The following is a 56,012-nucleotide window of genomic DNA, read 5'->3' as shown; positions in this document are numbered from 1 at the left end:
CTCATCATCAAATTCTGGTGAACCGTTCTTAAAAATATCATCTATCTCTTGTCCAAACTCCTCTGTATCAGGCTGGATGCCGATGATATATTCGGTTTTTCCGGTATCTTCATTTTCCCAGGTATCAGTTGTATAATAGGTGTGATCGATCGGATAATGTTCATTTAAGTAACGTTCCATGTCAAAATCTTTTACAGGATGCTCCTCTCCATTTGTTGTTGGGTGATCATCATGTTTTTTAGAAACTGACTCAGACTCATTTGACGTTGAGGTTTGATTCTTTTCAACCTTTTCTGTAGAAGATGTGTTGTGAGAGTGAGACTGGTCTTTATCTTCAATGTTGTTGTCTTCTTCCCTTGAAGTATTCGACAGTTCTCCACTTTTATCTATGGGATTAGAACATGCTCCAACGATTATTAACAATAGCGCTAATAAAAACAATAGAAAAAACCTTTTCATAAATTAACCAACTTTCATATGCAATATATATATAATAAACTCTTCTAGCATTCTAGCAAATTACCAAAGGGGTTGCCAAATCGTCATTCTGTCAGGGGGGAAGGATATTAATAGTATGAAACCATGGCTTATTCGGATTCTCGTCTTTGCCTTATTATGGGGATGTTTATGGATTCGTAATGATGTGAAGGAAGCAATCTTTTCATTACAAATGATTGTTTGTGCCGCTGCCTTTACCATTTATTTTTTCCTGCCCATTATGAAAAGGCCGATTTGGTTCTATCTTATTTTGCAGGGGCTCTTCTGCACATTCATTTGGTTAGATGTTCCATTTATGTGGATATGGATCTTTCTCTTATTTTTGACGATTGAGGCGGTTTTTCTTTTAAGCGTGATAGAACTGCGCGTGCTTTTAGTGTATAGTTTTGGATTACTTCTTTTATGCAGTACTATTTTGAACGAGTGGCCCATTCCTTTATTTCTTGCTGCCTTGTTTTTTTTCATTATTGAAGTGTGGCTTAATCGCTCTTTCATCGAGCGTCAAGAACAAGGAGAGGTCTATCAGCAGTTGTTAGGGGAATATCGCCAAGTGAAAAGAATGAATTTGGAGAATGAACAGGTTGCAAGATTGGAAGAGCGGACGCGGATTGCCCGTGATATTCATGATTCTGTTGGACATAAATTGACGGCACTCCTCATGCAATTAGAAATGTTCTCCATTCAAAAAAAGAGTGAAGAATATCGAGAGTTAAAAGCATTAGCAATAGAGAGCTTGGAGGAAACGAGATTGGCTGTGAAAACATTGAAAAATGAGGAGGTATCTGGCATTACCTCCGTCATCCAGCTAATTCGAAAGCTTGAGGCTGAAAATCAATTGTTGATCCGTTTTACAACGAAGCAAGGAGTATTACTCACTGCTTTATCAAATGAACAAAGCATTGTGCTGTATCGTTCTGTCCAAGAAGCTTTAACGAATGCCATGAAGCATGGTTCAACAAAAGAAGTCTCTTTAACATTTGGCCGATCGGCGGTTAGGGAAATAAAATGGGTGGTGTCCAATCACATTCATGGACCCGTTTCTTTTGAGGCAGGCTTCGGATTGACGGCGATGCGAGAAAGAGTGGAAGAACAAGGGGGGCAATTACGAATTTATCAAACAGAAACGGAATTTATTATAGAAGGGTCGATGCCTGTATCATGAAGAAGATTTTAATTGTGGAAGATCAAGTGATTGTAAGAAAAGGATTGCGGATGATCTTGGAACAGGAAGCAGACTTCACGATTATCGGTGAAGCGGGTACAGGGGTGGAAGCACTCCAAGTGATGGAGCAGGCTCAAGCTGATTTGATATTACTTGATATTCGCATGCCTGATATGAGCGGGATTGAAGCAACCAAATTGCTCAAGCAGCGCTGGCCACAAGTGAAAATTCTCATTTTGACTACCTTTAACGATGAAGAGGCAGCGGTGGAAACTTTAAAGGATGGTGCAAATGGTTTTTTATTAAAAACGTCTGAGCCAGACAAGCTGATTCAAGCCGTAAAAAGCTGTCTAACTGGGGGACTTGTTCTGCATGAAGAAGTGGCGGCGAAAATGATGCCCCATTTGCTGAAGAGGAAAAGCCCCGCTCCATCACCTGTAATTCCGCTCACAGCAAGGGAATTCGATATCGCCAGACTTGTAGGAGAAGGCAAGACAAATAAGGAGATCGCCGATCAACTTTATCTATCTGTTGGAACCGTTAAAAATCACATCTCGCAAATCTTACAGCAGTTAGAGCTGCGAGACCGGACGCAATTAGCCATCTATGCTGTGAAAAATGATCTAGTTTAAAATCGTCTCCAAAGGGAGGCGATTTTTTGTAGGAGAAACGCATTTAATCCCGCATGGCACGCCAATACTCTCGTATAGCAGTTTATTCTCGTAAGGCAGTGAAATACTCCCGTATAGCGGTGATTTAATCCCGTATGGCAATCCAATGATCTCGTATAGCCTGCAAATACTCACCCATGGAAAAAGTTCTCCGTTTTATGACGCAGGTCACTAACATTTTATGACTACAGCCAGTCGCGAAATGACAAATGATTCCCGTAAAATAAAGTGAAGCTTCAATTAGTGGGGATTTTCTTTTATCCCCAGTGCTTTCAGAGGATCAAAGGCTACAATCGCGTGGCGGGTTCAAAGCACGATTTCGCCTGCACTAGTACGTCGCTACGCTTTTGTAACCAACATCCTGTTAGCTGAACCAATCGGGCTTTTACGGGCAGTGTATCTCCACATACGCTTTTCCGTAATACTTGAGGTGGATTACTGCCCGTTCATGCGGGATAAAAGACAAGAGGGAAGGTGAATTGATCATGCTTGAAGTTGTAAACTTAACAAAGCATTTTAAACAATATAAAGCCGTTCAGGATCTAAATTTGCATTTGAAACGTGGAGAAATTGTTGGTTTACTTGGTCCGAATGGGGCAGGAAAATCAACAGCGATTGGGATGATCTCGACACTTATTCCACCGACAAAGGGTGAAGTGTATGTACAGCAAAAAAATGTGCTAAAGCATCCAGGGGAGCTTCGTGCAAAATTAGGGGTAGTGCCGCAGGAAATTGCCTTGTATGATGATTTAACCGCAAAGGAGAATCTGAATTTCTTTGGGCGCATCCAGAAGATGAAACGAGCACCGTTACAAGCAAAAGTCGATGAGGTTCTTCAACAAATTGGACTACAGGATCAAGGAAAAAAGCTTGTGAAGCATTTTTCTGGAGGGATGAAACGGCGGTTGAATATTGGAGCGGCCCTTTTACATGAACCCGAAATCCTGATTATGGATGAACCGACAGTCGGCATTGATCCACAATCACGTCATTACATTTTAGAAACGGTCAAACAGTTGAATCGAGAAAAGCAAATGACAATTCTGTATACCAGTCACTATATGGAAGAGGTGGAATTTCTCTGTGATCGAATCTATATTATGGACAGAGGAATGGTGATTGCTTCAGGTACGAAGGAAGAGATCAAAAATATTCTCTCTGCTGAACAGACGATTCAAATTAAATTAGAACGGAAAAATGACACCTTTTTGCAGTTATTACAGTCCCAGCCAGTGATTTCAAGTATTGATGTGCAAAACCAACAAATCACTTTTGTGGTAGCAAAAGGAGTTACTTTAATTTCTGAACTTTTTAAATGGGCTGAAGATACAAAAGCCACTATTATAGGTGTGGAAATCCAAACACCGACATTGGAAGACGTATTTCTTCATCTGACGGGAAGGGCGTTGAGAAATTGAGTATTCTCCTGTCTTTTATAAAAAAAGAATTGTTACTATTTTTACGGAATCCACCGGATTTATTAGTGTTATTGTTGATGCCGCTAATTTTAATTACGATCCTTGGCTTTTCTCTCGGCTCTATTCTCGATGGGGATACGGAAGCCTTAAACGGAAGCGTCGCACTGGTTTCCCACACGAAGGAAAAGGAAGAGTTCGCTCAATTTAAAGAAGAATTAGCGCATTCTTCTATCCCAGAAGAAGCGCAAAAACAAATCGAGGCCGAAGCTGAAGGTGTTTTACCAATCTCGAGGTTAAAAGAGGTATTTGGGGAATTAGATTCGATCCTCACATTAACGGAACTGTCCCCTGCTGAGCTAGATAAGGAGAAAAAGAAGGGAAAGTATGCAGCGATTATTGAAGTGCCGGCAGGTTTTAGTGAAGATATGCTAGCATCGCTTTTTATCGGGGATCAAGAGCCACCTGCTCTCACAATTTATTTAAATGAGGGGAAAGAGGAATTGGCTGCTATAGTGGAGGATATACTCGGAAGCTTTCAAGAGCATTATTCAGTACGGGCTTCGTTGGGAAAAGAAGGATTTCCTGTGGAAGAAAGCGATTTGGCCATTGCGCCATTTGGAAAAAATGAAGCGCTTGATGAGACAAAGCCGATTGATGCCTTTGGGTATTATACAATCGGGATGGGTGTGATGTTCGTCCTATTTATTGCCTCTAGTATAAGTTCGCGGAGTTTTTTGGAAAAGAAATGGAATGTATGGGATCGAATGCTAATTGCAAATGTATCAAATGGGGTCTATCTTTTGAGTGTCTTTCTATCTACAGTAATCGTGGCTGGCATGCAAATGGCTATTTTATATGGGGGAGCGGCCCTGTTTTATGGTGTTTATTGGACTAATATCGGAGCATTTTTACTGATTACGTTTGCGTATGCTTGCACCATCGGGGGGATATCTGTTTTACTAATGGCGGTTAATTATCGGCTAAATTCAGAAACAGCATCGAAATTGTTTATGACAGCCTTTGTCGCTGTTTTATCCTTTCTCGGTGGTAGTTTTACACCTGTAAGCAATATGTCTAAAACAATGGCACAAGTCGGTCAACTCACTCCTAATGGAGCGGCGATGGAAGCATACAAGGGAGCGATGCAAGGTGTAGCGATGGATGAGATCTTTCCATCCCTTATCGTTCTAATTGTTATTACCTTCCTTCTTATCTTTAGTGCGTGGCTGTTGTTTCCACGAAAGGGGAGAGTACTATGATCGGAATTATTCAAACTAGACTTCGTCTTTTTATAAGAAAACCATGGGTGTTTATCCTGATGACCATGGTATGTGTCCTTTTCTCTTTCTTCATTGGTAAGTCTAGCTATCATAAAGTTACGGTTCCTGTATATTCTGAACTCCCTGAAAAAGAGCTATCTATGTTAATCGATTCATTAAATCAATCAGAATTATTTATATTCGAACCAACAAATGAAAAGAGTGTAAAAGCGGCGATCCGCAATGGAGAAACAGAGGCAGGCTTACATTTACAAGAGCAGGATTTTACCTTGATGACGGGGGCCTTTGCAGAGAATGGAATGCTATTGCAACGTTATATCCAAGAAGTGTATACAAATAAACTGCAAAAGGAATCAGTTATGGCTACGTACTCATCAAAGGATAAACGGGATAAAGTTGACTCAATATGGGAAAAGGCATTGGAACAGCCTATTTTTCATATTGAAAAAGAAAACTTTCGCAATGCTGAAAGTAAAATAATGGATAATCAATTACAAAGTTTATTTGGTTTTTCCTTATTCTTCGTGATCTATACAATCGCCTTTAATGTGATTCATATATTAGAAGAAAAACAGGCAAGAATTTGGGAGAGAATGACGCTATCATCTGTGAAAAAGTGGGAAATGTATGGCGGTAATCTGCTTTATAGCTTTGTGATGGGCTATCTTCAAGTTGTGTTGATCTTTAGCGCTTTTCGGTATGGCGCTGGAGTCGACTTTCATGGCGGTTTTGGCAAAACATTGTTGATCTTGATTCCATATGTTCTAACGATCGTGGCGATGTGTATGTTGGTCGCAGCTTTGTCGAAAAGATTGGATCAATTTCATGGACTTATGTCACTCCTTGCTGTCAGCTTGGCGATGCTTGGTGGAGCATATTGGCCCATCGAAATTGTGTCCACTCCTGTGATCCTCATACTCGGAAAAATATCTCCACTGCTTTATGGCATGGAAGCCTTAAAAGGTGTCACCCTATATGGCTATGGATTTATGGAAGTATTACGGCCAGTCAGTATTCTAGTGTTAATGGCTGTAATCATGATGGGGATTGGGATTAATGTGATGGAGAGAAGAAGGATTTAACAGTTTGGGTGCGAGGGCATCCAAACTGTTTTTTCAGTTGTCTATTATATTACCATTTTATGTGAAATAGAATCACTAAACAAAAGTATAGGTTTCTGCTTTTCAAGCTATACAGTTTTATGGGATAATAGAATAGGTTAATACTTTTTAGGTAGTCTGGCACATAAGGATACCATTGTCCTTGTGGCGCAGACTTTTTAACATCTTTACATCCATAATGGAAAGGTTTTCCCGTTTAGGGTGCATTAATTTGCGGATGGATACCTTACCTTGAATGGGGTTTCACTTATTAAAAATTTGAAAGGGATGATGTATATTTGGATGCACTTGTTTCTAAAATAAAGGAAGTATTGTATGCTGTACTCCCCATTACGGTCATTGTTTTGATCTTACATTTTACTCTAACCCCTCTAGACTTTTCCGCTATTATCCGCTTTATTATTGGAGCTGTTTTGATTATCATAGGGTTATCGATCTTCTTAATTGGCGTCGATACTGGAATTACGCCAATTGGGCAGAAGATGGGGGCATCAATTGCAAAGTCAAATAAAATTTGGATTGTATTAATAGCGGGTCTTTTGCTTGGCTTCTTTATCTCCATTGCAGAACCTGATCTTCATATTCTGGCGGGACAAGTGGATTCCGTGACATCTGGTCTGATATCGAAAACTAGTCTGGTTGTAGTCGTTTCGCTGGGAATTGGTTTACTGATTGCAACAGGACTTTTTAGAATTGTTTTTAATATTCCACTTTATAAACTATTGCTTGTTTTATATGGAATCATCTTTGTTCTTGCTTTGTTTACATCCCCAGAGTTTTTAGCTATTTCTTTTGATGCTTCAGGGGCAACGACGGGGGCACTGACTGTTCCATTTATACTTGCCCTTGCTTTAGGGGTTTCATTGTTGAAAAAGGACAGTAAAGCCTCTGAGAAAGACAGCTTTGGTTTAGTGGCCGTTGCTTCTACAGGAGCCATTATCTTCGTTATGATCATGAATATCATTTCGAAAACAGATAAAATGACGGGGAGTCTTGATGAGGTAGAAAACGCCTCAAAGACCATTATCGGCCCTTTTATACATGAACTCCCGATTATATCGCAAGAAATTGTTGTGGCCCTGCTGCCGATCATAGTACTTTTCCTTATTTTTCAGATCGTTTCTTTTAAAATGTCTAGGAGAGCGGTTAGGAAAATTATGATGGGATTATTATTCACCTTTATAGGTCTCGTATTATTCTTAGTCGGTGTGAATGCGGGATTTATGGAAGTGGGCAGTGCAATCGGACATAGTATAGCTTCCTTAGATAATAAAGCATATGTTATGATTGTAGCGTTTGTTTTAGGACTAGTGACGATCTTAGCTGAACCGGCCGTTCATGTTCTCACCCACCAAATAGAGGATGTGACAAGTGGGTATGTAAAGAAAAGTGTGGTATTGGTTACACTATCGCTAGGTGTGGGCATGGCTGTTTTTTTATCGATCTTAAGGGTACTTATACAGGATCTTCAATTATGGCATTACCTGTTGCCCGGCTATATCATTGCCATCGGGATGACTTTTATTGTTCCAAAACTGTTTGTCGGGATTGCCTTTGATTCAGGTGGGGTGGCTTCAGGACCGATGACCGCGACTTTTATCTTAGCATTTGTGCAAGGAGCTGCTGAGGCTGTTGAGGGAGCAAATGTCTTAATAGATGGCTTTGGCATGATTGCGATGGTGGCGATGACACCTTTAATCGCTTTACAAATTTTAGGTCTTGTTTTTAAATTAAAATCTAAAAAAGGAGGATTAGAGGGAAATGTCGATGTCGGGTAATGTAGAACGAGTTTGTGTGATTGTCAATCTTGGATTGGGAAGTAAAGTCGTGCAGGCGGCAAAGAAATGTGGTATTTCTGGGGGAACTGTGTTGTTAGGAAAAGGCACAATCAAAAGCCGTCTTTTGGAATTTTTGGCTTTATCGGATGTCAGAAAAGAGATTGTTTTTATGATTGGCTATAAAGAAACCATTAGGCAAGCTCTAGAACAACTTGATCAAAAATTCAAGTTTCAAAAGCCTAATCACGGCATAGCCTTTACCACTCCTGTTTGCCAAGTCATTGGCGCTAGTAGCTGTAAAAGTGATTATATTAAAGAAGAAAGAGGTGCGGATCCTGTCATGTACCATGCGATTACGGTAATTGTAGAAAAAGGCAATGCGGAGTTTGTAATTGATGCCGCAACCGCAGCTGGATCTAAGGGCGGCACGATCATCAATGCAAGAGGCTCGGGAATTCATGAAACCAGTAAATTATTTTCCATGGACATTGAACCAGAGAAAGAGCTTGTGATTATTTTGTCAGAAACGGAAAATACTGAACCGATTGTCTCCTCAGTAAGAGAAAAACTAAAAATAGATGAACCAGGCAATGGCATTATTTTTATACAAGATGTCCATAAGACCTACGGAATATATAAGTGATGCTGTCTTGAAGTAATGGTTAATAGTATTTTCATCAAAGAAAAAGAGAACTACTAGGGTGCATATCCCCTCGCTCAGAAAATATACTTTGCTTTTCGCGGGCGAGTGGCAAGCCTCCTCAAACAGGGGCTTGCCGAGTCCCTTCCCGCAGGAGCGTATGTATACTTGCTCGTCTGTGGATTAGCTTTTATTCATTTTTTGTCAATAATATACTGAATATTAAGTGATTAGGATGGAGGAATCTGTATCATACGGAAAGAAGGGATTGACAGTGAAGCAGTTTGAATACAAAGTGGAAGTGATTCAGATTCAGCTAAAAGCATTTACCGACTTTGAAGCGGTCATGACCGAAAAGCTAAATGCTTTAGGAAAAGAAGGCTGGGAATTATCGGGAGTGAATGGAACTATTTTCTATTTTAAACGGGAAATTCTAAAGCAGTCGTGAATAGGCTTTAATTGAGCAAAGGAAATGACAATATGTCCACAATAAAATGAAGGAAGATGAGAACGATGAGGCACAAAAAATTTTTTATCCTTAGTATGATCATTTCAGTTGGCATTGTTCTATTTTTTCCTACCTATGGAAAATCCTATGGTTTTCCGTTTACTTGGATCACGTACCACGGACCTAATGAAATCGCAAATCATTTCCTGCTCTTTTCTCCCATGTATTTCTCTACGACAGAGTTCCATCCATTTGCGTGGCTTCTAGATGTATTTATTATCTATTTTTTCATCATAGGTGTTTATAAATTATTGCGAAAGTTTGATAGGGAAACTTTATAATGAGCTTTTCTCAACTTTATTTATCCAGCATTAACGGGCAGTAATACCCCCCACCTCAAGGCCATAGGCGGGGCTACACTGCCCATAAAAGCCCGATTGGTTCAACTAACAATCAGTGAGGGATGAAAGAAAACCCCCACTGATTGAAGTTTCACTTTATTCATCCGTTTCCCTAGCTTCTTCCTCCCCACTTAATTTGTCTAAGATTTCTATCAAAACTTCATTTTGATCAATGATTGTTTTGTTTTGATTATATTGTAGTTTTAGAATATTTATAATTGTCAATAGCCCGATGATGATAATGATCGTTAATAAGAGCATCACGGATCTCCCCTTATATTTAGAGTGTATACATTGAGTGTAGCACGGGGATTTCTTTTAAGGAAGCGTACTCCTCGTTACGGTGCCTATAATTTATAACAAAAAGTCTGTATACTTAGGATAAAAGAATAAGAGGAGGAAGCGTTATGTCATTTACCTTTAAGAAAATTGACCATGTTCAATTGGCTGCACCAAAGGAATCGGAAGAGTTAGCCAGACAATTTTATTCTGATATTCTAGGCTTTAAGGAAATCGAAAAGCCCGAGACACTTCGAAAACGTGGGGGAGCTTGGTTTTCGATTGGTGAGATCCAACTCCATATCGGCACAGAGGACCCATTTGTTCCAGCAAAAAAAGCGCATCCTGCGATTGAAGTGGAAAATTTGGAAGCACTAAAGCAATACTTATTGCGCCGTGAGGTTGAATATATTGTTGATGATAATCTTCCTGGAGCGAATAGAATTTACCTATATGACCCATTTGGAAACAGAATTGAATTACTGGAATGGGAATCATAAATTAGCATAGTTTGGAAGTTTTAAAGAATCGGGCGATCATCATCCTATAAAAATCCAAAAGACCCAATCTTTTGGATTTTGTAGGACAAATATCGGCCAGTTCCTGCATTAGCGAGTAAGTGCAAACCGGAAGGCACGGCTGATTGTGGTTGGAACGACAGAGGCATGATTTTCTTCGGGGGCGATGTAGAGGCTGCAATTAAAATCCCCTTCTAATTGACTAAACAATTGCTTGGCATCGTTGACCATAAATGCTTCATGTTCTCCAACAGCAATGAAAAGTTTAACATCACTCTGTTTATTTGTTTTCTGCAAAAACTCGTCTGCATAATGGTAAAGCTCATGATCATTCCACCAGATAGAGGGACTAATGGCGAGATAGGTTTGAAAGGCTTTAGGCTGTGTGAATAGGGCCCATAATGTAAACAAACCGCTAAGGGAATGGCCGAACAAAGCCTGTTTCTGCTGATCAACAGAACAATGTTTTTCATTTTCAGGTTTTAACTCAAACTGAATAAATTTCATCAATCTTTCTGCTCCACCATGCTCTTTTTTGCCAAAACGCTTCAAACGTTCAGGGTAAATATATGTATCTGCAGGAGCTGTGAACTCATAGAAACGCCGTTTTGAGACTGCTTCATCATCACCGGGATGGCCGATGCCGACGACAATAGCTGAGTCAATAAAGGTTTTGGCGGCTCTTTTCGGTTGTAAGCGGATCACATCTCGCGCAAATGAGAAATAAGCATTTCCATCTAGCACATAGATAATCGGATAGCCTGCTTGTGGGGATGGGGGAAGGGATAGCAACTTTTATATCATAAGGAAGATTCATAAATTCAGAATGGATTTCCCATTCATATGTATTTTCTAATGTAATCTTTTTCATTGTGGGTTGTGAACCATCACATGCGAGATTACAATCCTCTGAAACGGTTTTCCACATTATACCAACAGGTCCAACAAAGTTTGCACAAGCCTGCTCCATATCTATCTTCCACCTCTGTTTTTAATGTTTCCTATTTCTTTTCTAGAATGACAAATTGTCATAGAGTTAAAGGTTATATAAGCACCTTATAATAATGAGCTTAATCATGCTGTGATAAGGGTCACACCTAAGTTGAAAAAAGTGCTCGCAGTACCAAACTTAAAATATGCCTTCTTTTGCATGAAATACTAGATTATAATAGAAGAAAGTAGAGATTAGGGGTGGGAGGAGAGTTGTATGAAAATTGTCATTGCGCCAGATTCTTTTAAAGGAAGTGTAAGTGCGAAAGAAGCAGCCATCGCCATTGAGAGAGGGGTTAAGAAGGCTTTTTCTAATGCTGAAACGGTATTGGTTCCAGTTGCGGATGGTGGAGAAGGCACGATGGAGAATCTTGTGGCGGCAACCAATGGTCAAGAAGTCAATGTGACGGTTACAGGGCCACTGGGCGAGCCAGTAGAGGCAAAGTTCGGAGTACTTGGAGACCAGCAAACATGTGTGATTGAAATGGCTAGTGCCTCTGGTTTACATACGATAGAAACTTCTAAGCGAAACCCTTTGAAAGCGACTACATATGGGACAGGAGAGTTAATTAAAAAGGCATTGGATATGGGCTATCGCCGTTTTGTTTTAGCTCTTGGAGGGTCTGCAACCAATGACGGCGGTGCAGGAATGCTGCAAGCGCTTGGATTACAGCTATTAGATGAAAATGGAAATGAGATTGGTTTCGGTGGAGGAGAACTTTGTAAAATTACTAGAGTTAAAACCGCTGAGTTAGATAAAAGAATCAAAGAAAGTCAGTTTATAATTGCCTCTGATGTTGATAATCCATTTATTGGTGAAAATGGGGCTAGTCATGTATTTGGACCACAAAAGGGGGCCACACCAGAAATGGTGGAGACCCTTGATTGCAGCCTTTCACATTGGGCGGACCTAATTGAGCAAACGACAAGTATTCGTGTTCATGATCGTCCAGGTGCTGGGGCAGCTGGTGGAATTGGCGGTGCTTTCCAGGCATTTTTTCCGGCAAAAATGAGAAGAGGGATTGATATTGTGCTAGATTTTACCAATCTAGCGGAAAAACTTGTTGGTGCTGATCTTGTGATTAGTGGGGAAGGTCAAGTGGATTTTCAAACAGCCTTTGGAAAGACCCCAATGGGAGTAGCAGAAATGGCGCAAGAACAGCAAATTCCTACGATCATTGTCGCAGGTTCAGTCGGGGAGAAAATTGAAAACCTTTATCCATACGGTGTAATTGGCCTTTATAGCATGGTCAATGGTCCCATGAAGCTTGAAGAAGCAATGGAAAATGCGGAAAGTTTATTAGAAAAGCTTGCGGAACAAATATGTCGTACATATTTTTATCATAGACAGTGAAGGAGAGAAAATAGATGAAAACTCTTTATATCGATTGTTTTTCAGGGATTAGTGGAGATATGATGGTAGGCGCTCTTATTGATGCAGGTGCCTCCTTTGAAAATATTCAACAAGAATTACAGAAATTAAATGTCCAAGGCTACCAATTAAATAAAAGAAAAGTGATGAAAGAAGGCATTAGTTCAACAAAATTTGATGTACTTTTAGAAGAGGATGAACACGTGCATGAACATGCTGGTTATTCCCATGAACATAGCCATCATCACGCTCATGATCAAGGGCATCACCACCACCATGGGACGCATAGTCATGGCCATGGGCACGATCACGATCATCACCATCGCAGCTATGCAGATATTCTCCAGCTAATTGAGGAATCTGAATTGGCACCGGGTGTTAAGGAACGCAGTAAGCAGATTTTTGCCCCGATTGCTAAGTCAGAAGCGAAAATCCATCATATGCCGGTTGAAAGCGTGCATTTTCACGAAGTAGGCGCTATCGATTCGATTGTCGATATTGTTGCCACTGCGATCGCTTTGGAAGAATTAGAGATTGCTGAGGTGATCTCTGCACCTGTTCCACTTGGTTCTGGAAGTATTCGTTGTGCCCATGGCATTTATCCTGTTCCAGCTCCGGCAACGATGGAGATGATGAAAAACATTCCGATTGCACCAACGGAATTATCCTATGAATTAACCACACCCACTGGGGCAGCAATCGTAGTGAGCCAAGCTAATACCTTTGGGTCATTGCCTGCGATGAAGGTAGGAGCGATTGGTTACGGGGCGGGAACACGAGATATCCCAAGCCGCCCCAATGTCCTAAGGGTGATGATTGGGGAAGAGGTAAAAAAAAAGCCTCTAGCGTGAATCGGCATGAGGTGATCTCTATTTTGGAATGTCAAATGGATGATATGACGGGAGAGGCACTTGGATTTACAATGGAAAGGCTGCTAGAAGCTGGGGCTCTAGATGTCTATCATACCCCTATCTTTATGAAAAAAAACCGCCCAGGAGTATTGCTTACGACGCTGGCACCCGAAGCACTTGAACTCGCCTTAACTAATATTTTGCTAGAGGAAACGACCACTCTTGGAGTGCGCACACATCCATCTACACGCACTATTTTAGAAAGAAATATTGCCTCAGTGGATACAGAATATGGCACGATCCGCATCAAACAAGCGATAAAAGACGGAAATATTATCCGTGCCATGCCAGAATATGAAGATGTGAAGCGGGCAGCCCTTGAGCACAAGCTTTCTTTTCAGAAGGTGTATAAAGCAGCTTTAACCATCAAAAATGATTGAAATACCTCGAATATGGAACAGAAATATATTCACTCAGGAAAGGAGAAAGGGCATGCATATTGTCATCGCAGGGGGTAGCGGTTTTATTGGACAAGTGTTGCAAAAACAACTGCTAGGCAGAGGACATCGCTTGACAATTTTAACGAGGGATCCTTCGAAATTTCAGTCAACCAAACAAATCCAATATGTCGAATGGCTTATCCCTAACAGCCAACCGGAAACACAATTAGAAAAGGTCGATGCCTTTGTGAACTTGGCTGGGGAATCGATTAACGGAATCCGATGGACGAAAGCAAAGAAGCAACGAATCCTTCAAAGCCGCATCACGGCGACCAAGGAAGTTTTACGGATCATTGAAAACCTAGAACTAAAGCCAAGCGTACTTGTGAACGCCTCTGCCATTGGCTATTATGGCATGTCCGAAACCGCAACCTTCACAGAGGAAGTAAACTCGAATGCGAGTGACTTTCTGGCAACAGTTGTCCAAACATGGGAAGAGTTAGCTTCTACAGCAGAAAAATGGGGTGTGCGCACCGTATACACCCGCTTTGGCATCGTCCTTGGAAAAACAGGTGGAGCTTTTCCACTTATGGCTTTACCATACAAGCTGGGAGTCGGAGGGAGGATAGGGGCAGGAACACAATGGGTATCATGGATTCACGTAGCAGATGTAGCGGGAATGATTGTACTAGCGATTGAACAGTCCCATATTCACGGACCTCTGAATGTGACAGCACCTGAACCGAAAAGAATGGATGATTTCGGTAAAATGATTGCACATGTCCTTCATCGCCCTCATTGGTTTCCCGTACCCAGCGTTGCGATGAAAGCATTATTAGGGGAAATGAGTGAAATGTTACTTAGTGGACAAAGAGCGATCCCGGAGAAAGCTTTAAATGCCTCTTATAATTTTCAATACCCAGAACTGGAGGCGGCATTAAGAGAGATTCTCACTTCTAAGGAGTAGTGTTGATTTGAAAACAAGATTGATATAATCGAGTCTTTGAATGGCAAATAGATTAGGGGTGTTATTAGATGAAAGAACAGTCAAAGCATTTAGTTGCAGTTTCAGCACTTGTAAAGAACGAGAATGGACAATGTTTAATGGTTCGTACACATTGGAGATCTGACACTTGGGAAATGCCTGGAGGATTTGTTGATGCAGGCGAACCATTAGATATAGCGATTTGCCGAGAATTTTTGGAAGAAACGGGAATTGTTATTCGCCCTTTAGGAATAACTGGCGTTTACTACAATGAACGTATTCACGTTCTGTCTATGGTTTTTAATGCGGAATATGTTAGTGGTGAAATAAGAATTCAACCTGAGGAAATTCTGGAGGCTAAATATCTAGATTTGGATCATGCTAATATTGATGAATATGTTAAACGACCTAATATAAAATCACGCACACTTGATGCACTAAATGTAGTAAACTCTGTTCCATACGAGACGTGGAATTTGAATCCTCCTAATTACAAGCTGTTGTCAAGGTTAGACGAAGGAAATAAGAATGCTAGAAATATTTTTTTACTTACCGGAAAGCCGAGGATGGGCAAGACAACGATGATAAAAAAACTAATTAATGAAATTGGGATAGATATTTGCGGTGGATTCTATACAGAAGAGATTACCAATTCATATGATCGAATAGGTTTCCAATGTGTCTCCATTAATGGAGGGAGTGTAGAAATAGCAAATGTGGAAAGTCCAAGCAAGACTCGAATTGGAAGATACGGAATGGATATAGAGGCATTCGAAAGTTTTGCTATTAAAGTACTGCAAGACGCCTTGTCTTCAAAGAAAATAATTGTAATCGATGAAATTGGATTTATGCAATTGCTGTCCACCTCTTTTCAAAAAATGATATTAGACATTGTTTCCAATAATCATATTGTCCTCGGAACAGTCCCTTTAGATAGTCATGCTGAAATAGACAAAATTAAATATCTAAAGAAAGCAAAGATAATAAATTTAAATGAAACCAATCGTGATAACATATCAGAATTTTTGGTAAAGGATATCTTGAAAGCTATAGATTTATAGGGAATTTTATGAAAGGTGCAGACATCCTATATTACCTTAAATTTAGGAAGCCTTATATCATGGAACAACACAGAAAGAAAATGATCAGACTTTTTTGTGGAGGTTCTTCAAATTTGAAGAACCTCAAAAATTTAGAATTGTAAGTATGGGATCAATAGCCAGTAGAAGCACGATTCATGGTTTTTATGGTTGAAAATAGAGTCCCTATCAATATGAAACTAGGCTTACGGTTTTAATACAACTTTTATACAGTCATCTTCACGATTATTAAAAAGTTGATAACCATGACTTGCTTCCTCAAGGGATAATTTGTGTGTAATAATTTCTCTTGGGTCAAATTCTTTATTCATTATTTTTTCAAATAATTGGGGCATAAAATGTCTGGCTGGCGCCTGTCCCATTTTTAGATTAATATTTCTCACCCAAAATGCGCCTAATGGAAACAGATTATAGTTGCCCCCGTAAACACCTGTTAGTTGGACTGTTCCATATTTACGAACAGCTTTTGTAGCAATTTGAATTGGGCCAAGGGTTCCACCTTGCAACTTTAATTTTTGTTCAAGAAACTCTAAAGGTGATTTTTTCCCGTCCATCCCTACACAATCAATGACTATATCTGCTCCGCCATGAGTGATTTCTTTCAAATGCTCACCCATATCTGGATGATTTGTAAATTCAAAAACTTCAACATTGTTCATCCTCTTTGCATGCATCATCCGATAATCTAGATAATCAACAGCTATCACTCGCTCGGCACCTTTCATCCATGCGAATTTTTGCGCCATTAACCCAATAGGCCCACAACCAAGTACGATCACAGTGTCTCCTGGTTTTACTCCTGCATTGACTACACTCCAGTATGCAGTAGGGAGAACATCGGATAAAAATAGCAATGATTCATCTTCTAATTCACATGATTCGGGAACCACAAAGGGAGTAAAATTTCCAAAAGGGACTTTTAAATATTCTGCCTGACCACCTGGGTGGTTTCCGAACTTCTCAGAATAACCAAAGTATCCTCCTGAATCGTAATGAGGATTTGCGTTATCACATTGGCTTTCCATCTTGTGCTCGCAATAAACGCATTGGCCGCATGCAACGGTAAAAGGAATAACTACACGATCCCCCTTTTTTACCTTCGTGACTTCAGGTCCTGTTTCTTCAACAATCCCCATCGGTTCATGGCCAATAATGTATCCGGGAGGTAATGGGAAATTTCCTTGATATAAATGTAAATCAGACCCACATATAGCAGTAGAAGTAATCTTGACAATCACATCATCTTTTTTCTCTAATTTTGCGTCCTCTACTTCGTTCACCTGTATATGCTTTGGTCCTTGATAAGTCACGGCTTTCATAATGATAGATCCTCCTATTTTTTCAATATTCACTGCCTATTATGTTCCACTAAGAAAGTGAATAATATACTTAGCCATCTTTAAGAAGTGGTGTAAAGGGCTTACGAATTACCGTAAATGACAGCTGAAAGAGGGAAAAGATGAAACCTCAATGGGAATGTTTTCGTATTCCATAAGAATGAGAAAGTATATTAGCCATTGGTTGTCTAATGGTTATGATTTCTTTTTTATCCGGCTATATAGAAAGAAGTGAATAATGATTACTAAATTAGGAGGGGATGATAATTCAGTTTTTATATCATTATTATGATGACTCAACCGGTCCTTTCCGCAATTTATCAGATCTTGAATTGGCAGAGGCTGAACAAGTTTTGAATGATATTAGAGAGAGTAAACGGGGATTTGCTAGCAAACGTTCTTTTGATTATCTTAAAATTCGTCATAGGCTAGAATTAAGAGCAAGAGACTTATTTATTTCCAAGGGTGGAAAGCCGCTTCGAACTCATCCGCATTATATGACCTTGGGGGAGTGTCCGTGGTTGTTAGACTGGTATCCAACAGGCCAAGAGCTACTAATTCCAATAGCAGAGTTTGATTCGTCAGTGATTAGCTTTACCTATGGCGATTTATTTCCGACTATGAGGTACCAAGATGGAAAATCCTATCGGGGGCAAGTTTATACGCTTGAAGAAATTTATCCCGCATTAACGGGCAGTAATACCCCTACCTCAAGGCTTTAGAGAATACGGAGAAGCATAGGTGGGGGATACACTGCCCGTAAAAGCCCGATCGGTTCGGGCCGACAGGAAGTTGGTCACAAAGGCGTTGCGACAGGACGTCGCGAATTTAGCCCTTGATCTTCTGAAATCAGTGGGGGATGAAAGAAAACCCCCACTGATTGAAGGTTCACTTTATGAAGTCATCGATCAATATGGCTTGCCGCAAGAATGGAATCCGGAAGGGAATAAAGGACCAGAGCGGTATATTGAAGTGCAAATTTGGGATGACCAACCGATAAGAAAGTATAGATGATTGTGACAATTATAGTGCATAACGAACTGACCTTATGACTGGAAACAAATAATTATGGGAGGCCTTTTTAATGAAAATGGATGAAAAATTATTTCACTATTATCTTGAACTTAAAAGTCCTGAAGCTGGTGAATGGAACACCTCTCCATACAGAAGTGAGTACAAGAGATTTTATAAGAAAATCATTTACGGCTACGGAAGGAATGCGAGTTTGTAATGTCGGAATTGGTACCGGTGACTGGGATGACTTTCTGGGATATTGGCTAAAAGATAAAGGACAGTTGACTAGCATTGATTTAGACGAAGAAATATGTGGAATATTTCAATATAGGCAGGAAAGAGAAAGGCACCCCAATCCATCTCAGGTTATATGCAAGAGCATTTTTGATCCCAATTTACCTAAGGAAAGATATGATCTTGTCACAATGATTGGTTCGGCTATAAATGAAATAGGAGATTTCCAAAAAAGTCTTGATGCTTGCTTCGATTTACTAAAAAGCGGAGGCTATCTTATGTTTATGGCGCATTTAAGATATTCGCCTGGTGAAATGGTTGAGGAATACATTCAAAATACGGATTACCTTTTAGAAAAGCAGAAAATATATAAGGAATTTCCTGAGTACCCTTTTTATATTTGCAAAATTAAGAAATTTGCATTTGAGAATTCAAAGAAATAATAGCTCACAAGTGATATTTTAAAAAATTCTCTGGTAATCTTTGGATTTAATAGTAAAATGGACAATGGTCTCATAAACATTAATAACTAACATTGTGAAGCAACGAAAGAGGTGAGAAGCTTATGCAAAAAAATATGACATTAAAAGATTGGATTATTACGATGATCTTGCTCGCACTTCCAATTGTGAATATTGTCATGTTAATTATATGGGCGGTAGATAGAGATGAGCCCCGCAATTTATTTGCTAAAGCTTATTTAATTGTAATGGCGGGAACCGTTGCAGTTGTGTTTATATTTTATATCATCATCCTTATTATTATTTTTGCTTTTTCGGCCGCTTTTGCTTATTAATAAGTCGTCGATCTGGCTTTCGTTCAGCAATCTGCTATAATAAAATATGAAAATAATAATATATGGAATGTGGGGGGACCGGTTATGCCGGTTGAGAGTGCATCCTTGAGATGCTGACCCTTAGAACCTGCCCTGGTTAAGACCAGCGAAGGGAACATGAATTCATTCAATTGATGAATGTTCTTTCAAGATGCCCAGGTTCAAACGAACCTGGGCATCTTTTTCATTGCTTATAAAATCTTAGCTTGTGGAAAAGGGCAACCTGTTTATGTGGCGGTTGATCTCGATGGACTGAACAAGGCGCTTGTGCTTTTCTTAAAAGATAAGAAAGTATAAAATTTTGGCTAGTGTTTTGATCTAGCTCCAGCGCCCAGCCCCTCGAGGTCAAATAACCTGAGCCAATAAAAGTCAAAACCGGACTTTTCTTGTCTCAGAACATTTGCTTGTCGGGGCTGAGCAAGGCGCTTGCGCTTTTCTTATGTTTATGGGTTCATTTTCCGGAAAAACATGGAGGGAGAAAGAGATGAAAAAGTGGTTCGGTATTAGTTTAGCAGCTTTTCTTCTGCTTGCAGGATGTAGTGGGACAACAGAAGAGAAAAGTGAGGCAGGCTTGAAGAAAGTATCGATTGTTCTTGATTGGACACCGAATACCAATCATACGGGTTTATATGTTGCGCGTGATCAAGGCTATTTTGAGGATGAGGGATTGGATGTTGAGATTATGCTTCCAGGTGAGGCGGGAGCTGATCAGTTAGTTGCATCTGGTAAATCTGAATTTGGAATCGGTGCGCAAGAAAGCTTAACAGAAGCAAGGGCTCAAGATATTCCAATTGTATCAATAGGGGCAGTCATTCAACATAATACGTCAGGCCTCGCTTCACCAGTCGAGAAAAGAATTGAAAAGCCGCGTGATTTTGAAGGAAAAACATACGGCGGATGGGGAGCTCCGGTCGAACAAGCTGTTTTGACTTCCTTGATGGAAGCAGACGAAGGGGATTTTGCTAAAGTTGATGTGATTAATATGGGCGATACCGATTTTTTTACAGCAGTGCAAAGAGATATCGATTTTGCGTGGATCTATTATGCCTGGACTGGTGTAGAAGCCGAGCTGCGCGGGGATGATATAAATATGATCTATCTCACCGATTATTCGGACAAGCTCGATTATTATACGCCGGTCATTTCAACAAGTGAGAAAATGATTGAGGAAGATCCTGATACAGTAAAAGCCTTTATGAAGGCTGTATCCATGGGCTATCAATTGGCAATCGATGATCCGGAAGCAGCGGCAGAGGTTTTAATCGAGGCGGAACCAGACTTGGATGAAGAACTTGTGCGAAAAAGTCAAGAATGGTTGGCCACCCGTTATCAAGATGATGCCGCGCGCTGGGGAGAGCAAAAACAAGAAGTATGGCAAAACTATATGGATTGGATGCTAGAGAATAAGGTTTTAGAAAAAGAAATTGATGTAGAAAAAGCATTTACAAATGAATTTTTACCTGAATAGGAGGAGGAAGAAAGATGGCAAACGCATTAGTGAGTATTCAAATTATCCCGAAATTAGAGAATGGGGGAGACACCTATCCACTTGTGGATGAAGCAATCAAAGTGATTGCAGAATCGGGGGTCTCATACGAAGTGCATCCATTAGAAACTACGATGGAAGGTGATCTATCGCAGATCATGCAGACCATTGAAAAAATGAATCAAAGAATGGTGGAGTTAGGGAGCATTAGTATCATCTCACAAGTGAAAATCGTCTATAAACCAACAGGGATTACGATGGAGACACTTACGGAGAAGTATAGATAATGGGAGCAATTTGGCGGAAGGGGTGGAGACCAATGGTGCTCCTCCTCTTCCTATTGATTATATGGGAGGGCGCGGTTCGACTTTTAAAAACTCCTAGTTGGTTATTACCTGCCCCCAGTGCAATTTTACAGGAGGCCTTAACAGGTTATGAAGGGTTTCTTCTCCATTTGCAATCGACGGTTGGTTTAGCAGTGACAGGATTTTTACTTGGATGTTCGATTGGCATTCTTGTCGCGGTGGCTCTTCATTTGCTGCCAGGAACCCAAGAGGCAGTTTACCCGCTATTAATCCTTTCGCAAAACATCCCTATTATTGTGTTAGCTCCATTGTTGGTCATTTGGTTTGGATTTGGCTGGCTTCCCAAGTTAATTGTTATCACGCTTGTCTGTTTTTTCCCTGTTACCATCGCTGCTATGGGTGGTTTTCGTAACACTTCTAAGGAAATCAAACAATATATGCTAATGGCAGGGGCGACGCGCTTACAAATTTTTACGAAGTTAGAATGGCCTTATTCTCTCCCAGCCTTATTTTCGGGCTTAAAAATATCGGCTACATATAGTGTGATGGGAGCGGTGATTTCTGAATGGCTTGGTGCCAAAAAGGGAATTGGCGTTTATATGACATTGGCTTCTTCCTCGTTCAGAACAGATCGAGTGTTTGTGGCCATCTTCCTGATCATGATTTTGAGTATGCTATTCTTTCTGGTGATCCAGCTTGCTGAAAAATGGCTGGTTCGTTGGACACGAGAGGAGATGAAATAATGGGCACGCTCATGGTTAAGGGAATCTCCAAAAGCTTTCAAGGACGGAAAGTATTGGAGCACATTCAGTTTCAAGTAGAAGAAGGAGAATTTGTCACGATCCTTGGGCCCTCTGGTAGTGGCAAAAGTACTTTATTTCAGCTGATTGGCGGACTTCTGTTACCAGAAGAAGGCTCGATTATTTTAGATGGGCATGATATGACTGGGAAGCGGGGGGCGATTGGTTATATGCCACAACATTCCGCATTACTTCCATGGAGAACCGTCTTACAGAATGTTCTCCTTGGCCAAGAGTTACAAGGGAAGAAAGATGAGAAAAGGGCAAGAGAGATGATTAAGAAGGCTGGTTTGGCTGATTATGAAGAGGCTCTTCCTGATGCTTTGTCAGGAGGGATGAAGCAAAGAGTGGCTTTCATACGCTCTCTATTAAGTCCGCAATCATTGATCTGTCTAGATGAGCCCTTTTCCGCTTTAGATGACTTTACTCGTGAAGAAATGCATGAGTGGTTATTATCGATCTGGTCTTCTTATCGCAGGACGATCCTTTTTGTTACGCATAACATCGATGAAGCGCTGTTTTTGTCAGATCGTATTCTCGTACTGTCCACGAACCCAGCACACGTGATTCATGAATTTTCGGTACCATTCCCAAGACCGCGTCAGCATGAACTATTATTAACAGAGGAATTTTTAGAAAAGAAGCGTGAATTGACGAGCCTTTTAAAAAGATAAGGTTTGCTATGGCTGGTGGTTACTGAACAAAGGCAAACAAGCAATTATATAGTGGATATGATAATGCTAGAAAAAACGTTCAATTGTCCCCGTACGGACCGTTTCTTGAACGGAATCGCTGTAAATGTGCACGTAGAGGGTTCTATGCCCCATTTTTTGGGTGGAAATCGCTGTAAATGTGCACGTAGAAGGTTCTATGCCCCGTTTCTTGAGGGGAATCGCTGTAAATGTGCACGTAGAGGGTTCTATGCGCCATTTCTTGAGGAGAAATTGCTGTTTATATTCATGTAGAGGATTCTACGCATCGTTTCAAGAGGAAACTCGCTGTTTTTGTGTACATAGAAGGATTCTACGCACATTTTATTGATGAACGAAAGAAGAGAAGTGCAGAGGAGGACAAAATGGAGAGACGAGTGATTGATGCTCATATTCATTTGGATCATTATGAAGAGAATGAAGTCGAGAAGATCATCCAAGATTTGCCGGTTGAAAGCTATCCAGCGCTTATTGCTGTTTCATATCATTTACAATCCTGTAAGCAGAATCTTGTTCTAGCTAAAAGGAATCCTCAGGTGAGGCCCGCTTTCGGTTTCCACCCTGAACAGCCATTGCCAACTACTCAAGAACAGCAGGCATTATTTCAATGGATGGAAGAGCATGTAGCAGACATGGTAGCAGTCGGAGAAATTGGTCTTCCTTATTACACACGTAAGGAAACACCTGAGTTAAAAATTGAGGGATATCTTGAATTAGTAGAGCAATTTCTAGTGTTTGCGAAGAAATGGGAGAAACCTGTTGTTCTTCATGCTGTTTATGAAGATGCAGACCTTGTTTGCGATCTCTTAGAAAAACATCATATAAACAACGCTCATTTTCACTGGTTCAAGGGGGCCGATGCAACTATTGAACGGATGAGGAGGCAGGGTTACTTTATTTCCGTCACGCCTGATGTCGTGTATGAGCCTGAAATTCAAGCGCTAGTGAACAAATATCCATTAGAAAAAATGATGGTCGAAACCGATGGACCTTGGCCTTTCGAAGGTCCGTTCAAGGGCAAGCTGACCCATCCACGCATGATTCATGAGTCTATTAAGGTGATTGCCGACATGAAAAACGAAGAGCTCGAGCATGTTTATCAACAGCTCTATCAAAACACAATAAAATTTTACAGATTAGTTTAAAATGTTTCAACGAACCTCCCATAAGGAAAAGGTAAACTAAACCAAGGGAGGGAAAGAAGATGAAACATCGACCAACTCAAGATAAAATTAATCGGGAAAAGGCGTTGGAGGAACGGAATGAGCGAGATAAGGCATTCTATCAGGACCCGGAAAAACAAGCACAACGTGATCAATTGGTGATGCCGATTGATGATATTTCCGATGACTTGGTTGAAAAACGAGAAAAAAACGAACGAGATAAAAAAGGAACATATGGACAAGATGATGAGTAATTTTTTTGTATAGTACTCAAAAGAAGCTATCCAATCTGATGATTGGTGGCTTTTTTCTATGCGAATCCTTTTACATAGATGGGGGATACTCTTTTTAACTATAGAAATCTCATAGCTTTAATGCTTTAAAACAGACGCTTGCGAATCCTTTATAAAATGTTTATGGTTATAAAGGTTTATCCCGCATTAGCGGGCGGTAATACCCCCACCACAAGGCTTTAGAGAATACGGAGAAGCATAGGTGGGGGATACACTGCCCTAATCTAGCTTCAGCGCCCAGCAAATTTACGATTTCTGCTTGCGTAAGTCAACATCGATTCGCCCTTTGGGCTCATCGTGTTTCCTTTATCTCGTCAGAACCCTTTAAATTTGTACGTCGCTGGACAGGCGCTCCCGCATTTTTGAGTAAAAGCCCGATTGGTTTAGGCCAACAAGATGTTGGTCAGAAAGGCGTAGCGACGTATAGGATGTACTAGTGCAGACGAAGCGACAGGACGTCGCGTTTGAGTCTGCCGACAGGGTGTCGCGATTTTAGCCTCTGATCCTCTGAAATCAGAGGGGGATGAAAGAAAAACCCCACTGATTGAAGGTTCACTTTATCCTGCCTTAAGGGCAGTATTCTACGAGTGCTAAGATCTCGGTAAATCTCGCTAACCGTCAGTGGAGCATGAAGTCAGGCTCGCTTTATTTCCCCTGAATTAAAACCGACATCGGAGTTTATACAAAGAAGGATAGGTGCATGAAAAATGAGTAATTCAACATCAACATTTTCACGAGTTTGGGAATATTTGATGGTTATTTTTGGAGCAACTTTAGTGGGGCTCGCTTATAATATTTTTCTACTTCCTGCGCGGATTGCTGCCGGCGGTGTTTCGGGTATCAGTACCTTATTATACGAAACCTTCCAATGGAATCCAGCATTGGTCCAAGCAGCTATAAATATGCCGTTATTCTTTTTAGGCCTTTGGCTATTAGGAAGAGATTTTGGTGTGAAAACTTTAATCGGGACTCTCTTTGTTCCGTTTGTGATTTGGCTGACTCAAGGAATCAATATCAATCTCCATGAACCTATGCTCGGTGCCATTTATGGTGGGATTCTAATTGGTGTTGGATTAGGTATTGTCTATCGTGGTGGTGGATCGACAGGTGGAACTGCAGCGGTTTCTCAAGTGTTAAAAAAGTATACAGGCCTATCAAGTGGCTTTTCTCAACTGATTGTGGACGGAGTGGTTGTGGCTGCCGCTGCCTTTGTTTTAAATTTGGAACTTGCCTTATTCGCTTTAATTTCAATCTATGTGACGAGCAAGGTAATCGATTTTGTACAATTGCAAACATCTCCAACCAAGCTTGTGATGATTATTACGGAAAAGGAAGAAGAGGTCCAACAAATTATTCGCGATGAGATTGATCGAGGTCTTACAAAGGTGAAGTCCTTAGGTGGGTATACGAATTTAGAACGAACGATGATATTATGTGTTGTTGAACAGTCAGAAGCCATCTATTTGAAAAAAGTTCTCCAAGAACAAGAGCCATCGTCCTTCGTGATCTTCTTGAATGCTTCGGAAATTTTAGGCAGAGGCTTTACGTTGGATAAAATTCATGGGACAAAATAATTGTAAATGAAAAAGTGGAGTTTCCCATAAAAAGAGGAATTTTAAACACAATATCTCTTGACAGATCCTTTCTAAAAAGTTATTATGTTAAATAATTCAAACTAAATCGATGATTTTGGCAGTGATGAAGAGGAGTAGCTATCTCGTAACACTTAAGAGAGCTGGTGGGTGGTGCAAACCAGTGTGTAAGAATAGTGAATGGACTTCTGAGCCCCAAACCGAACCCTTTAGGTGTGTGTTCAAATAGGAGGATAAAAAAGACCAAGTCGGCTAAAAGCGCTGACGTCCTGTCAGCAACGCCGACACTAGTACATCCTGTACGTCGAAAATTCGAGGCGGCGCCGTTTCGAGCAGCGGAATGTATGCAGTTAGATACATGAGCAGCGCAGAAACAAGCCAACGAGGAAATTCGCAGTGTCATTTTTACCGGACTTTTTGAACATTCCCTTGAATAGGTGGTAGGCTTTGGCGTAAAGGTCTTGGCGTTACAGAGACTAGGCATAAGCTATAGCTTGTTGCTGTCAAAGTGAGCTGAATTTCAGCTAATAAAGGTGGTACCACGGGTTCCTCGTCCTTTGGATGAGGGGCCCTTTTTGTGTTATACCATCGTTTAAAAATAACTATATCTATAATAAATTGTTGAGTAAGAGGAGTACATTTGGTAAGGCGGTAAAGAGAGTCGGTGTTGGTGAGAATCCGGCGTGTACTGCCAAATGGAATGGACTTACGAGAGATTTCCTGAACAGTGAGTAGGGAAATACGGCTTCCACCGTTAATTGGACCTGAGTATCGGCTTTTTCGATACTCAATGAGATGAGGATTTATTCCTCAATAGAGGTGGCACCGCGACTTTTCGCCCTCTGTCCTAAGTAGGGTTTTGCTAGGACAGGGGGCTTTTTATATTCTGACAGGAAGCTTTGGTGGCCAGCGCCTAGCCTCGAGAGCCCCGCAGGAAGCGAGACCATCAGCGTTGCGAACTAGTGCAGACAAAGCGACAGGACGTCGCGGTTTGAGTTTGCCACAGGAAGTGGCGTCCTTAGCCGATGTTTGCTTGTCGAGATTGATCAAGGCGCTTGCGCTTTTACAAACTTTTACCCTTATTAAAAAAAGGAGAATGAAAATGAAAATTTACTTGCAAAAATTAATGGCAGGAGAATCTTTAACAATAGAGGAAATGTATCAGGCAGGGAGATATTTATTCGAAGGAGAGGCAACGGAAAGTGAGGCAGGGGCTTTGCTTGGCTTGCTTGCCTTAAAAGGAGAATCAGCAGACGAAATTGCAGGTTTGGTGCAAGCGATTCGCGAGAAATCTCCGGCAAGCTTACATGTAAATCATAGTGTCATTGATAATTGTGGGACTGGTGGAGATGGTTCTAGCAGTTTTAACATCAGTACGACTTCAGCATTTGTGATCGCGGGAACAGGAATCAAAGTGGCGAAGCATGGCAACCGAAGTGTTTCAAGTCAAACGGGGAGCGCTGATGTATTGGAATACCTTGGAGTTTCTCTTGATCCCCTACCTGAAGAAACGGAGGAGTTGCTAGAGGAAAACGGGATTTCCTTCTTATTTGCTCCCCATGTACATCCAGCGATGAAGGCTGTGATGAAAGTACGAAAAGATTTACGAGTGCCAACTATTTTCAATCTAATTGGTCCGTTGACGAACCCGGTTGAATTGGATACGCAATTACTTGGCATTTATCGACGAGATAAATTAATGCTGATGGGGGAGGTTTTGAAAAAGTTAGGTCGTAAGAGAGCCGTGATTATCAATGGTGCCGGTTTTCTTGATGAAGGCTCATTGGCAGGAGAAAATCATCTTGTCATTTTAAAGGACGGGAAGTTAACCTCCACTATTCTAAAACCAGAAGATGTCGGGCTTCCATTTTATACAAATGAGGAAATTCTTGGTGGCGACGCAGAAAGAAATGCTCAAATCATGCATAGTGTGTTAAGGGGAGATGAAGGTCCTTTCCGTGATACCGTTCTATTGAATGCGGGAATAGGTATTTATGCCAATGGGAAGGTGCAGACAATCAAGGAAGGAATCGAAGCTGCCAAACAAAGCATTGACTCAGGAGCGGCGCTGGAGAAATTGGAGTTTTTAATTAGAAAAAGTGAAAAATCCCGACAAGGAGTGGTTTAAATGACAATTCTGGATACGATTCTGAAGCAAAAGGAATTGGAGGTTCAAGAGCTAAAGGCGATTTATAGTGGACATGAAACGGAACCATTGAAAAAACGCCCTTCCCTATATTCCCAATTTATGGATTCAGTAAATATGAATGTGATTGCCGAAGTGAAGCGAGCTTCCCCTTCAAAAGGGATGATTAACCAAGATGTAGATCCCGTTGCTCAAGCTAAAGCCTATGCCACGGCTGGGGCAGGAGCAATATCGGTTTTAACAGATCGAAAGTTTTTTAAAGGATCAATGGCAGATTTATCTGCGGTCGCTCAAGCTGTTGATGTCCCTTTGTTGTGTAAGGATTTTATGATTGATGAGGTGCAAATTGATGCAGCCAAAGAGCATGGGGCTAGTATTATTTTGCTGATCGCAGCCGCCTTACCTGAAACAAGATTAAAAGAGTTATATGAATATGCCCACTCCCAGCAGCTTGACGTTTTATTCGAGGTGCATAATGAGGAAGAAGCCGAAACAGCCCTTCGTGTAGGAGCCAATATAGTTGGCATTAATAATCGCAATTTAAAAACCTTCGATGTGGACTTGGCAGTAACGGAACGAGTTGCTTCTATTCTTCAGCAAACAGACCGACTGCTTATTAGTGAGAGTGGAATGAAAGAGAAAGCGGATGTTGAAAGGGTGCAGGAAGCGGGAGCTAAGGGGATCCTTGTTGGAGAAACACTGATGCGCTCAGGCGATATTCAACAAACAATGAATCAATTTAGAATCCCTTTCACGAAGGTGGCGAAGTAGATGCAAGTGAAAATCTGTGGAATCACAACAAAAGAAGCGGCACACACTGCGGTAAGGGCTGGGGCTGATTTCCTCGGATTTGTATTTGCCAAAAGTAAAAGAAGGGTTCCACCTGAACAGGCAGCTGAAATAATTCGGGAACTACCTTCACATGTAAAATCGGTAGGAGTATTTGTGAATGAAAGCAAGGAAGAAATTCAACGGATCGCCGCATTAGCCAACCTTGATTATGTACAATTGCATGGGGCTGAGTCACCTGAATTTTGTTCAAACCTTGGCCTTCCAGTAATTAAGGCTTTTTCTATTAAACAGGAAAAAGATCTTGATGCGCTAAAACAATATGATTTTGAGTATGCTCTTGTTGATAGCCCAGGGGTTCAGTTTGCGGGAGGAAGTGGCACTCCTTTTGATTGGAATTTACTAGAATCCAAGCAATTGCCAAGAGAGCGACTAATTTTAGCTGGCGGGTTAACAACTGAAAATGTGCTTATGGCTATCTCCAAAGTTCATCCGAAAATAGTGGATGTTTCCAGTGGGGTTGAAACAGATGGAAAAAAGGATCTAGAGAAAATAAAGACATTTATTAAAAACGTAAAAACGTATCAAGCAAATCAAACATCCAGGAGTGAAGAAAATGGCTGTGTACACATCACCAGATGAAAAAGGGAAATATGGACCATACGGGGGGCGTTTTGTACCTGAAACCTTAATGACTGCTGTATTAGAATTAGAAGAAGAATACAATAAGGCTATTCAGGATCCCGCGTTCACGCAGGAAATGGATTATTATTTAAAACAATATATCGGGCGGGAAACCCCACTTTATTTTGCTGAAAATCTATCGCAGCAATTAGGTGGGCCAAAAATATATTTAAAGCGGGAAGATTTAAATCATACTGGGGCTCATAAAATTAACAATACGATCGGGCAAGCGCTCTTAACCCAAAGAATGGGCAAGAAAAAGGTTGTAGCTGAAACAGGAGCAGGGCAGCATGGTGTGGCAACAGCAACCGTTTGTGCTTTATTGGGACTGGAATGCATTGTGTTTATGGGAGAAGAAGATATTAGACGTCAAGCATTGAATGTCTTCCGCATGGAACTACTTGGAGCAGAAGTAAGAAGTGTATCTCAAGGGAGTGGAACGCTGAAGGACGCGGTGAATGAGGCTTTGCGTTATTGGGTAGCCAATGTTGAAGATACACATTATATTTTAGGTTCAGTTGTCGGACCTCATCCATTTCCTCAGATTGTTCGAGACTTTCAAAGTGTGATCGGTCAAGAAACAAAACAACAAATCCTCGAACAAGAAGGGAAGCTTCCTGATGCAGTTGTGGCTTGTATCGGGGGTGGCAGCAATGCAATGGGGATGTTTTACCCCTTCATTCAGGATGAAGCTGTAAAGATCTATGGTGTGGAAGCAGCTGGATCGGGTATCGAAACGGGAGAGCATGCGGCTGTGTTAACAGATGGAAAAGCGGGCGTTTTACATGGAACGATGACCTATCTTTTGCAGGATGCACATGGACAAATTCAAGAGGCTCATTCGATCTCTGCAGGGCTCGATTATCCAGGGGTAGGACCAGAACATTCCTTTTTAAAAGATCAAGGCCGTGTGAATTATACATCTGTGACAGATGCAGAAGCGTTGGAAGCTTTTCAAATGCTCTCGAAAACAGAAGGGATTATCCCTGCGCTAGAAAGCTCTCATGCTGTAGCGTATGCCGTGAAACTTGCCAAGGATATGAAGACCTCTGAAACAATGGTGATTTGTTTATCTGGAAGAGGAGACAAAGATGTCGATGCAGTTCGGTCTGCGATTGGAGGACAAAACAATGGGTAAAGAAAAAATAGACGCGGCATTTTCTGCTGTGCTTAACCGGGGAGATAAGGCCTTTGTTCCCTATATTATGGCAGGAGATGGTGGCCTGGAAAATTTACAAGAGCAGATCCTGTTTTTAGCGGAAAATGGAGCAACGGTTGTAGAATTAGGAATTCCCTTTTCCGATCCTGTCGCAGATGGACCAGTAATCCAAGAGGCTGGCATTCGTTCTCTCCAAAATGGCACAACTCTGGAGGCGATCTTAACAAGTCTTGAGGGCTGGAAGGATACAAGAGACATACCAATCGTACTCATGACGTATATTAATTTGATTTATTCATTTGGAATTGAAAAATTTGCGAAACGTTGTGAAGAAGTTGGCGTGGATGGCCTAATTATTCCCGATCTTCCATTAGAGGAAGAAGAACTGGTGACTCCCATATTAGAGCAATTTGGGATTGCTTTGATCAGACTTGTAGCACCAACAAGTCCTCCTCAGCGTATTGAACAAATCGCCAAGCGTTCAGAAGGATTTTTATATGCGGTAACCGTAAAAGGCACAACGGGCGTAAGAAGCGAATATGAGGAAGGAGTAGAAGCATACTTAGCAGGACTGAAGGAATATGCGGAAGTCCCAGTATTAGCTGGCTTTGGTGTTTCATCACCAGACCAAGTGAGCACGATGAGTGAGCACTGTGATGGTGTGATTGTGGGGAGTAAAATTGTGGACGCCCTTCATCAGAATGATAGGGAAACCATAGCGACATTAATAGCTGCGTCTAAAAAATCAACCGCGAAGCTAACATAAAGTGAAACTTCAATCAGTCGAGGTTACTGCCCGTTAATGCGGGATAAAAATAGTGTTAATTTCACAATTGTCTTTAAATTGTAAAGGGCTTGTTATCCTTTTCATGCTTAATTACTTGAAAAATAGGGTAAAGAATAAACAAATAATGAAAAGGAGGCAAGTCCTATGGCTAGAAAGAGCTTAAGCCCGTATGTATTGTTAGGGATTGGAATTGCCGGTGCCACTTACTTGCTACAGGAAGAGAATCGACATAAAACATTAGGTATTGTTCAACAGATGAAAAAAACTGTACAAAAATGGTGTAATAGACAGAACTCTGAAATTCAAGAAAAGATGATCGATAAAGCAGGTCATCCGAACCCCTTTGATGAAGGGGATGCGGAAATGGTCTCAGAAGGCGCAATGTATGCGGTTGAATATTATAACAAGGAAGAGCAATAAGCTTAAATCCTACCTAAAGGGGGCTGTCCAGAAAGTCAGTAAAAACTGAGCTTTTCTGTGACAGCTCTTCTTCTAGGCATGTAAAAGTTGGTGTGCGGTTTCCGGTTGCCTTCCGTTCCGGGGCACGCTTTCCGCGGGGCAAGGCTTGAACTTCCTCAGTCGCTGCGCGCCTTGCGGGATCTCAAGGCCATGCTTGTCCCGCAGGAGTCGGCCCCTGCACTCCAAGCAACGGCCAAGCGGACGGAAATCGATGAGCTTTCCCAACCGAATAAATAGAAAAAATCGCTTCCTTTAGTAGGATGAAGTTACCACAACAACATGATCGAAGCATCCCGGATGAACAGCTTTTCGTCCATTTATCCGGGGGGGCGGCCGAGGAGGCTGAGCGTTGCCCGCAGACAGCTCCTTGGCGAGAACACCAGTATTTTAAAGACCAAGTGATTTTCTTGGTTTTACTAATATGGTTTATGAAATGATTGATGTAATTAACATCCTGCCGTCCCGTTCAAAACGAAAACGAGTAAAATAGTTCAAGAATAGGGAGCGCCCATAAGAACTTATAAGAGAAGAATCCGTTTTGATCAATCCTTTTTCAAAACGGATTTTTTTATTTAGCCCAAAATGTGGTTTGTCCCAAGGATTCCTTTACACGAAATGGAGTCACGATTTCTACAGAAGAAAAATCTTTATAAATGTATTTTGATTGAAACATTCCCCAGCCCTCCTTCGTGTAAGAGATAAGAAAGCTTTATAGGGGGAGAAAAAGGAAGATGTCTACGATAAAAATAGAAGGTTTGAGTAAGTCTTACGGAAAGGTTCAAGTGTTAAAGGATATCAACTTGCAAATTGATACAGGACTATTTGGATTGCTTGGACCGAATGGAGCGGGGAAGACGACGCTAATGAAGGTGTTAAGTACGATTCTTCCATGGAAGAATGGGAATGTAACGATATATCAACATAATCTCCAGAAAGATGGCGACAAGGTTCGGGAGTTGCTGGGCTATTTACCGCAGCACTTCCATGCACCAGGACAATTTACAGGGAGAGAGTTTTTACATTACGTTGGGTCGATGAAAGGTCTAACTGATAAAAAAGAGCGAACGGAGCAGGTAGAAAGGCTTTTAGAAAATGTAAATCTTCAGCCACAAGCTGATAAAAAAGTCAAAAGCTATTCGGGTGGGATGAAGAGACGACTGGGGATCGCGCAAGCATTGCTTGGCAAGCCGAAATTCATTATTTTAGATGAGCCAACAGCGGGGCTTGACCCTTCTGAACGAATTCGATTTCGCAACATCATTGAAAAGTTGAGTAAGCATTACACAATTATCTTATCGACACATATTATTAGCGATATAGAATCAAGCTGTGAAAAACTGGCGGTATTAAATAATGGGGAAGTCCTGTTTCAAGGGACAACGGAATCACTAGCTGAACACGCAAGCGATTTTGTATGGGAGTTAGCTGTACCAGCTACCGAATATGACCAAATTGAAAAAGAGCATGTGATTATTTCCAGTCGAAAAGAAGAAGATCATGTGGTTTTTCGTTTTATTTCCGATCATGCACCAGATTTACGTGCAACCCGTGTTAAACCAACGCTTGAAGATGGATATATGGCCGTTATAAACGGGGTGACGAAATAACCATGTTAAAAGTGATTTTTAAAAAAGAGTCTGTCCTATTACTTCGCAGTAAGTTTTTAGCGATTCCGCTTATGATGAACGTTCTTTTCTGGGGATATATCGTCGTTTCCTATGAAATCAAAAATATACATATGCAAGAACGAGCAGCCGTTTTTTATAGTGTGTTTCTTTGGGTGTTGCTATTTAACATATTAGTGATCGGCTTATTTGCTGTTTATATGACAAGTAAGGATAGAGAAAGTGAATTTGAAGCATTAGTAGTAACCTATCGCGTGAAAAATTCAGAATGGTTGATAGGAAAATGGCTCGCTACCCAATTGTATGGGCTTGCGATTACATTCGTTACATTACTCATTCAGGCAGGCTGGTTTCTAACTGGAAAAATGGCTGTTGGAGAAGTTGTTAAAAATATCTTTTATGTATTTATGCAAATGGAAGGTGCATTGTTTTTCGTCATTTCACTGGGTTTTTTATGTGGAGTTATACTGAAAAATATCTTTGCGTATATCCTAGTGCCAGCTATTTTAACCTTGTCTTTAGGGTTACCTATTGATCATACGGATACGGGGACTGCCCTCTGGTTCGACAATCCAAAATTGCATCTATTAACACCCATAGATCTGATGTATGTGGGCTCTCCCTTTGAAGGAATATGGGGAATACATCGTGTATTGGGAAGTACAATTATGCACCAATCTGCAATATTTTTACTAGGAGTGCTGGTAATTCTTATTGCAATAAGATTGTTTTATCCGAATCGTAGAATCCAAAAAGAGCTAAAGCTTGTACCTGTTCTAATCGTTATTGTGATGGTGCCAATGTTTTTATTAGGAGGGGTTCGCTATATGCAGTATGATCAGGCACTTAAACAATTTGCCGCGGCTGCCAAGCCGTATGTGGAAGGATATGAAGGTAGTGAGCGGGTAGAGGAATACTACGAGTGGTGGAACGCTTATTATGAATCTAACCGTGATCATACGAAATACGATTTTTCAATAGAGCGTGCGGATCTTGATGTCGAGCTTCAGCCAGATAATCAAATTGCTGTGGCGAGTAAGCTAACGATTAAACATAACGGGAATAAACCGACAAAGGAAGTTAAGCTGACATTGTATCATGGGCTGCAGATAATGGAATGTACAAGCGAATCTGAGATTACGTGTACGCGTGATCATGATTTGATTACACTTCAGCTTGATAAGATAATGGATCCCGGGGATCAGTTTGACTTGGATCTAAATTACCAGGGGAATATTCTACAATATAGTTATGAAGGGTATATGGAGAATTCATTTATTCGAAATAATCGTGTGTATCTTCCAAAAGAAGCTGCTTGGTATCCACTCATTGGTGAGCGCCCATTAATTGTTGCACGGGAGACGGATGAATATTATTTACAGTTTGAGGAAAGAAATGGCAGTCTTGTAGAGGATTTTCCTACAGTTTTTACGGTTAAGCTTGCGAATGAAAATAGTAATATTCCAGTTGCTTTGACAATTCCTGAAATAGGGGCGGGGATGTATGAGGGAACGACACAATATGGTTTGTCTTTGGTCGGTGGCAATATAAAAGAAACGAACGTCGAGCAAATTCGAGTTGTTGGTCATCCAGAGATAGTAAATGCGACGACAGAAACAATCAAAAAGTATCAAAAAGTATGGACATTTGTCGAAGAGTGGTTGGATGTGCCGATGACACCTGAAGTGATTTATATTTTGAACGATCGGCATGCCAATCTTGCGGAAGATACACCAAGCCAAGAAGTTTTGATATGGAGCACGGATGAGCTGATATATTCGGACGATGATGAAGAAGTGGCTTATTCCGCAGTTAGATATTTGCTAGATGCAGGTTTTTCTATGAAATTAAGTGATGATTTATATATACTATCTGAGCTAGTGGAATGGTCGATTTTAGGAGAACTTGAAGATGTGGGAAATTTTAAAAAGTGGTATGAGTGGCCGGAGAAACCGAAGATTCTGAATACTTTAGACGAATATGAAACACAGGGCAGGTTGGATGATGTCGTAAAATACATGTATCAGTATTATGCTGAGTTAGAAGATAAGAGTGAATTTAATATAAAAACAGCTTTGCAATTATATGAGGGAGAAAAAGGGCTATGAAAGGTTTAGGGATTCGAATTCGTCTCTTTTTAAAGCTATGGTTTACATCATTATATGCGTTCTTGATCATGCTACTTATTCCAATTGCAGCGCTTGTCATATATAGTCAAGGTACCTATACAGTTGAGGATCTAGCAAGTATGGTTTATGAAGAAGTCGTACCGATTTGGTTTATCCTGATTTTGCAATGGTGTTTGTCGATTGATATTGATTCGAAATTTCATCTGCAAATGATGACTTATCCTATTTCGAGATGGCAGTTTCTTATGGAAAAATTGTTCTTTTCAGCGGTTATTTTTATTGGTTTATTAAGTGTTGTGTCATTTGCTTTGAGTCCTTTCATGGGAGTCTTTGCTTGGCAAAGTGTAGCATTTGCAACCCCCGTTTATATTACATTTGCTGGATTTATAATGGCTGGTACGGTGTTTGCGAATCATTCAGTAGGTGGTTTATTACTAGGTATTCTTTTTTGGATGTCCTATGAATTCGGCGAGATATTGCTAGGGAACTTGAATGTCATTTTACTCAAATATGGAAGCGTGTATACATTTGTGAATGGGGAAACTCAGTTTTTTGCTGAAATAAATCATTGGATTCTCTACAATCGTTTGTTTTATATGGGGATAGGTGTATTATTCATTGGACTAGCAATATGGAAAATCAATAGGAAAACGGTTTGAAAATTGGAAATTTCAGTTCTTTTGCCATACGGAGGGGGATAGGCATGCAGGATGAAGAATATATGCGTGAATTGTCTTTTGGCAATGACTCCGCATTAGATACGCTTGTTTTCCGGTATCATAAACCTCTGTACGGATATGTCTATCGATTGCTAAAGGATGAAAAAAGAGCAGAAGACATTGTCCAAGAGACATTTATGAAAATATATCAACAAGGACAAAAAGGATATGTCCCTGAATTTTTTAAACCATGGATGTATAAGATCGCAACAAATGGGTGTCGTGATTATTGGCGAAAGGCGTCTACAAAAAGAGAATACTCAACAGATACAATGACAGAAGGTCAGGAAAAAATCTATCATATTATTGACCACCAGCTTGAGCGCCAATGGATGATGGATGCGTTAGATCGATTATCACCTGATTATCGGGCGGCTCTCTATTTACGGTTCTATCAAGATTTACAATATGCGGAAATTGCTTTGACGCTGGAAGTACCTGTGAATACAGTGAAAACTTGGATTTCAAGAGGTTTAAAACAGCTTGAAGGGATCTTAATCGAAGATGAGCGGAAAGGGCGGGAACGGATATGAAGGAAAACGATGAGTTATCAAAGTTAGAAAATGAGTGGCAAAGTCGCTTTGACCGATTTACTGTCCCGGAACCAACGCGAGAACAGAGTATACTTTTGCTTGAAAAAATAAAAGGGAGCGAAGTAGAGAAGCCGGTTGATTTGCGAGCAGAGCTAGAAAAAGCGCAAGAAAGGCAATCTATTTCAGCGCAAATGACGAACTTATTTTTATCGCAATGGAATTTTCACGGTGTGCGCAGTTGGTTATTCACAGGAATTGTGATGCTCATCTTGACGATCACGATTAGCCAAAACTGGGGAAATGGGGAAACTGGCTTTACGATCTGGATTAAGTGGGCTTCGCTCATCATGATTGCGGTTATATGCTATGCGTTTCGGGCAAAAAATGAGGGGAACGATATTATTGAAAAATTAAGTTATACTCCGCTTATGCTACAAATGTTTACCCGGTTTCTTATTGTGCTCGTTTTCCAATTAGTGATTGCATGGCCACTCAGCTTGATCGTACTCGATGAAACAAGTTCAGTTTTCTATATGCTCAGTTCCTTTACGCCGCTCTTTTTTTTCGGTGTTGTTGGATTTGTCGGGACACTTTGGCTTGGTCAAAAGCTCGGAGCAACCCTTGCGCTCGTTGTTTGGTTTGGGCAAGTATTATTGGAAAATCGCTTGAACATAGCCTCACTATTTCAAGTACCAGGAGATGACGATTTCTTACTTATGAACCTTGTTATATTGGGGATTTCCTGCTTGTTATTAAGTAGTGTGATGTTAAAAAGTCGTCAGTTGAGGAATAGGCTATGAGGATTTCACTAAACAATATCGCGTGTAAGAAGGAAGGCATTCCAGTTTTAAAGGATATCACTTGTTCCTTTGGAAAAGGACTTACCTATATTGTTGGAAAAAATGGTGCAGGTAAAAGTACGTTGTTAAAGCTAATTGCCACTGCAGTTACGCCTGATGAAGGAAATATTGCGTATACGAAGTTGCTTAGGGACCCAGGAATGGGGATGCATCGCCAACAGATAAGTGTTGAAGAAATTAGGCAGGTCATCGGTTTTATGCCTCAACATTTCACAGGCTATCCTGAAATGACGATTGAAAGATATTTGAAACATATGGCCTTTCATAAAGGCATCCCGCATCAACTTGTGAAATCCTTGATAAAGGAATGGTTGAAAGATGCAGGTTTAATGGAAATAAAAAGAAAAAAGCTACGGAATCTCTCAGGTGGACAGCGGCAAAAGGCGGGGCTCATCCAGGCGTTAATCAATCAACCAAGACTTTGTATTTTGGATGAACCATTTGAAGGGTTAGATACAAAGGAGAAGCTATTTTTTAAACGAATTCTTCACAGGCTGTCTTATCATAGTATTATTATTGTCAGCACCCATCTGCTAGAAGAAATTGAACAAACAGCAGATGCCAATGTACTATACCTGTCAGAAGGTGACATATCCTTTTACGGTGGGGCAGATGAGGTAGATAGGATTGTAGAAAATTTAACGATTGACGTAGAAAAAGGATAACAGTAAATCAAGCCGCCTTGCTCTTTTGTTTTGATTGAAAAGATCATCATACGATGTCATGATGATCAATATATTAATAGTACAGTCTAACTGAAGGGATCTTATTGCATGGTTCGAAAAATATTCATGTTGCTAATTTGTCTGCTTGTTCTTTGGGTATTTTTAGAATTAAATAATTCATGGATACAAACAACGAGATATACGATTAAATCCGAAGAAATACCGAAAGCATTTGATGGTTTGAATATTGTGCAGATCTCTGATTTGCAGGATGCGACTTTTGGAAAGAAGCAAGCAAAATTGATGAACGCAATCCGAAAGGCGAACCCCGACTTGGTTGTGATTACAGGGGATTTGCTTGATAGCAATCATTATGATTTAGCCAATAGCCTAGATTTAATTGAGCAATTAGTTGCCACCACAGATGTCTTTTTTGTTATAGGGAATCATGAGGTGGCGATTAATCAAGTGGACGAGATTACGGAGACGTTATCATCCCTTGGTGTTCATGTGTTGCGGAACGAGGCAATCCACTTGGAGAAGGACCATGAAGTGATCTCTATTATTGGAGTGGATGATCCGCTGATGATGGGACAGCAAAGCCCTGATCGGGCGATGGAGCAAATGGTACAAGCAGCACTTTCGACTGTTCCTCAAGAAAGGTATACTGTACTTCTTTCACATCGACCAGAATTAATCGATGTATATGCGGAAAATGAAGTCAACCTCGTGTTTAGTGGCCATGCACATGGTGGACAAATACGATTACCGGGAGTGGGGGGCTTGATTGCTCCTGGGCAAGGATGGTTTCCCCGCTATACATCAGGGGAACATCAAGTGGAAAAAACGTCGATGATTATTAGTAGAGGGTTAGGAAATAGTCTTTTTCCTTATCGGATCTTTAATCGCCCTGAAATTATTGCAGTTACATTGAAAAACAGCTAAAGTGCTAAAAGCGCTGACGTCAATCGCAAACGTCCGACACTGGCACATCCTGTACGGCGAAAGTTCGAGACGGACTTTCGCTTGTTGTGTTGACTTCTACGTTGCACACAGGACGTATCGGTACTTAGTCGAAGATCATTTATCTCGAGTGTCATTTCCCGAGGCCTGCAGAACGTAGGTCACAAAGGCGTGTCGATAGTTGTCGCAAATTTAGCCTTTGATCCTTATTTTGAACATCCTTAATAAAACGTATAAATTCATTTTAAATAGGCATCCTTTTCATATAGGTAAAAGGAGGCAAGTGTTTATGCTAAACGTTTTGCTAAAGATCATTGTGATTCCGATTATTCTGATCCTTGCATCAAAAGTATTACCGGGGATTTATTTTCCCTATCTTTATCAGCCAATTGTAACGGGTGTAACAATGGCAGTGGTGGGGGCCTTACTTGAATTTGCGCTTTTAAAAAGAGGTACGTTCTGGCTAAGTCTGGCTGCTGATTTTGTGGTGTCAGCTATCATGCTCTATACCTTTGCTTATTTTTTCCAAGGGGCATTTACTACACTTTTCGGTGTTATTCTAACTTCGGCCCTTATTACAGCTGTCGAATTTTTTGTGCATTTATGGTTAATTGGGTCAGGTAGAGCGAGGAAAGAGCCGTCTTTATAGAGGATCTAAATTCGCGACACCCTGTTTTTTTGATTGACATCAGCGTAGTTGCCGACTTGGTCCTTTAAATATGCATTTATAAAAAATTCCCCATCGATTTGGTACCGACCCCCGAAAGTTAGAGTAGAAAAATCTAACTTTCGGGGGTCGGTACCTTTATTAGATAATTTCTAAGGCTTTTTCAATGTCTTTGTCACCAGATGTGACTTCAAATATTTTATTTTGTGTGTTTTTTATATGCAAGGAGGCAACCAGAATATGCGCTACGTCTCCACGAGGAATTTGGCGTTCATCAACAATGTCCAATTTCTCAGCGATTGCCACTTTACCAGTTGAGGAATCATGAGTTAAGCCACCCGGACGGACAATGGTATAGGTAAGCCCGCTATTGATGAGATAATCATCGGCTTCCTTTTTTGCTGTTAAGTAATGTTCGATCGGTCCCTGAGGCTCATCCGCACCAATTGCACTTAGCATCACAAAATGGGAGATCTGATTCTCTTTTGCTGAGTCAATGAGCTTTTTGGCTCCCTCTTGATCGACTTCAATTGTTTTATCTGGCCCTGTATGGGAACCGGAACCGGCTGCAAATATAATTGCATCCATCCCTTTGGTGATTTCATGAACAATTTCTTGCTCAAGGTCTGTCACAATGACTTCGGCGGCACCCAATTTCATCAGTTCCTTTTCCTGATTTTCGTTCCGAATCATTGCATACGGATGATCCTCTGTATGAGTAGCCATATAATCAATGATCAATCGTCCCGTATGTCCGTTCGCTCCGACAACTAAAACTTTCATTTATATTCACTTCCTTTTTATTCATATAATTTCCGTAAATTCCTCTGACTAAACTCTTTTTAAAACTCCAATTTTTTGATGACTCTCACCCGTGAGGGAAAGACGCATTCTGTCAAAAATTGCTGAAAGTGAAAAATACTGAAAAAGGTCGCGAAAACTATTTAGTGAGAATGACAAAACCCCTCTTTAAGTGACAGATTTAGAGAAAGGAAATCAAGCGAATCCCATTGAACTTTTAGAGTAACAAGAAAATCGGGAGGAGATTCAGTGGAACAGTCTATTTTTACAACAGAGGCGGCGAAGAATTTAGGGGTCGGGGTAAGTACTTTAAGAAAATATGCAGCTTTATTAGAAGTAAAGGGATATGAATTTGAGCGTGATCATCATAACAATGGGCGGATTTTTAAAGAAGAAGACCTGGTGCTATTATCTTCTATGTTACAGAAAATGGAGGAAGGGATGTCTGTCGAATCAGCGGCAGAATTAATGGCGGGACAAGGGAGAAAGTCTTCCTCATCATCGCAATCAAAGGATTTACAGGAATTTATTGCCCAAATAAAAGATCTAGAAGTTCAACAAGCGTCTCTCACAGAAATGAATCATCATCTTGTAAAGCAAGTAGAAATATTGACAGAAAAAATAGAGGAAAGAGAAAGAGAGCAACAATTATTTCGCTTAATCGAGGAGTCTCGCAAAAAAAAGAAACGAAAGGGAATTACCTTTTTAGGACCGTTAAATCCTTTGGCTGGTAAGCGCTAGGACGATTCATATAAGTTTCATTTAGGCTATTTTTATTTCTCCACATAAAAGATTTTGCAAATACCTTGAAAAGATGACGCTTCTGACTATACATTTAGAGAAAAATTTCATTTCAACGTATTTGTATATGCTTACATGCTATAATAGAAGCATTAAGAATTGAGGAGGATTTAAATACATGGCCATTGAATTTGTTGATCAGTCCATCGATGAGATATGGGAGCAAATTGTCCGCATGATGAATGAATGTCCCGAACCACATAAGGACTCTGAATGCGTTTATCAATTTGATCTTTCTGGGGAAATGGATGGCACGTATCAGCTGATCTTAAATAAAGGAAAAGTCTCGGTTGAAAAGGGAAGCCCTTACAACTATGAATGCAGACTTATAATGGATTTTAATGAATTCAAACAGCTTTTATTTGGCCAACTTAATAGCACAATGGCTTATATGATGAGGGAAATTACAGTGGATGGTAGCCTTGGACTAGCATTGAAGCTAGAAACTTTATTGAAAAAATATAAAGAGCTTAATTGATAAAGGATAGGCGGTTACGATCACTAAGATCTGTATGTTGGGACTGGATTCTATAGAACTGGATCGTCCAGTGACTATGCGTACATACACATCAGGGTATGTACGTTTTTATCTTGTGTTAACTAGCGGGAAAAAAGATTCATTTAATAGAAGGCCACTGAAAAATCATTGAATATGAGCAGTTACCGTTGTTTGTAGCGGAAGGCGGTGACTCATGGGGGATTAGCGTGGTGAGATCCCGTAGGAGCGTTCTATAGACCAAAGGCTAAATACGCGCCGTTCTGGCGGTAGGCTCAAAGAGCAACGTCCTGTTGTTTCGCTTGCACTAGTACATCCTTGTACGTCGCAACGCCTTTGTGACCTACATCCTGTAGGCCAGAAGAAGCTCACCGCACGCGCCCCCGGAAAGCGTCCGCCTAGAGCGGAAATCGACCGTATTCCATAGAATTCCATTTATTATCAGGCCTTTTTCAGCGGCCTCTTTAATAGCAGCACTTTTTTACATAATATGTGATTATTTTCAAGTAAGCTGGGTAAAGTAATAAAAGCTAGAACAAAATAGTTGACAAATTGATTAACCTTTAAAAAAACGATATACAGTCACTGGAATTTGAGGTAAAATATAACTAAGATGTCAAATCTTAAAGAGGTGGATCTTCTTGCAAAGAGATCATGACCAACTTCAGAAAATGATATGTAGTCTATCGGAGATTGGTGTAAAAATATCGAAAACGAAGTCTAGACTGGAATTAAGTAAGGTTGTTGAGAATGTGGATAGACTTCGGAAATACCCTGAACTACATTCATAAGGGAAAATAAACTGGGCATACATTGGACATGTCTAGTTTATTTTTTTTTTTGGCCAACAGGACGTTGGTTAGAACGGCGTTGCAATGTACAGGATGTACTAGTGCAGACGAAGCGACAGGACGTCGCGTTTGAGTCTGCCGCCAAGACGGCGCGATCTTAGCCGTTCAACCTTATACGGATGCCTGCACTTTTCTTACCTCAACGGTCGTAATGTGGGAACCTTCCATAGTCTGGACTTGGAATTGGTAGCCTTCAGCTTCGACCGTATCCCCTTTTCGCAAGTCATATTTTTGTGTCAATAACCAGCCGCCGATTGTATCGACTTCATCCGCAATCAGGTGAATATTTAGTAGTCTATTTACTTCTTCAATAAGTAATTTTGCTTCAAATACATAATGATCTTCGGTAATTTTTCTAATTTCCGGTACCTCATCAGAATCAAACTCATCGCGGATTTCACCAACAATCTCTTCAAGTATATCTTCAACAGTAATAATTCCTGCTGTCCCACCATACTCATCGAGCAAAACGGCCATATGGGTTCTTTCTTTTTGCATTTTGACCAATAGGTTTTGGATGGGGACTGTTTCGATTACGCGAATAATTGGTTTGACATAAGGCATGATAGGCTCACTTCCATGACAATCTCCATGTATGCAGTCAGTCAAAAACTCTTTGACATTGACCAGCCCAATAATCGTATCTTTGTCCCCCTCGATAATCGGATACCTAGTAAATCGTTCATGCTTAATGGTTTCCATGATTTCCTCAATTGTTGCAGACTTTTCGATTGTATAAACTTCCACCCTTGGCACCATAATTTCCTTTGCAATGCGATTGTCAAACTCAAAAATCCTATTCACATACCGATATTCAGATTGGTTAATTTCCCCGCTTTTCAAGCTTTCTGAAAGGATAATTCTCAATTCTTCTTCAGAATGAGCAAGCTCGTTTTCTGAGGAAAGTTGAAAACCAAATATTTTTACGATAAAGCGGGCTGAATGGTTAAGAATCCATATAAAGGGATACATCATTTTATAAAAAAAGATGAGAGGAGCTGCTACGAGCATAGCGGCTTGTTCCGCCTTTTGAATCGCGATCGTTTTAGGTGCCAATTCTCCGACTACGACATTGAAAAAAGTAACTATAGTAAAGGCTAGGATGAATGAAATGATTTTCACAAGCGAATCTGAAAGGGGTAACCGTTCAAATAGAGGATGGAATAGTGTCTGTACTGTAGGTTCACCAAGCCATCCCAAACCAAGAGCTGCAACAGTAATCCCAAGTTGAGTAGCGGACAAATAACCATCCAAATTGGCTAACAGTTTTTTTGTTGTAATCGCTCTCGAATTACCTTCGGCGATTAATTGATCAATTCTAGAACTCCGTACTTTCACAATTGCGAATTCAGATGCAACAAAGAAAGCGGTTAAGGCGATTAATAAAATGACAAGAAAAATATTTAAAAAAATCAATGGAGTATCTTGCTTTCAAGCGAAACGATGCTAAAGCAAGAATTCACCTCCCGAATTAAAGTGTAATTTCCCTTTTTGAATATCCTCTTTTACTTTACCCAAAAAGGGATACTTCAATCAGAGAAGGTGTTGAATTATACAAAGTGTTTATCGCAGACCTTCCGAGGTTCAAAGGTACAGGAGTTTACATCATTCATGCAACTTGATACATATTTGTAATGTAGGTATGTCTTCCTATTATGATATAATAAAGAGTATCTAATGCAGATATGGGCATAGTTCAACGATGAGGATGAGGATGGGGGTTGTTTTTTGAATAATCCTATAAAGAATCAAAATAATATTTATATTCATATGAACGACTCTGATCGTTTTGTACTATCTTCAGGTATTTCCTTCTCTCAATTTATTGCTGGAATTCCTCTGGATTTGTCGAATCTCTTATTACTTCGCCATAAATTTGAAGAATGTCATTTCAACATGCATACCTTGCTTGATTATGTAGATGAGGATACGTTGAAAAAGCTTTCGGCAGATGATGTGCAAGGTTACGGAGATTTCTGTTGGTTAGATTTTACAGGAGAAGAAAGTCTTAACCAGCTAAGCGGGCAGGAAGTAGCTGAAATTTTATACTTGGGTCATTTTAAGGACCATTTAAAACAACCCTTTTATCGAAAGCTTCAGAACCAAATTGTCTATCTTACAGGAGACGATGGTTGGTTGAATAAAACATATTATCAGTCTTGGGAGCCTTTTTATACGATGTTGGGGGCTGTGATTTCTCAAAAAACACCCCAGCAGCGAGAAGTTTCATTTTTAAATTTTCGTAAGAAAAAGCTTATGCCTTCAGTTCCCGGAAAGATTCTTCGCTCTTTTACAAATGAGATGAAAGAGGGAGTGGTCATTTCGATTGAAAAGGCGAATCGCAACCGCTCCCTGATAGAGATACCCGTCTGGGTGGTAGGAGATTTTTTTGATATGGATTCAATGACAACAGAATTTGAGGACGTATCGAAGAACAAATATCCTGATGGCAAGATTGTTTTAGATCGAAAAACGGGGGAATGGCAATCACTGACTCAAATGCAAGTGATATAATATTAACGTGGAACTACTTACAAGTGGCTCCACCTTTTTTACGTCTTTTTACGGTACGATTCAAAACTCTGCCCATATACTATAAATATGTGTTCAAAAAGTTCGATAAAATGGTTACCTATGTCAAATACACGCTATTAGAAAATATTTAGATTCCAAAGGCATCCATGGTAAAATAAAAGATATTGTAAAATGATGGAGGATTTTTGATGAAAATTAATCTTTGTTTATTATACGGTGGCAAATCAGCAGAACATGAGGTTTCTCTACAAACCGCAAAAGCAGTGATTCAAGCTTTGGATACAGAAAAATTTGCGATTCACCCGATCTTTATTACGAAAGAAGGAGAATGGAGAAAAGGGCCTGAGCTTTTGGAACCTGTTGAAACGATTAAGGCACTTCAATTTGAACAAACTGTTCAAGTGAAAGGTTCGAACGCTTTATCCACGATTCTTTCCTCTAATGAGGAACAAACGCTGGATGTTGTGTTCCCCTTATTGCACGGACCGAATGGAGAGGATGGTACTGTGCAAGGAATGCTTGAATTGTTAAACCTACCTTATGTGGGAAATGGAGTCCTTGCTTCCTCAGCAGGTATGGATAAAGTCATTATGAAAAACTTATTTGCGCAAGAAGGTTTAGATCAAGTAAACTATATATGGTTTACGAAAAGCTCATGGGAAGCTTCATCAACCCGAAGTTATGAACAAGTGGAACAAGAAATTGGATATCCGTGTTTTATAAAACCAGCGAATCTTGGTTCAAGTGTCGGAATCAGCAAATGTGAAAATCGGGAAGAATTGAAAAAGGCCTTTTCCGCTGCGTTCCAATATGATCGAAGAATTATTGTAGAAGAAGGCGTAACGGCCAGAGAAATTGAAGTTGGATTACTCGGTAATGATTTTCCTGAATGCTCTGTTGCGGGTGAAATTGCTCCTAAGAGTGAGTTTTATGATTATGAAGCAAAATATGCTGATGCTCATACAGATTTAATTATTCCAGCTGACATCTCCGCTGAACAGTATACGGAAATTAGAAACATGGCAACAAGAGCCTTCCAAGCGTTGGATTGTGCTGGACTTGTGCGCGCTGACTTCTTTATCACCAATGAAGGAAGAACCTTGATTAACGAAGTGAACACGATGCCGGGCTTCACCCCTGTCAGCATGTTCCCGCTTTTATGGAAGCACACCGGTCTAGAGTATCCAGTACTCATTGAGCGTCTCGTACAGCTTGCGCTAGAACGACATAAAGAACAACAAAGCATCACCCATACATTTGACCAGTAACGTCCCAAGCAAATTAGTGATATTAACCAGCAAGATGCAACTGTCCTAGCGCTTATGATCGTTAGGACAGCTTTGCTTTAAGAGGATGTTCAAAAGGATCAAAGGCTAAGTTCGCGACAACAATCGCCACGCCTTTGTGACCTGCTTCCTGCAGGCCGCGGTAAAAATGACACTGCAAGATTAATGATCTTCGACTAAATACTGACACGTCCTGTGAGCAATGTAGAAATCAGCACACCCTGTGCAAGTCTGCTGCTCGAAACTGAGCTGCCTTGAACTTAGATGCACGGACGTTTGCGGTTGACGTCAGCGCTCTTAGCCGGCTTGTTTCTTTTATCTTCCTTTTTGAACACGTACTTTAATGGAGGGATCCATATGATACAACGAACGGTAGGACAATTGGCTACCATGATGAAGGTAGAAAATGATGTAACGAAATATAAAGAGCAATCGATTCAAGGGATTGCCTTTGATACGCGAATGATTAAAGATGGGAATCTCTTTGTTCCGTTAAAAGGTGAAAAAGCAGATGGACATCAATATGTTGAAATGGCCATTGCTAAAGGAGCGGGAGCTGTTTTATGGCAAAGAGATATGCCTTATCCACCTGAAGGCATACCTGTTTTGATGGTAGAGGACACATTAGCCGCGTTACAGGAATTGGCCCATGCTTATCGAACACAAATGCCAGTCAAAGTAGTTGGAATTACGGGCAGCAATGGAAAAACAACAACAAAGGATATTGCTTCAGCTGTTTTTTCTCAAAAATACCGGGTTCATAAAACAGAGGGTAATTTTAATAACCATATTGGCTTGCCTTATACCTTACTCCATATGGCGGAAGATACTGAAGTAGCCATTCTAGAAATGGGGATGAGTAATAAGGGGGAAATTTCTCTGCTTTCGAAAATAGCTGAACCGGATGTCGCGATTATTACTAATATCGGCGAAGCTCATCTACTTGATTTAGGCTCAAGAGAGGCTATTTCTGAGGCTAAGCTTGAAATCGTGGACGGTCTTACAGCGAATGGATTATTAATTATTCCTGGTGAGGAGCCACTTTTACAGGATAAAATAGGTCAGCTGCCAAACGTGCGTGTACAAACATTTGGAGAAAGACCAAACAATACCATACATCCTGAAAACATAAAAGTGGACGAAAAGGGATGCGAATTTACGGTTGAAGATGACCAGTTTTTTCTACCAATTGCTGGAATCCACAATGTAATGAATGCTTTAGCTGTTATAAGTGCTGCCAAGGAATTTGCCATTTCCTCTGATTTGATAAACACTGGATTAAAATTAGTGGCATTGTCGAATATGAGAATGGAGTGGCATGATGGAATAAAAGAAACGAAAATTTTAAATGATTCTTATAATGCCAGTCCGACATCCATGCGTGCAGTGCTTTCAATGTTTGCAACAATGGGAGACAACCATAACCGAGTTGTTGTTTTAGGGGATATGCTTGAACTTGGTGAACAGGAACGGGACTATCATATCCAGATCGGGAATGAATTAAATCCACAATCGATAAAATATGTTTTCACTTATGGGAAACTTGGGAAATATATCGCTGAAGGGGCCCGCAAACATTTTCCTCAGGATCGAGTATTTGATTTTACCGAGAAAAATGAATTAATTAAAAAATTAACGGAAAAAATAAACGGGAAAGAATATATTCTTTTTAAAGCATCACGTGGAGCGAAATTAGAAGAAGTGATTGAATCCATAGTAAAATAACCGTTTTATTGTTAAAATGGAAGTTTTTATTTGTGTAAAATTGTATTCATTCACATTTAATGATAAAATTATCAGCATCGTTTACAATTTTTTGCATTGAACCAAGTTCTTAAGGATGTTTTTGGCAAAGGGACTGGGAAATAAAGTAGTGAGACAAAAGTGTCTCAATTTGAAAGAATCAAAGGAGATTGAGAAGCATTGACGAAGTTTGCAGATTTGAATATAAGCCCAGCGCTTTTAAAAGCAGTTAATCGAATGGGCTTTGAGGAAGCAACACCAATACAGGTAAAGACCATTCCATTAAGCATGCAAGGAAAAGACTTAATAGGGCAGGCGCAAACTGGTACAGGAAAGACAGCGGCATTCGGAATTCCATTGATCGAAAAGATTGATGTAAGAAGTTCGCATGTGCAAGGAATTATTATTGCCCCAACAAGGGAGCTTGCTATACAAGTATCAGAAGAATTATTTAAAATTGGAAAAGATGCACGAGCTCGTGTATTAGCGGTTTATGGCGGATCAGATATCCAACGCCAAATTCGTGCATTAAAGAAAGGTCCGCATATTATTGTGGGAACCCCAGGTCGTCTTTTGGACCACATTAAGAGAAAAACGCTGAAGCTAGATCAAGTTCACACTCTTGTTTTGGATGAAGCGGATGAAATGTTGAATATGGGATTTATTGAGGATATTGAATCGATCTTAGAAAGTGTTCCAGATGAAAGACAGACATTGCTTTTCTCTGCAACCATGCCAAATCCGATTCGCAAAATCGCCGAACGTTTTATGAAATCCCCAGAAACGATCCGAGTAGAAGCGAAGGAAATGACGGTTCCATCCATCGAACAATATTTCGTTAAAGTTCACGAAAGAGAAAAATTCGATGTTCTGGCTCGCTTGATTGATGTTCAATCCCCTGAGCTTGCGATTGTTTTTGGCCGTACAAAGCGTCGTGTGGATGAGCTATCGAATGCTCTTACACTTAGAGGGTATGCAGCGGAAGGGATTCATGGTGACCTCAGCCAAGCAAAACGCTTGTCTGTTCTTGGAAAGTTTAAAGAAGGAAAAATTGATGTGCTAGTAGCGACTGATGTAGCTGCTCGTGGATTAGATATTTCTGGTGTTACACATGTATATAACTATGATATTCCTCAAGATCCTGAAAGTTATGTTCACCGAATCGGTCGAACTGGACGTGCTGGAAAAGAGGGTATGGCGATTACCTTTGTAAGTCCACGTGAAATGGGATATCTCCGCATTGTGGAACAAACCACTAAAAAACGGATGCAGCCAATGCGCCCGCCAACTTGGGACGAAGCATTAGTAGGTCAGCAACGGATGACCATGGAAAAAATAGAAGAGGTCATTAAAGAAGGCGAACTTGATGAATATAAAGTAGTGGCCAATGAACTTCTTACTGAATATCAAGATGCTGTGACGATTGTAGCAGCAGCATTAAAAACTATTACCAAGGAACCTGATAAAACACCGGTTCATATTACCGAAGAAAGACCACTACCATCAAAACGAGATTCCTATCGTGGCGGTAACGGTAGTGGCGGCGGAAATCGTAATCGTCGCGGAAAATCAAGTTCACAATCCTATAAAGGAAACCGCAAGCCCCAACGAAGAAGTGGACGTCGGTAAAACGAAAAGCGGAGACGACTGTTCAGCGACGTACAAATTTAAAGACTTCTGACAAGATAAAGGAAAAGTGAAATGCGAAAGACTGCTGATTAGGAGCGACAAGCAAATGTTCCGGAACCGAGGAAGGGTGAATTTCCCCTTCGGCGGTTCAGGGTTATTTAGCGGAACATCGGTTAAAAACGCGACGTCCTGTCGCAACACCGATGGACTCGCATCCTTCGAGTCTCGAGCTCTTGCCGTCTGTAGCTAGACAACACGGCGAAGAATGAGCCGATGTTGACTTATCGCAGGAAGAAGTTGTAAATTTGCTAGTCGCTAGGCGTTGCAGCTGGACAAATGAAAAGCGGAAGCATCAGAATAAGGATGGACGACGCGACGACAACCGCCACGCCGTTCTGACCTACATCCTGTAGGCCTCGCTAAAAATGGTAAGCGATCATAAATAAATCACAGTCCTCTGTGCCTAGTATGGATAAAAAAGCAATCGGGCCAAAACCGATTGCTTTTTTTTATCGTTTAGGAAATTATAAAATTGTAGCTTGTGGATAACAGTTTACCTTGCGGTTGGTGTCTAGCTCCAGGCGCCATCGGCTCGAGGCTCGCAGGAGCGAGTCCGTCGGCGTTGCCACAGGACGTGGCGACCTTAGCCGATGTTCCACGAAAATAACCTGAGCCAATGAAAGGCAAAGAACGCCTTTCTTTGGCTCAGAACATTTGCTTGTCGCCGATAGGCGGGCGCCTTGCGCTTTTCTTGTTGTTAAGGAAACTATAAAATTCTTGGCATGTGGATAACTGTTTACGTTGCGGCTTGACATCCAGCTCCAGCGCCCAGCGACTAGCAAACTTTCGGTTTCTTCCTACGATAAGTCAACATCCATTCGCTTTCCAAGCTCATGGTGTTTCCTTTATCTCGTCAGAACCCTAAAAAGTTTGTACGTCGCTAAACGGGCGCTTGCGCTTTTGTTCAAAGATAAGAAAGTATAAAATTTTGGCTAGTGTTTTGATCTAGCTCCAGCGCCTAGCCCCTCGAGGTCAAATAACCTGAGCCAATAAAAGTCAAAACCGGACTTTTCTTGTCTCAGAACATTTGCTTGTCGGGGCTGAGCAAGGCGCTTGCGCTTTTCTTATGCATATTCAAAGATATCTTTCACCCCAATAATTTGAAACTATATTTCGCGGGAAAACGTATATCTAAGTAGGAGTCAATGAAAGGGAGGTTAAACGATGAATATGGAACAACCGGCAAAGCAAATTTCTGCACGTGGTTTAAAGGTATGGCGAATCACTGGTGCTATTTACTCGATTATTATACTGCTTGTCGTGATAGGAGGAGCCATTGCCTTTTACTTTTTAAATTGGCCACTATGGATCGTCTATATTGCAGCAGGACTCTTTGTCGTGTTAACGATCCTCAATGTTTTCACGATCCCAACGATTAGATGGCGACGTTGGCGCTATGAAGTGCGAGAGCAGGAAATTGAATTACAACACGGCATTTTTATCATCACTCGTACTTTAGTTCCAATGGTACGTGTTCAGCATGTAGACACGACACAGGGACCGTTACTTCGTAAATACCGTTTAGCCACGATCCAAATTTCAACCGCAGCGACACAGCATGAAATTCCAGCTGTTGATTTACAGGAGGCAGAAGAGATGCGCCATGCGATCTCGCGCTTAGCAAGGGTGGCGGAAGATGATGTCTGAACCAAAAAGACTTCACCCTATTATGATCTTATTGACGATTATAAAAAGTATTAAAGACGTAATTGTTCCTATCGCTATTTATTTTTTTATCTTCTTCTTTAAAGATCCATCTGATAACGTCTGGATACGTTGGAGTCCCTATTTCTTCGTCGCTCTCTTGCTTTTATCCATCTTTATATCAAGCTTTATTAAATGGATTCGTTATACATATCGACTAGAGGATAATGAATTAAGAATTGAACATGGCCTGTTTGTGAAAAAGAAACGATATATTCCTTTTGAAAGAATTCAAAGTCTTGATTTTTCTGAGACGATTTTGCATCGTCCGCTCGGCTTAGTGAAGGTGACCGTCGAAACGGCTGCAGGAAGTGTGGATGAGGCAGAAGCTGACATGACAGCTATTAAGAAAGACGAAGCAACGGCGATTAGAAAAATGATTGCAGAAGCAAAATCAACCGGAAAGCTCCCTGTAGAAAATGAAGATACGGGCAGAGAGGAAACGGAAGAAAAGGGCCTTGTTCTGTATAAAATTACTCGTAAACAACTATTGTTCTTTGCTTCCACCTCAGGGAGAGCGGGAGTGATTATTGCAGCGGTTGCGGCATTTGCTGGACAATTCGCGGATGTTATACCTTTTGATGAAGTCTTTAATGAAATGGCTGATATCATAAAAACAGGTTTTCTTCTGATCATCGTGCTTGTCCTTGCTGGCCTTTTCATTGTTTGGATGCTGTCTGTTGTCTGGGCATATCTAAAATACAATGATTTTACCTTGCGTTTAGTCGATGATGAACTAGTGATTACGCGTGGGCTATTAGAAAAACGAACAACCACGATTCCGGTCCGTCGTATTCAGGCTTTGAAAATTTCAGAGAGTATTTTTAGACAGCCGTTTGGATACGCGAGTGTTTCAGTTGAATACGCCGGTGGATCGATCCTAGATGAAAATAAAACAGATGGTGTCTTAATCCCAATTGTAAAGAAAAGAGAGATTCCGCGATTATTACAGGAAGGACTTCCTGAATATATATTTGAAGAGCAATATCATTCAGCACCTAAGCGGGCACAAAGACGATATTTCTTTATCAAATCGGTGATCATGACATTGGTGACAATTGGTTTATCCATCTGGCTATGGCCCTATGGCCTCTTGGCTATATTATTAATAGGACTTATGTGGGGATGGGGCGTGCTGCAGTATCGTTCAGCTGCTTGGAAAGTAACAGGTCACCAGCTTGTTTTACGATATAGGGACATTCAGCAACATACTGTTTACCTGCAAAAAAACCGCATCCAATCACTTGATTACTCTGTAAATTGGTTCCAAAAACGAGCGCATTTAGCGACAATCGGAACTTTTGTGATGAGTAGAGGTGGAGGAGTGGCTGTAGTGAAACATCTAGAAGAGGAAGATGCACAAAAAATTTACAAATGGTATTTGCCGAACACTACACCTAAACAAGACAATGTAAAAGCGCAAAATCCGGAATCATAGTAGGGGAAAAGGGGCTGTCCAGCAACCATATGCTGACAGCCTTTCCCATAATAGACAATCCCATGGTTAAAAACGTATTGGACGAAAATGAAGTAGGATGCGGCCGATTAACAGTCCGCTTAGTAAGCCGAAAATATGCCCAGTAATATTGACATTTGGAGTGAAAAAAGTCATGATCACACTAATCAAAGCGATGGGTAGAATCACCTGTTTACCTTGCTTAGGCATATATTCTTTTTTAAATAAAATAACGGCTAAATAAACACCGAATAAGCCAAAGATTGCCCCACTAGCGCCAATATGGACGTAATTAGGTGGGTGGATCAAAAGAGTAGCAAGATTGGCCCCAATTCCACTAAGAAAATAAACAAGGATGAAAGGAAGCTTTCCTAATGCTTTTTCAAGAGCGGGTCCGAACAACACAAGCGAAAAAGAATTAAAGAGCAGATGGGTAAAATTAACATGTACAAGAATAGGGGAAATTAAACGCCACCATTCACCTTCCCGAATAAACAAATTCACTCCAGCTAACGATTCGAATAATAAATTTGTTGGGAAAATAGGAAGGTTCAGCATTAAAAATAAAATAATTTGGATGGCGATAATCGTTGAAATAATCGGATATAATTTTAGAAATTGCTTAAAGCTTTCTGTTCTAACGAACATACTTTTTACACTCCTTTCGAATGACGGGAAACATAGATGGAAGTAATTTTATGTTTGGCAACATAAAATATATATGATAGACATTGATGTATCTTTTAAATCCCTGGTTATGACGGGGATGTCAGAGCTAGATACCCCATTCTTTAATTCAACTTTGAAAAATAAGCACTTACCTTTAGCATAAAGCATGGAAGAAAATAGAACAACTTTTGTACTATACATACGCTGCGGCGAATTATTTTAGAAGGGAGAGAAAAGGCAATGATCATTGGGATTGGACTAGATATTGTGGAAATCAAAAGGCTAGAAAAGGTGTCTGAGAGACAGGAGAGACTTCCTTTCAGAATTTTAACAGATGCTGAAAGAGAGCTTTATTTTACATTAGGAGATAAAAGAAAACTAGAATTTCTCGCTGGTCGTTTTGCGGCAAAGGAAGCCTATGCAAAGGCAAAGGGAACAGGGATTGGTGTGCATCTTTCTTTTTTAGATATTGAAATCCTTCCAGATCCATTGGGAAAGCCCCATATTAAGAAGCCGGTGTTTGCAAAAGCGCATCTCTCTATTACTCATACTGAGCAATATGCAGCGGCTCAAGTTATTATCGAAGAAGACTAGTTTTTAAGAAAATCAGGTCTAATCCTTATACTTGTCTCATATATTTTTAATGCGTTGGGAGAGATGAGATTCGTCTGTGGAATGATGACTACATCTGAGCGGGACGGTCGCTAGGATAAACAGTGTAAGATCAATGGTTTCACGGCAATCTTTTCTCTTCTATTCATGGTCAAATAGGACAAGAAGGGGTTGAAAGAATGAGAAAGGGGTTTTGGATATTTGGGTTATTGCTCATGTCAATTGTGGTCCTGTCTGCTTGTGGTGCAAAATCACAGGAAGATGTCACAGCATCTTTAGATAAAAAGATAGGAGAATTAAAGGGTTATAAAGCTGAGGCGAAAATGACTTTAACAGTTGGTGATGAGCCCCAAACCTATAATATCGATGTTTGGCACGAAAAGCCGGGGAATTATCGTGTTCATTTAAAAAATGAAGAAAAAGATCAAAGCCAAATGATTTTGCGTAATAAAAACGGTGTGTTTGTGTTAACTCCGGCATTAAACAAGAGCTATCGTTTTCAAAGTGAATGGCCTGAAAACAGTAGCCAAGCTTATTTATTTGAGTCACTTGTGAAAGATATCCTTGAAGACAAAGAAGCAACCTTTAAGGCTGGTAAGGATCAATTTGTCTTCAATACAAAAACGCGTTACCAGAATAGCAAGATGCTTCCATCTCAAGAAATCACCTTAAAAAAGGGAACATTAGAACCTACTAGTGTTAAAGTTTTGGATAGCAACGAAACTCCTGTTGTCACAGTCGAGTTTTCAAAATTTGAGTTTGATGCCAAATTTGATTCCAATGCTTTTGATACGAAGAAAAATATGACAAGCGCTCAATTGGATATTCCTGTGCTCCAAAGTGTAAGTAACAGTGATAGCGATGATTTCTCTGTAAAATATTCACTGGCAGAGATTCCTGGGGTAGAGCTTCAAGATGAGACAGAAGTCTCAACAGAAAATGGGAAAAGAGTAATCCTAACATACGCTGGGGAAGATAAATCATTTACGATTTTCCAAGAGCCTTCTGAAATTAGCCTGACCACTTCCATGGAAGTAGTCCCTGTAAGCGGTGAAATGGTTGACTTTGGCTTTTCGATCGGAGCGATGACAGAAGGATCGATTAGTTGGACAGACCAAGGTGTAGATTATTTGCTTGTATCATCTGACTTAACGCCTGAAGAAATGGTGATGGTCGCCAAATCTGTGCAAGGTGGAACAGTAAAATAATAGAAGCCATACTACCATCAAAGAATTCATAAACACCTCTAGGAAAAAGGGAATTTCGTATCATGTTTCGATACGAAATTCCCTTTTTGCTTTTTAAAGAGAACTGAGCTTGGAAATTGAAAGAACTTCAAAAAATGGAGATTCTTAGCGTGGTCGTGACGGTAATTTGGATAGATTCAAGAAAGTGTAACAGCGTCAGCCACGGCCGTTCCCAAAACGCTAAGAAATTCGGAAAAGGGTACGGCGCCAGCCATG

The 56,012-nt window shown here is 40.5% G+C and carries 58 protein-coding genes, 1 riboswitch and 1 other annotated feature; of the genes, 51 read left to right on the top strand and 7 right to left on the bottom strand.

The window, feature by feature from the left end; genetic code table 11:
* Positions 1-459: hypothetical protein (locus tag IPU53_RS21585; protein ID WP_207453069.1), on the bottom strand; the 459-nt coding region annotated here is incomplete at its 3' end.
* A 115-nt stretch (positions 460-574) separates the two neighbouring features.
* Here IPU53_RS21585 and IPU53_RS21580 point away from each other — a divergent pair.
* The 9 genes from IPU53_RS21580 (at position 575) to IPU53_RS21540 (ending at position 9,357) form a co-directional block, all read left to right on the top strand.
* Positions 575-1,660, top strand: coding sequence for a sensor histidine kinase (locus IPU53_RS21580; RefSeq protein WP_207453068.1), 1,086 nt, complete (start codon positions 575-577; stop codon positions 1,658-1,660).
* Positions 1,657-2,292 carry a response regulator gene (locus tag IPU53_RS21575; RefSeq protein ID WP_207453067.1) on the top strand — a complete coding sequence of 212 codons (636 nt, stop codon included), beginning with the start codon at positions 1,657-1,659 and terminating at the stop codon, positions 2,290-2,292. Before IPU53_RS21580 ends, IPU53_RS21575 begins: the two co-directional genes overlap by 4 nt.
* Before the next feature lie 524 nt (positions 2,293-2,816).
* Positions 2,817-3,749 carry an ABC transporter ATP-binding protein gene (locus IPU53_RS21570; RefSeq protein ID WP_207453066.1) on the top strand — a complete coding sequence of 311 codons (933 nt, stop codon included), beginning with the start codon at positions 2,817-2,819 and terminating at the stop codon, positions 3,747-3,749.
* Positions 3,746-5,008: an ABC transporter permease gene (locus IPU53_RS21565; protein WP_207453065.1), complete on the top strand. Its 1,263-nt coding sequence runs from the start codon at positions 3,746-3,748 to the stop codon at positions 5,006-5,008. Before IPU53_RS21570 ends, IPU53_RS21565 begins: the two co-directional genes overlap by 4 nt.
* A complete protein-coding gene (locus tag IPU53_RS21560; RefSeq protein WP_207453064.1) occupies positions 5,005-6,111 on the top strand; it encodes an ABC transporter permease in 1,107 nt (368 codons plus the stop codon). Before IPU53_RS21565 ends, IPU53_RS21560 begins: the two co-directional genes overlap by 4 nt.
* Before the next feature lie 317 nt (positions 6,112-6,428).
* Positions 6,429-7,928: a DUF1538 domain-containing protein gene (locus IPU53_RS21555; protein WP_207453063.1), complete on the top strand. Its 1,500-nt coding sequence runs from the start codon at positions 6,429-6,431 to the stop codon at positions 7,926-7,928.
* Complete coding sequence (locus IPU53_RS21550) at positions 7,912-8,571, top strand: P-II family nitrogen regulator (protein ID WP_207453062.1); 660 nt, start codon at positions 7,912-7,914, stop codon at positions 8,569-8,571. Before IPU53_RS21555 ends, IPU53_RS21550 begins: the two co-directional genes overlap by 17 nt.
* A 271-nt stretch (positions 8,572-8,842) precedes the next feature.
* A complete protein-coding gene (locus IPU53_RS21545) occupies positions 8,843-9,016 on the top strand; it encodes a DUF4177 domain-containing protein (RefSeq protein ID WP_207453061.1) in 174 nt (57 codons plus the stop codon).
* 65 nt (positions 9,017-9,081) lie between these two features.
* Positions 9,082-9,357, top strand: coding sequence for a hypothetical protein (locus IPU53_RS21540; RefSeq protein ID WP_207453060.1), 276 nt, complete (start codon positions 9,082-9,084; stop codon positions 9,355-9,357).
* A gap of 156 nt (positions 9,358-9,513) precedes the next feature.
* On the opposite strand, the gene IPU53_RS21535 is transcribed toward IPU53_RS21540, so the two are convergent.
* A complete protein-coding gene (locus IPU53_RS21535; RefSeq protein ID WP_207453059.1) occupies positions 9,514-9,678 on the bottom strand; it encodes a hypothetical protein in 165 nt (54 codons plus the stop codon).
* A gap of 146 nt (positions 9,679-9,824) precedes the next feature.
* Here IPU53_RS21535 and IPU53_RS21530 point away from each other — a divergent pair, with 146 nt between their 5' ends.
* Complete coding sequence (locus tag IPU53_RS21530) at positions 9,825-10,196, top strand: VOC family protein (protein WP_207453058.1); 372 nt, start codon at positions 9,825-9,827, stop codon at positions 10,194-10,196.
* A gap of 108 nt (positions 10,197-10,304) precedes the next feature.
* Here the strand turns inward: IPU53_RS21530 and IPU53_RS21525 are convergent, their stop codons facing one another.
* On the bottom strand, positions 10,305-11,006 hold the full coding sequence (locus tag IPU53_RS21525; RefSeq protein WP_242698487.1) for an alpha/beta hydrolase: 702 nt from the start codon (positions 11,004-11,006) through the stop codon (positions 10,305-10,307).
* A 415-nt stretch (positions 11,007-11,421) separates the two neighbouring features.
* Here IPU53_RS21525 and IPU53_RS21520 point away from each other — a divergent pair, with 415 nt between their 5' ends.
* The 5 genes from IPU53_RS21520 to IPU53_RS25495 all read left to right on the top strand — a co-directional run bounded on the left by IPU53_RS21520 (position 11,422) and on the right by IPU53_RS25495 (position 15,913).
* Positions 11,422-12,558, top strand: a complete 1,137-nt coding sequence (locus IPU53_RS21520; protein WP_207453057.1) for a glycerate kinase — start codon at positions 11,422-11,424, stop codon at positions 12,556-12,558.
* Positions 12,559-12,572: 14 nt separating this feature from the next.
* Positions 12,573-13,427 (top strand): LarC family nickel insertion protein, encoded by an 855-nt coding sequence (locus IPU53_RS21515; protein ID WP_207453056.1) that lies wholly within the window; start codon positions 12,573-12,575, stop codon positions 13,425-13,427.
* A 23-nt stretch (positions 13,428-13,450) separates the two neighbouring features.
* A complete protein-coding gene (gene larC, locus IPU53_RS21510) occupies positions 13,451-13,867 on the top strand; it encodes a nickel insertion protein (RefSeq protein ID WP_207453055.1) in 417 nt (138 codons plus the stop codon).
* A 52-nt stretch (positions 13,868-13,919) separates the two neighbouring features.
* Complete coding sequence (locus IPU53_RS21505; protein ID WP_207453054.1) at positions 13,920-14,834, top strand: TIGR01777 family oxidoreductase; 915 nt, start codon at positions 13,920-13,922, stop codon at positions 14,832-14,834.
* 68 nt (positions 14,835-14,902) lie between these two features.
* Positions 14,903-15,913, top strand: a complete 1,011-nt coding sequence (locus IPU53_RS25495; RefSeq protein WP_207453053.1) for a nucleoside-triphosphatase — start codon at positions 14,903-14,905, stop codon at positions 15,911-15,913.
* Positions 15,914-16,137: 224 nt separating this feature from the next.
* Here the strand turns inward: IPU53_RS25495 and IPU53_RS21495 are convergent, their stop codons facing one another.
* Positions 16,138-17,271: a zinc-dependent alcohol dehydrogenase gene (locus IPU53_RS21495; protein ID WP_207453052.1), complete on the bottom strand. Its 1,134-nt coding sequence runs from the start codon at positions 17,269-17,271 to the stop codon at positions 16,138-16,140.
* A gap of 278 nt (positions 17,272-17,549) precedes the next feature.
* Between IPU53_RS21495 and IPU53_RS21490 the strand changes: the two genes are divergently transcribed.
* The 25 genes from IPU53_RS21490 (at position 17,550) to IPU53_RS21370 (ending at position 39,888) form a co-directional block, all read left to right on the top strand.
* On the top strand, positions 17,550-18,011 hold the full coding sequence (locus tag IPU53_RS21490; RefSeq protein ID WP_207453051.1) for a hypothetical protein: 462 nt from the start codon (positions 17,550-17,552) through the stop codon (positions 18,009-18,011).
* Positions 18,012-18,030: 19 nt separating this feature from the next.
* The gene (locus IPU53_RS21485) at positions 18,031-18,303 is read left to right on the top strand and encodes a hypothetical protein (protein ID WP_207453050.1); all 273 of its coding nucleotides are present in this window, start codon (positions 18,031-18,033) and stop codon (positions 18,301-18,303) included.
* Between the two features lie 80 nt (positions 18,304-18,383).
* On the top strand, positions 18,384-18,980 hold the full coding sequence (locus tag IPU53_RS21480; RefSeq protein WP_242698486.1) for a class I SAM-dependent methyltransferase: 597 nt from the start codon (positions 18,384-18,386) through the stop codon (positions 18,978-18,980).
* Between the two features lie 122 nt (positions 18,981-19,102).
* Positions 19,103-19,333: a hypothetical protein gene (locus IPU53_RS21475; protein ID WP_207453049.1), complete on the top strand. Its 231-nt coding sequence runs from the start codon at positions 19,103-19,105 to the stop codon at positions 19,331-19,333.
* A 61-nt stretch (positions 19,334-19,394) separates the two neighbouring features.
* A riboswitch (TPP riboswitch) is annotated at positions 19,395-19,504 on the top strand.
* Between the two features lie 352 nt (positions 19,505-19,856).
* Positions 19,857-20,840, top strand: a complete 984-nt coding sequence (locus IPU53_RS21470) for an ABC transporter substrate-binding protein (RefSeq protein ID WP_207453048.1) — start codon at positions 19,857-19,859, stop codon at positions 20,838-20,840.
* A gap of 14 nt (positions 20,841-20,854) precedes the next feature.
* Positions 20,855-21,145, top strand: coding sequence for a thiamine-binding protein (locus IPU53_RS21465; RefSeq protein ID WP_207453047.1), 291 nt, complete (start codon positions 20,855-20,857; stop codon positions 21,143-21,145).
* Entirely contained in the window at positions 21,145-21,906 is a 762-nt protein-coding gene (locus tag IPU53_RS21460; protein ID WP_207453046.1) for an ABC transporter permease, read from the top strand. Before IPU53_RS21465 ends, IPU53_RS21460 begins: the two co-directional genes overlap by 1 nt.
* Entirely contained in the window at positions 21,906-22,637 is a 732-nt protein-coding gene (locus IPU53_RS21455; RefSeq protein WP_207453045.1) for an ABC transporter ATP-binding protein, read from the top strand. The genes IPU53_RS21460 and IPU53_RS21455 overlap by 1 nt, the downstream gene beginning before the upstream one ends.
* Positions 22,638-23,038: 401 nt before the next feature.
* Positions 23,039-23,818, top strand: coding sequence for a TatD family hydrolase (locus IPU53_RS21450; protein ID WP_207453044.1), 780 nt, complete (start codon positions 23,039-23,041; stop codon positions 23,816-23,818).
* 59 nt (positions 23,819-23,877) lie between these two features.
* The gene (locus tag IPU53_RS21445; RefSeq protein ID WP_207453043.1) at positions 23,878-24,090 is read left to right on the top strand and encodes a hypothetical protein; all 213 of its coding nucleotides are present in this window, start codon (positions 23,878-23,880) and stop codon (positions 24,088-24,090) included.
* 746 nt (positions 24,091-24,836) lie between these two features.
* Positions 24,837-25,703, top strand: coding sequence for a YitT family protein (locus tag IPU53_RS21440; protein ID WP_207453042.1), 867 nt, complete (start codon positions 24,837-24,839; stop codon positions 25,701-25,703).
* A gap of 630 nt (positions 25,704-26,333) precedes the next feature.
* Positions 26,334-26,567: a binding site (T-box leader), on the top strand.
* A 256-nt stretch (positions 26,568-26,823) separates the two neighbouring features.
* Positions 26,824-27,849 carry an anthranilate phosphoribosyltransferase gene (trpD, locus tag IPU53_RS21435; RefSeq protein WP_207453041.1) on the top strand — a complete coding sequence of 342 codons (1,026 nt, stop codon included), beginning with the start codon at positions 26,824-26,826 and terminating at the stop codon, positions 27,847-27,849.
* Positions 27,850-28,638 (top strand): indole-3-glycerol phosphate synthase TrpC, encoded by a 789-nt coding sequence (trpC, locus tag IPU53_RS21430; protein ID WP_207453040.1) that lies wholly within the window; start codon positions 27,850-27,852, stop codon positions 28,636-28,638. It begins immediately after the preceding gene.
* On the top strand, positions 28,639-29,298 hold the full coding sequence (locus IPU53_RS21425) for a phosphoribosylanthranilate isomerase (RefSeq protein WP_207453039.1): 660 nt from the start codon (positions 28,639-28,641) through the stop codon (positions 29,296-29,298).
* Positions 29,273-30,478, top strand: coding sequence for a tryptophan synthase subunit beta (gene trpB / locus IPU53_RS21420; RefSeq protein ID WP_207453038.1), 1,206 nt, complete (start codon positions 29,273-29,275; stop codon positions 30,476-30,478). The genes IPU53_RS21425 and trpB overlap by 26 nt, the downstream gene beginning before the upstream one ends.
* Positions 30,471-31,265, top strand: a complete 795-nt coding sequence (trpA, locus tag IPU53_RS21415) for a tryptophan synthase subunit alpha (RefSeq protein ID WP_207453037.1) — start codon at positions 30,471-30,473, stop codon at positions 31,263-31,265. The genes trpB and trpA overlap by 8 nt, the downstream gene beginning before the upstream one ends.
* Before the next feature lie 165 nt (positions 31,266-31,430).
* Positions 31,431-31,706, top strand: a complete 276-nt coding sequence (locus tag IPU53_RS21410) for a hypothetical protein (protein WP_207453036.1) — start codon at positions 31,431-31,433, stop codon at positions 31,704-31,706.
* Positions 31,707-32,476: 770 nt separating this feature from the next.
* Complete coding sequence (locus IPU53_RS21405; protein WP_207453035.1) at positions 32,477-33,352, top strand: ABC transporter ATP-binding protein; 876 nt, start codon at positions 32,477-32,479, stop codon at positions 33,350-33,352.
* Positions 33,353-33,354: 2 nt separating this feature from the next.
* The gene (locus IPU53_RS21400) at positions 33,355-35,478 is read left to right on the top strand and encodes an ABC transporter permease (protein ID WP_207453034.1); all 2,124 of its coding nucleotides are present in this window, start codon (positions 33,355-33,357) and stop codon (positions 35,476-35,478) included.
* A complete protein-coding gene (locus tag IPU53_RS21395) occupies positions 35,475-36,158 on the top strand; it encodes a hypothetical protein (protein ID WP_207453033.1) in 684 nt (227 codons plus the stop codon). The genes IPU53_RS21400 and IPU53_RS21395 overlap by 4 nt, the downstream gene beginning before the upstream one ends.
* Before the next feature lie 44 nt (positions 36,159-36,202).
* Entirely contained in the window at positions 36,203-36,751 is a 549-nt protein-coding gene (locus tag IPU53_RS21390) for an RNA polymerase sigma factor (RefSeq protein WP_207453032.1), read from the top strand.
* Complete coding sequence (locus tag IPU53_RS21385; protein ID WP_207453031.1) at positions 36,748-37,551, top strand: hypothetical protein; 804 nt, start codon at positions 36,748-36,750, stop codon at positions 37,549-37,551. The genes IPU53_RS21390 and IPU53_RS21385 overlap by 4 nt, the downstream gene beginning before the upstream one ends.
* Positions 37,548-38,276, top strand: a complete 729-nt coding sequence (locus IPU53_RS21380; RefSeq protein WP_207453030.1) for an ATP-binding cassette domain-containing protein — start codon at positions 37,548-37,550, stop codon at positions 38,274-38,276. The genes IPU53_RS21385 and IPU53_RS21380 overlap by 4 nt, the downstream gene beginning before the upstream one ends.
* 108 nt (positions 38,277-38,384) lie before the next feature.
* A complete protein-coding gene (locus tag IPU53_RS21375) occupies positions 38,385-39,221 on the top strand; it encodes a metallophosphoesterase (protein ID WP_207453029.1) in 837 nt (278 codons plus the stop codon).
* A 307-nt stretch (positions 39,222-39,528) separates the two neighbouring features.
* A complete protein-coding gene (locus tag IPU53_RS21370; protein ID WP_207453028.1) occupies positions 39,529-39,888 on the top strand; it encodes a hypothetical protein in 360 nt (119 codons plus the stop codon).
* Positions 39,889-40,047: 159 nt separating this feature from the next.
* On the opposite strand, the gene IPU53_RS21365 is transcribed toward IPU53_RS21370, so the two are convergent.
* Entirely contained in the window at positions 40,048-40,689 is a 642-nt protein-coding gene (locus IPU53_RS21365; protein WP_207453027.1) for an SDR family oxidoreductase, read from the bottom strand.
* A gap of 267 nt (positions 40,690-40,956) precedes the next feature.
* Here IPU53_RS21365 and IPU53_RS21360 point away from each other — a divergent pair, with 267 nt between their 5' ends.
* The 3 genes from IPU53_RS21360 (at position 40,957) to IPU53_RS21350 (ending at position 42,795) form a co-directional block, all read left to right on the top strand.
* A complete protein-coding gene (locus IPU53_RS21360) occupies positions 40,957-41,448 on the top strand; it encodes a MerR family transcriptional regulator (protein ID WP_207453026.1) in 492 nt (163 codons plus the stop codon).
* A 178-nt stretch (positions 41,449-41,626) separates the two neighbouring features.
* Positions 41,627-41,986: an SCP2 sterol-binding domain-containing protein gene (locus IPU53_RS21355; RefSeq protein ID WP_207453025.1), complete on the top strand. Its 360-nt coding sequence runs from the start codon at positions 41,627-41,629 to the stop codon at positions 41,984-41,986.
* 659 nt (positions 41,987-42,645) lie between these two features.
* Positions 42,646-42,795, top strand: coding sequence for an Lmo0850 family protein (locus IPU53_RS21350; RefSeq protein WP_191967372.1), 150 nt, complete (start codon positions 42,646-42,648; stop codon positions 42,793-42,795).
* A 171-nt stretch (positions 42,796-42,966) separates the two neighbouring features.
* Here IPU53_RS21350 and IPU53_RS21345 read toward each other — a convergent pair whose 3' ends face one another.
* Positions 42,967-44,271 carry a hemolysin family protein gene (locus IPU53_RS21345; protein WP_207453024.1) on the bottom strand — a complete coding sequence of 435 codons (1,305 nt, stop codon included), beginning with the start codon at positions 44,269-44,271 and terminating at the stop codon, positions 42,967-42,969.
* A 312-nt stretch (positions 44,272-44,583) separates the two neighbouring features.
* On the opposite strand from IPU53_RS21345, the gene IPU53_RS21340 reads away from it, so the two are divergent.
* From IPU53_RS21340 to IPU53_RS21315, 6 genes are all read left to right on the top strand, one after another.
* Complete coding sequence (locus tag IPU53_RS21340; protein ID WP_242698485.1) at positions 44,584-45,369, top strand: hypothetical protein; 786 nt, start codon at positions 44,584-44,586, stop codon at positions 45,367-45,369.
* A gap of 209 nt (positions 45,370-45,578) precedes the next feature.
* Complete coding sequence (locus IPU53_RS21335) at positions 45,579-46,658, top strand: D-alanine--D-alanine ligase (RefSeq protein WP_207453023.1); 1,080 nt, start codon at positions 45,579-45,581, stop codon at positions 46,656-46,658.
* 375 nt (positions 46,659-47,033) lie between these two features.
* Complete coding sequence (locus tag IPU53_RS21330; RefSeq protein WP_207453022.1) at positions 47,034-48,401, top strand: UDP-N-acetylmuramoyl-tripeptide--D-alanyl-D-alanine ligase; 1,368 nt, start codon at positions 47,034-47,036, stop codon at positions 48,399-48,401.
* A gap of 198 nt (positions 48,402-48,599) precedes the next feature.
* Complete coding sequence (locus IPU53_RS21325; protein WP_207453021.1) at positions 48,600-50,048, top strand: DEAD/DEAH box helicase; 1,449 nt, start codon at positions 48,600-48,602, stop codon at positions 50,046-50,048.
* A gap of 1,224 nt (positions 50,049-51,272) precedes the next feature.
* Positions 51,273-51,755, top strand: coding sequence for a PH domain-containing protein (locus IPU53_RS21320; protein WP_396019971.1), 483 nt, complete (start codon positions 51,273-51,275; stop codon positions 51,753-51,755).
* The gene (locus IPU53_RS21315) at positions 51,745-53,250 is read left to right on the top strand and encodes a PH domain-containing protein (RefSeq protein WP_242698484.1); all 1,506 of its coding nucleotides are present in this window, start codon (positions 51,745-51,747) and stop codon (positions 53,248-53,250) included. Before IPU53_RS21320 ends, IPU53_RS21315 begins: the two co-directional genes overlap by 11 nt.
* A 66-nt stretch (positions 53,251-53,316) precedes the next feature.
* Here the strand turns inward: IPU53_RS21315 and IPU53_RS21310 are convergent, their stop codons facing one another.
* Entirely contained in the window at positions 53,317-53,916 is a 600-nt protein-coding gene (locus tag IPU53_RS21310; RefSeq protein ID WP_207453020.1) for a rhomboid family intramembrane serine protease, read from the bottom strand.
* A gap of 261 nt (positions 53,917-54,177) precedes the next feature.
* Here IPU53_RS21310 and acpS point away from each other — a divergent pair, with 261 nt between their 5' ends.
* Both acpS and IPU53_RS21300 read left to right on the top strand, forming a co-directional pair.
* Positions 54,178-54,531, top strand: coding sequence for a holo-ACP synthase (gene acpS / locus IPU53_RS21305; RefSeq protein WP_207453019.1), 354 nt, complete (start codon positions 54,178-54,180; stop codon positions 54,529-54,531).
* Positions 54,532-54,728: 197 nt separating this feature from the next.
* On the top strand, positions 54,729-55,757 hold the full coding sequence (locus IPU53_RS21300) for a LolA family protein (RefSeq protein WP_207453018.1): 1,029 nt from the start codon (positions 54,729-54,731) through the stop codon (positions 55,755-55,757).
* The last annotated feature ends 255 nt before the right edge of the window (positions 55,758-56,012 follow it).

Source organism: Bacillus sp. SD088, assembly GCF_017355205.1.
Classification (GTDB): Bacteria; Bacillota; Bacilli; order Bacillales; family Bacillaceae_C; genus Lederbergia.
This window is presented reverse-complemented; position numbering and strand designations above follow the sequence as displayed.

What these genes read in the sequence shown, in the direction of transcription:
- IPU53_RS21580 (WP_207453068.1), top strand. Translation starts at nt 575, where the DNA reads ATGAAACCATGGCTTATTCGGATTCTCGTCTTTGCCTTATTATGGGGA.
- IPU53_RS21575 (WP_207453067.1), top strand. Translation starts at nt 1,657, where the DNA reads ATGAAGAAGATTTTAATTGTGGAAGATCAAGTGATTGTAAGAAAAGGA.
- IPU53_RS21570 (WP_207453066.1), top strand. Translation starts at nt 2,817, where the DNA reads ATGCTTGAAGTTGTAAACTTAACAAAGCATTTTAAACAATATAAAGCC.
- IPU53_RS21560 (WP_207453064.1), top strand. Translation starts at nt 5,005, where the DNA reads ATGATCGGAATTATTCAAACTAGACTTCGTCTTTTTATAAGAAAACCA.
- IPU53_RS21550 (WP_207453062.1), top strand. Translation starts at nt 7,912, where the DNA reads ATGTCGATGTCGGGTAATGTAGAACGAGTTTGTGTGATTGTCAATCTT.
- IPU53_RS21540 (WP_207453060.1), top strand. Translation starts at nt 9,082, where the DNA reads ATGAGGCACAAAAAATTTTTTATCCTTAGTATGATCATTTCAGTTGGC.
- IPU53_RS21535 (WP_207453059.1), bottom strand. Translation starts at nt 9,678, where the DNA reads ATGCTCTTATTAACGATCATTATCATCATCGGGCTATTGACAATTATA.
- IPU53_RS21530 (WP_207453058.1), top strand. Translation starts at nt 9,825, where the DNA reads ATGTCATTTACCTTTAAGAAAATTGACCATGTTCAATTGGCTGCACCA.
- IPU53_RS21520 (WP_207453057.1), top strand. Translation starts at nt 11,422, where the DNA reads ATGAAAATTGTCATTGCGCCAGATTCTTTTAAAGGAAGTGTAAGTGCG.
- IPU53_RS21515 (WP_207453056.1), top strand. Translation starts at nt 12,573, where the DNA reads ATGAAAACTCTTTATATCGATTGTTTTTCAGGGATTAGTGGAGATATG.
- IPU53_RS21505 (WP_207453054.1), top strand. Translation starts at nt 13,920, where the DNA reads ATGCATATTGTCATCGCAGGGGGTAGCGGTTTTATTGGACAAGTGTTG.
- IPU53_RS25495 (WP_207453053.1), top strand. Translation starts at nt 14,903, where the DNA reads ATGAAAGAACAGTCAAAGCATTTAGTTGCAGTTTCAGCACTTGTAAAG.
- IPU53_RS21495 (WP_207453052.1), bottom strand. Translation starts at nt 17,271, where the DNA reads ATGAAAGCCGTGACTTATCAAGGACCAAAGCATATACAGGTGAACGAA.
- IPU53_RS21490 (WP_207453051.1), top strand. Translation starts at nt 17,550, where the DNA reads ATGATAATTCAGTTTTTATATCATTATTATGATGACTCAACCGGTCCT.
- IPU53_RS21480 (WP_242698486.1), top strand. Translation starts at nt 18,384, where the DNA reads ATGAAAAATTATTTCACTATTATCTTGAACTTAAAAGTCCTGAAGCTG.
- IPU53_RS21475 (WP_207453049.1), top strand. Translation starts at nt 19,103, where the DNA reads ATGCAAAAAAATATGACATTAAAAGATTGGATTATTACGATGATCTTG.
- IPU53_RS21470 (WP_207453048.1), top strand. Translation starts at nt 19,857, where the DNA reads ATGAAAAAGTGGTTCGGTATTAGTTTAGCAGCTTTTCTTCTGCTTGCA.
- IPU53_RS21465 (WP_207453047.1), top strand. Translation starts at nt 20,855, where the DNA reads ATGGCAAACGCATTAGTGAGTATTCAAATTATCCCGAAATTAGAGAAT.
- IPU53_RS21460 (WP_207453046.1), top strand. Translation starts at nt 21,145, where the DNA reads ATGGGAGCAATTTGGCGGAAGGGGTGGAGACCAATGGTGCTCCTCCTC.
- IPU53_RS21455 (WP_207453045.1), top strand. Translation starts at nt 21,906, where the DNA reads ATGGGCACGCTCATGGTTAAGGGAATCTCCAAAAGCTTTCAAGGACGG.
- IPU53_RS21450 (WP_207453044.1), top strand. Translation starts at nt 23,039, where the DNA reads ATGGAGAGACGAGTGATTGATGCTCATATTCATTTGGATCATTATGAA.
- IPU53_RS21445 (WP_207453043.1), top strand. Translation starts at nt 23,878, where the DNA reads ATGAAACATCGACCAACTCAAGATAAAATTAATCGGGAAAAGGCGTTG.
- IPU53_RS21440 (WP_207453042.1), top strand. Translation starts at nt 24,837, where the DNA reads ATGAGTAATTCAACATCAACATTTTCACGAGTTTGGGAATATTTGATG.
- trpD (WP_207453041.1), top strand. Translation starts at nt 26,824, where the DNA reads ATGAAAATTTACTTGCAAAAATTAATGGCAGGAGAATCTTTAACAATA.
- trpC (WP_207453040.1), top strand. Translation starts at nt 27,850, where the DNA reads ATGACAATTCTGGATACGATTCTGAAGCAAAAGGAATTGGAGGTTCAA.
- IPU53_RS21425 (WP_207453039.1), top strand. Translation starts at nt 28,639, where the DNA reads ATGCAAGTGAAAATCTGTGGAATCACAACAAAAGAAGCGGCACACACT.
- trpB (WP_207453038.1), top strand. Translation starts at nt 29,273, where the DNA reads ATGGCTGTGTACACATCACCAGATGAAAAAGGGAAATATGGACCATAC.
- trpA (WP_207453037.1), top strand. Translation starts at nt 30,471, where the DNA reads ATGGGTAAAGAAAAAATAGACGCGGCATTTTCTGCTGTGCTTAACCGG.
- IPU53_RS21410 (WP_207453036.1), top strand. Translation starts at nt 31,431, where the DNA reads ATGGCTAGAAAGAGCTTAAGCCCGTATGTATTGTTAGGGATTGGAATT.
- IPU53_RS21405 (WP_207453035.1), top strand. Translation starts at nt 32,477, where the DNA reads ATGTCTACGATAAAAATAGAAGGTTTGAGTAAGTCTTACGGAAAGGTT.
- IPU53_RS21400 (WP_207453034.1), top strand. Translation starts at nt 33,355, where the DNA reads ATGTTAAAAGTGATTTTTAAAAAAGAGTCTGTCCTATTACTTCGCAGT.
- IPU53_RS21395 (WP_207453033.1), top strand. Translation starts at nt 35,475, where the DNA reads ATGAAAGGTTTAGGGATTCGAATTCGTCTCTTTTTAAAGCTATGGTTT.
- IPU53_RS21390 (WP_207453032.1), top strand. Translation starts at nt 36,203, where the DNA reads ATGCAGGATGAAGAATATATGCGTGAATTGTCTTTTGGCAATGACTCC.
- IPU53_RS21385 (WP_207453031.1), top strand. Translation starts at nt 36,748, where the DNA reads ATGAAGGAAAACGATGAGTTATCAAAGTTAGAAAATGAGTGGCAAAGT.
- IPU53_RS21380 (WP_207453030.1), top strand. Translation starts at nt 37,548, where the DNA reads ATGAGGATTTCACTAAACAATATCGCGTGTAAGAAGGAAGGCATTCCA.
- IPU53_RS21375 (WP_207453029.1), top strand. Translation starts at nt 38,385, where the DNA reads ATGGTTCGAAAAATATTCATGTTGCTAATTTGTCTGCTTGTTCTTTGG.
- IPU53_RS21370 (WP_207453028.1), top strand. Translation starts at nt 39,529, where the DNA reads ATGCTAAACGTTTTGCTAAAGATCATTGTGATTCCGATTATTCTGATC.
- IPU53_RS21365 (WP_207453027.1), bottom strand. Translation starts at nt 40,689, where the DNA reads ATGAAAGTTTTAGTTGTCGGAGCGAACGGACATACGGGACGATTGATC.
- IPU53_RS21355 (WP_207453025.1), top strand. Translation starts at nt 41,627, where the DNA reads ATGGCCATTGAATTTGTTGATCAGTCCATCGATGAGATATGGGAGCAA.
- IPU53_RS21335 (WP_207453023.1), top strand. Translation starts at nt 45,579, where the DNA reads ATGAAAATTAATCTTTGTTTATTATACGGTGGCAAATCAGCAGAACAT.
- IPU53_RS21330 (WP_207453022.1), top strand. Translation starts at nt 47,034, where the DNA reads ATGATACAACGAACGGTAGGACAATTGGCTACCATGATGAAGGTAGAA.
- IPU53_RS21320 (WP_396019971.1), top strand. Translation starts at nt 51,273, where the DNA reads ATGAATATGGAACAACCGGCAAAGCAAATTTCTGCACGTGGTTTAAAG.
- IPU53_RS21315 (WP_242698484.1), top strand. Translation starts at nt 51,745, where the DNA reads ATGATGTCTGAACCAAAAAGACTTCACCCTATTATGATCTTATTGACG.
- IPU53_RS21310 (WP_207453020.1), bottom strand. Translation starts at nt 53,916, where the DNA reads ATGTTCGTTAGAACAGAAAGCTTTAAGCAATTTCTAAAATTATATCCG.
- acpS (WP_207453019.1), top strand. Translation starts at nt 54,178, where the DNA reads ATGATCATTGGGATTGGACTAGATATTGTGGAAATCAAAAGGCTAGAA.
- IPU53_RS21300 (WP_207453018.1), top strand. Translation starts at nt 54,729, where the DNA reads ATGAGAAAGGGGTTTTGGATATTTGGGTTATTGCTCATGTCAATTGTG.